Consider the following 57,671-nt stretch of genomic DNA (forward strand, 5'->3'; position numbering starts at 1 on the left):
GTCGCGTGTTCTGGAACGCGCAGACGCCTCAGGTCTTCCGATCGGGCGTGTACCGTCGCGCACATGCGTCGGCTTTGGCCGAGGGCTTCATCGGCACCGACGACGCGTCGCTCATCGAACGCATGGGCGGCAAGGTGCTGGTGGTGGAAGGCAAGCGCGCCAACATCAAGCTCACGGTGCCGGAGGACTATCGCATGCTTTCGGCGATCGTGCAGTCGCTGGGCCTTGTTCCCAACGAGGACGAAGGAGAGAACGCGTGACGAACGCTTCGAACATGAGAATCGGTCTAGGGTACGACGTTCATGCGTTTGCGCCTGACCGCAAGCTGATTCTGGGCGGAGTGGATATTCCGCATCACCAGGGCCTTCTGGGCCATTCCGATGCCGATGTGCTGGCGCATGCGATTTCCGATGCGCTTCTGGGTGCGGCGCGCGCGGGCGATATCGGCAAGCTGTTTCCCGATACCGACCCGAAGTATGCCGGCGCCGATTCGCTCAAACTTTTGGCAGCAGTAGCCGAGCATGTGCGCTCGCTGGGCTTCGAGATTGTGGACGTGGACAGCGTGATTGCCGCGCAGGCGCCCAAGCTCTCGCCGCACCGCGAGGCCATGCGTGAGAACTTGGCGCATGCGATGGGCATTTCCGTGGATGCGGTGGGTGTGAAAGCCACCACCACCGAGCGGCTGGGTTTCGAGGGCCGCGAAGAGGGAATTTCCGCCCAAGCCGTGGCGCTGTTGGAACGATGTTAGTGGTCGTTGCGTCGGCCTGACGGCCAACGCACTACTCGACGCTGCGAACCCGTCGGGCGCTTCACCTTGCCCCTTGTGCTCCCCTCGGCGCGTGCGAAGCACGCTTGGGGTCGCGGCGGGGCAATCTGAAGCACCGGACGGGTTCTCGCTGACTTTCTTTAACCTGCATGTTTTGCAATGTTGCACAAAGCTCAAGGAGTCATCATGATTCGTATTTATAACAGCCAGCTGCGCGAGAAGCGCGAGTTCACGCCCATCGAAGAGGGCAAGGTGCGCATGTACGTGTGTGGCCCCACCGTGTACGACCAGATCCACATCGGCAATGCGCGCACGTTCCTCTCGTTCGATGTGATTCGTCGCTGGCTCATCGCCAGCGGTTACGAGGTCACGTTCGCGCAGAATCTGACCGACGTGGACGACAAGATCATCAATCGCGCCAACGAGCAGGGTCGCGCGCCTGAAGAGGTGGCGCATGAGTTCTCCGACGCGTTCATCGAGCAGATGCATCGCTTCAACATCATGGATCCTGACATTCGCCCGCGCGCGACCAAGGAAATCGGCCCCATGATTGGCATGATCAAGAGCCTGATCGAGCAGGGCCATGCCTATGCGGCTGACAACGGCGACGTGTATTTCTCAGTGCGCAGTGACCCGAATTACGGCGAGGTGTCCGGCCGCAAGATCGACGACCTCATGGTGGGCGCTCGCATCGAGGAGAACGAAGACAAACGCGATCCGCTGGACTTCGCGCTGTGGAAGGCCGCCAAGCCGGGCGAGCCCATGTGGGATTCGCCGTGGGGCAAGGGCCGTCCCGGCTGGCACACCGAGTGCGCTGCCATGGTGCATCGCTACCTGGGCACGCCCATCGACATCCACGGCGGCGGCGGTGACCTGGCATTTCCGCATCATGAGAACGAATGCGCGCAGGCCACGTGCTGCTGGCATCAGGGGTTTGCGAACACGTGGATGCATGCGGGCATGCTGCGCGTGGACGGTGAGAAGATGTCCAAGAGCCTGGGCAACTTCTACACGCTCAAAGAGGTTCTGGACGCTCACAGTGCGGCGGCGCTTCGCCTCCTGATGCTGCAGACGCATTACCGCTCGCCTTTGGATTTCTCATGGGAGCGTCTGGAGGGTGCCGAGAACTCGCTCGAGCGCATCGCCACCTGCGTGGAGAACCTGCGTTGGGCGGCGGGCCATGTTGAGGAGGGCGCCTCGGCGGATGCGGAGCTTGCCCAGAAGCTTCTCGACGCAACTGATGCTGCTAAGGACGAGTTCGAAGCCCAGATGAATGACGATTTCAACACGGCAGGCGCGCTGGCGGCGTATTTCTCGCTGGTGACCGAGGCGAACACGTATGTGGAGCAGGCAGGAGGCGCGGCAGACCAGGAGGCCTGCGTCGCCTGCGCCGCCTCCATCCTGGGCGCGTTCGGTTTGCTGGGCATCGATCTCCCCGTCAAGCAGGCTGAGCTGCCCATCGCGCTCATCGGCATTGCCGAAGACGTTGCGGGGTATAAGGGCGACAACGTGGACGATGCCGCCGAGGCCATTCTCGCCGTGCGCGCCGAGGCTCGTGCCGCGAAGGATTGGCCGCGTGCCGACGCCATCCGCGACCAGCTCAAAGAGCTCGACCTGGTAATCGAAGACACCGCCGCCGGTAGCCGCATCAAGCGGGCTTAGACATACGGATAAAGGAAAGACCATATGGCAGAATACATTGAAGGAAGGCGTCCGGTTATCGAGGCGCTGCGTGCGGGCATGCCGCTCAAGAGTGTGCTCATGGCCGACAACGTGCAGCAGGACGGTCAGATCAAAGACATCCTGCGCAAGGCGCGTCAGCATGGCGTGAAGGTGAAGCCCGTCTCGCGCAAAATGCTCGACGACATGAGCGAGCGCGGCAGCCACCAGGGCGTTATGGCCGAAACGCTTCCGTTCCCCTATGTGAGCATGACCGATATCATCGCTGACGCCAACAAACGCGCCGATGAGCAGGGCAATGCGCTGGTCGTGTTGCTTGACCACGTGACCGACGCGGGTAATCTGGGCGCCATCGCCCGTTCCGCCGAGATTGTGGGCGCAAGCGGCCTGGTCATCCCCAACAAGCGCGGCGCACGCGTGACCGCCGCTACATACAAGAGCTCGGCGGGCGCCATCAACCATCTGAAGATCAGCCAGGTGGCGAACCTTGCTTCCACGTTGGAGCGCCTGAAGAAGGAAGGCTTCTGGGTGGCGGGCGCAAGCGAGCATGCGCAGCACACCGTTTGGGAGGCGCCGCTTTACGGCAAGATCGCGCTGGTTATGGGCAGCGAGGACGAGGGCCTTTCGCGACTGACCATGGAGGAGTGCGACTTTTTGACCAAGCTTCCGCAGGTGGGCAAGGTCGAATCGCTCAATGTCGCCCAAGCCGCCACTGCTATCATGTACGAATGGATGCGTCAGTGTGCTGTGAAGGCTTCTGGAAAGTAAGTATTTTTTAGAAACTAGCAAACTATGGGAAAGCAAAGAAGAAGGCTCCTTCTGGTCGATGGCTACAACGTGCTGCGCAGCGGCTCGCGCTATCGCCATGTACTTCATGCGGGGCCCAATCCCGACTACGACAACGATGCGTTCAACCGTGCACGCGAGGCCCTCATCAACGACGTGGTGGCCTATGCGGGCCGCGATTCCGATGCGATCATCGTGTTCGACGGCGCCGACAATGAGTTCTCCGACGGCACGGTGGAGCGCATCGCCGGCGTGCGCATCATGTTTTCCCGCGCGGGCGATTCCGCCGACAAGGTGATTGAAAAGCTGGCGTGGGAGGCGCGTGCGCGCGGCGTGGAAACCATGGTGGTCACCAGCGACGCATCCATCCAGAACACGGTGTTCGGCGGCGGTGTCGATCGCATGAGCGCCGATGGTTTCAGCCGTGCGGTGAACCTGCACGTCCACGAGTCGCGTCTGGACGACGCTCCCAAGGTTGCCGTGAAGAACACCGTGGCCGAGCGCCTGAATCCCGACGTGCGCGCCAAACTGGCTGCTCTGCGTGATTCGCTGGGGTAGCGTCAAGGCTTTATCGTTGTCTGCCCGGGTTCTAGTGTCGTGATGAACCGTGCTTTGCGATTGGGTGACAGAAGGACATCGGTTGCGGACGACGCAGGGAAACGGCTCATAATGCGTGATGCAAACAGATACGCAAGACGTAGAGCAACGTGCACATTTGCAATAGAAAGAAGGCACATCATGCTGGAGAAATACGCGGCGACGGGAAAATTCACGACGCTTGTGGGCGATACGCTGAAAGCGTCCATGGGCAAGGTAGAGGGCACGTCGGTGGTCGCCACGGTCAATGAGGACGGCACGCCCAATGCTGCCATTTTCGTTCCCATGATGGCGGACGACACCCATCTGGTCATGACGCTCGCCGCCAATCGCACGCGCGAGAACATTGAGCGCACGGGACAGTGCGTAGTGGTGTACGATGTGGCGAATCCCCAGGCGGAGAACAAAGCCTCGCGCCACAAGGGCATTCGCATGCGCTGTGAGTTGGTTGCCGCCGAGAGCGACGAATACAAGCAGGTCGCAGAGGTGTGGCCCCGCATGACGCCGTACACGCTGGTGCTGCGCGTGACGGAGTTCATGGCCATCGGATAGTCGCGCTGGGCATGGTGCGACAGCGACCGTTGTGGCTGAGCGCACGCAGGCAAGGGAGGATTTCGGATGAACATCACCGTGATCGCCGTGGGCAAACTCAAAGAGAAGTTTTGGGTTGCCGCATGCGACGAATACCTTAAGCGTCTTAAGGGATATGCGAAGGTGCGCGTGGTGGAGATATCCGACCGCGATCCGGCAAAATGCGGCGGCGACGAAGCCTCACGCAAGGCAGAAGGCAAGGATATCCTGAAAGCGCTGCCGGCCCACTCGCACGTGATGCTCCTCGATGTGCAGGGCAAACAGCTGTCGAGCGAGGGCATCGCCGCGCGTCTTGACGCCATCGCGCTGGGAGGCACGAGCGACATCACGTTCATCATCGGTGGATCGAGCGGCGTGAGCCAAGAGGTGTACGGCGCCGCCAGCGAGACGCTTTCGTTCGGCAAGATTACGCTGCCGCACAACCTTGCACGCGTGGTGCTGTTGGAGCAGATTTACCGCGCGTTCAAAATCAGCCGCGGCGAGCCGTACCATAAATAACGATTGAGAGGGGAGCCGCATATGCGGCTTCGCCTTTTATCGGAGCCACGTGCAATTGCCAAGAGGTGCGTGCGGCTTCGTTTCATATAGAGAGAAAGGGGCGGCATGGCTGCTCGTAAGAAGAATGCTCCGCGTATGACGGAGGATGATAAAAGGGCCATCTATCAGGTCCTTAAGCGCAATTTCGACTTCGACGAGGAATATCCGCTGGCAAATCTGGGATGGTGCTTCCTTCGTGAGGATATCGATAAGGCGGACTACGGGTTCATCAAGCTCACGCCTATGCTGGAAGAGATGGCGGATTTCGTAACCATGTCCACCAAGGAGGTGGGCGGTGTTTCGCAGTCGATGTTCTCTCTTCGTGAAAATAATGATTACGAACAGAAATCTAAGAGAAATAATGAATCTAAGAATCAAAAAGATAGAAAACAGAATAACGATACCAAGAATCTAAAAGACACTAAGAGCGAATCTGAGTCCAATGATTCAGGCTTCGAAGGCCGAGAACGTGCGGAAAAGCCCGAAAAGCAGACAGCTAAGCAGGCCTCTGCCTCGAAAGCGGAATCCAAGCAGGGCTCAACCTCGCATGCGGAATCCCAGCGTGCTCTTGAATCCAAAGCAAAGTTTGAGGTCGAAGCTCAGCAGCCTGCTTCGCCCATGGCCGAAGGAGCCCGACAGCCTTCCGATTCCAAAACGGAATCCGGCCAAAGCGCTGGCTTCAAGGTGAACTCTCAGGCTTCTGATGCGAAGGCGGATTCCAAGAAGGCGACCGACAAGAAATCCGCCCCTTCGGCCAAAAAGGGGCAGAAGGCCTCATCAACTGAGGCGGATTCCGCCAAAACGGCAAAGCCCTCGGCGAGATCTTCCCGTTCGCTGCGTGGGCGCACGATTCCTGGCAAGGCGCTCGAACGTTTCGCCGATTTGGGAACGTGGTCCAATTTTCTCTCGACGCTTGCATCGCTCGCCCTCGAGGAGCCGTGGGACTTCTGCGAGGTGCCCGGCATCCAGGCGGTCGGAGGGTCGACGAAGCGCTACGACATTCTGCATAACTACATTCGCTATACGTTCTACCGCCTCACGCTTGAGGACAAGGTGGCGTTTTCGGACGATGAGGGCTTCGCGGCGTTCAATACGGGCCTGGTGGACAAGCATTACGAAGATATCTATGCGTGCTTCGAACCTTCATCGGCGGATGGTCGCCAGCCGTGGGCATTCGTCGGTTTTTGCACGGCGGGCACGGGCAAGTTCGGCAAGCGTCTCGTGCGTGAAATGAACCCGCTGCCGCAGCCCGCGAGCTATCTGCAGCGCAAGGAGGATCTGCTGTTCGATCTCGACCGCGAAGTGGTATGTGATATCCGTCATATCGTAGTGGACAACGTGCATAGGCTCCCGCTCAATTTCTTGCGCGATGAGCTGGCATCTTCGGCGGAATGCCGCGGCATCTTGGCCGGCGTTGAAGATTTGACGCCACGTGGGCGTGCGGCGCGCTTCGATCGTCTGCGTGCGGCAATCGCCAATGACCCGCGTCTGTTCACGCGGCTGTCTAACAGCATTAACGCTGCCATCGACCAGGCTCGCCGCCAGGTGCGCTGGAACTACAAAACGGCGGTTCCCGCGTATTATCCGCGCACGAACAGCATGAACCTGCTTTTGCCCCTTAATCTGACCGAGGACACCACGCCCGATGTGGCGCTGGTGGTTGAACTGCAGAAATCGGGCAATTACCAGGGCCAGACCATCGTGACCATGGCGCAGGCGTACCGCGATGCGCGTCTGCTGTGCCGCCCCTACATCGATTGGCTGTCTCCCGCATCCATCATCGACGCCGCCGGCGAGGACGACGAGGAGGAATAGGCATGCTCGTAGGCATCATCTCCGACACGCACGGGCATCTGCCGCGCGCCGCGTATTTCGAGCTGGCGGATTGCGACCACATCATTCATGCGGGTGACATCGGCCGCATCGAGATTCTGGAGGAGCTGCGCACGCTCGCGCCCGTCACGGCGGTGCTGGGCAACAACGACATTCCGGAATACGGCGATTCAGTGGGTCGCTATGCGGCCGAGACGATTGATGGCGTGCGGTTCCTGGTCACGCACACGCCCAGCAGTCTGCAGCGGGCACTTTCGGGACGCACGTCGGCGCTAGCGCCGGGTGACCCGGTGCCGTGGGTGGCGGTGCACGGGCATACGCATGTGCCGCGCATCGAGTACGGCGGCGAGGCGTTTCCGGCGCGCATGATCGTATGTCCGGGTTCGCCCGTTCGCCCGCGCGGCGGCTCGCTTCCCAGCGTGGCCAAAATCACGATTGAGGGCGGGGCCGTCGTCGATGCCCGTATCGTGGAGCTGAAGATTTAGCGGCCAAGGAGCTGTACAATCCGCTGAAGCAGATACGGAAGGCAAGGAGATTCGCCATGAAGATAGATATCGCCGAAGTGCAGGAGATGCTGGAAAACGACCCGCATATGCTGCTGGTGGACGTGCGCACGCAGGAGGAGTTCGACGCGGGGCATATTCCCGGTGCCGGGTGCATGCCCGTGGAAACCATCATGGACTGCCTGTACGACGAGGCGCTTTCGGAGCGCGGCCTAGACGCCATCGCCCAGGCGCGTGGCATGGAGATGGCCGATGACGCGTCTGTCATCGTGCTGTATTGCCGCACCGGGGCGCGCAGCGCGACCGCGGCGCAGTACATGGAGGCAATCGGGTATGTGAACGTGTACGACGCGGGCGGCATCGTCGAGTGGCCCTACGAGGTGGTGACCACCGAGGAGGAGCAGATGGTGGCGTCGGCAATCGCGGCATCGGGCGTCGCGGCTGTGGGCGAGGCGCCGCATTCCGGTCACGATGACGGTTGCGGCTGCGGCCACGACCATGGGCATGCGCACGATCACGACTGCGGCTGCGCGCATGATCACAAGCATGATGATTGCGGCTGCGGCCATCATCACGAATAGGACTGGCGTCATTCGCGCAAACCGTCCCCATTATTTTGAGCAAAAGCGCCCCTTATCGAAGGGGGCGCTTCTTCATATTCTCTCCATATTCGAAGTGCCGTAAAAAACGGTGTGACGTACAAGGAAAGGGGGGAGGATATGAAATTAGATTCTCGGTTCCGATACCCCTCCTGTTGAAAAGCCGCCCCTAAGGGCGGCTTTTCGTGTATCAGAAGCATACGTCGCGTTGGAATGGCCATGGTCGTGACGAAAGCTACACGTAGCGGCTCGTGTTCACCAGCGAAAGTCCCACGGTGCTAGCGTTATGCAGAAGCGACGAGGTCTGCGGCGTGATGGCGCCGCCTATCCCGAGGGCGAGGAGCGCCGAATTGATGCCGATGACCTTGCGATACGAACCCATCATGCGCCGTTGCATCCCGCTGCTTATGCGGCGCAGCGTGACCAGAGCGGCAAGCTCGGTGTCGGAGAGCACGATGTCGGCAACCTCCTTGGCGATGTCGGATCCTTGTCCCATGGCAATGCCTACGTCAGCAAGCGAAAGAGCGGGGGAGTCGTTCACGCCGTCGCCCACCATGGCAACACGGCGGCCTTGTTCCTTGAGCGATGCGAGGTAGGCGTACTTATCCTCGGGCAAAAGATCGGCGCGCCATTCGTCGATTCCAGCCTCCCTAGCGATGCGTTCGGCGGTTTTTGCGTAGTCGCCCGTCAGCATGACAATGTGCTCGATGCCCATGCTCTTCAGCTGCGCTATGGCGTCGGCTGCACCGGGCTTTATGGGGTCTTGGATGCCCAATACCCCTACGACGGCTCCGTCGATGGCGAGATAAAGCGGGGAGAGGCCCATGAAATGTTCCTCGATGCGCGCGGCAAGCGATTCGTCAAGCTGTGCATGCTCGTCCTCTATCACGAAATGCTTCGAGCCTATGACTACGCGCCTGCCGTCGAGCTCGGAGGCTATGCCGTGCGCCACGATGTACTCCACGGCGGCATGGCGCTCGCGGTGCTCAAGCCCACGTTCCTCGGCGGCGTGTACCACGGCACGTGCTACAGGATGGGGAAAATGCTCCTCCAGACAGGCGGAAAGGCGTAGGATTTCATCCTCGGACCAAGCGTCGTTTGCCGATTCGACGCGCACGAGCTTGGGCGCCGCCTCGGTGAGCGTGCCCGTTTTGTCGAATACGATGGTGTCCGCCTGGGCGAACGCCTCGAAATAACGCGCCCCTTTCACCATGATGCCTGCTTTTGCAGCGTTGCTCATGGCTGTCAGCACGGCGATGGAGCCTGCCAGTTTGAGGGCGCACGAATAGTCCACCATCAGTGCCGCCGATGTTTTCGTGAGGTCGCGGGTGATTACGGCCACGATGCCGGCAAGCAGGAAATTCCAGGGCACGATTCGATCCGCCATGGCTTCCATGTGCGATTGCACGTTTGATTTGAGAGAATCGGCGTGTTCGACCAGGGCAACAATAGATCGCAGTCTGGTTTCTCCGGTGCTTTCACGCACGCGCACCAAGATGTCGCCCTCCTCGACCACGGTGCCGGCGAACACGTCGTCTCCTACGGCGCGCTCCACGGACAGGGGTTCTCCTGTGAGCGTGGCCTGGTTCACCATGGCGACGCCTCGCTCCACCACGCCATCGATGCAGATGGACATGCCCGTGCGCACTGCCACTAAATCGCCCGGCTTGAGGCTTTCGGCGCTCACACGCACTTCGGTATCTCCCTGCACCTTCTGCACCGAATCGGGCACATCCAGCAGCGAGCCGATGAGCTCGTTTTCAGACGCTGCGCGCGTGTAGTCTTCTAGCGCTTCGCCTACATGAAGTAAAAACATGGTTTCACCGGCTGTTTTAGGATCGCGCTTTATGAAAGATATGCCGATTGCCGCTGCATCGAGCACGGGGACGGTAAGCCTGCCACGACGCAGTGCCTGCCATCCGGCAGCAAGGAACGGCAGGAACGCGTTGATGGCGAACAGTGTCCGGATGGGCATGGGGAAAAGCCAGCGACGTGCTACGTAGGCGCCCACGATACGTGCGAGTTGCAGCAGAAGCGCATGGGTGCGTGGCGCAAGTGCCATCGCATAGCCCGCCTTTGCGCGCTCGATGTCCTCGCGCGTGATGCCGTCAAGGTGGGAAAGTACCGCCGCGCGCCCTGTTTCACCGTTTGCGTATTCGATTGCCATCTGGCCGATGCTACCGTACACCTGAATTTTGCGAATGACGGGGCATTCACTCGTCATCTTGATAAGGGCATCGAGGTCGGAGTCGGGCACGCGGCCGGCAAGCTTGACGCGTACCCTGCCGGGAATCTCGTGATGAATGCGGTATTCCATGCGGTTTCGCCCGAAATCGATTATGCGGTGGTCGTCGCTGTAGTGGCAGAGGTTGCTGCGGAGGCGCCAGTGGTCTCGGCCGCGACCGCTTCTGCTGCACTTTGGACGTGGTCGGGTTTGGAGGCGTTGAGGTAGGCCGCTTCAGCTACGATGTCATCTACCTCGGCCTTGGCCTGTTCGACGATCTCTTCGTAGCTCTGCTTTGCGCGCAAGGCTCCGGCAACCCCGTGCACATAGCATTTCTTGGCCTGGGGGCTGGTAAGCGCCTTGACGCCTACGGTTCCTAGCAGAAAGCCTGCACCAACAAGAAGCGATCCGATCTTTGCATTCATGCTTTCCTCCTTTTGTCCGCATGAGCGTAGTGAATCCATTGAGAGGCAACAATAGTTCCCCTCGTCTAACTAAAAGTTAGAATAGTGCTACACTAGGAAGAAGTCAACTATAGCTAACATAAGGCTCGCATGGCATTGGCGGACATTGAAGGCCATGCGTTCAACGAAGGGAGAGCGACATGAAGAAACATAAGTTTTTCGGATGGGCGATGCTTCTGTGCGCCATCGCTGCCGTATATACCGGCTACAAGAGGGTGTAGAGGTGGTGCACAATGGTGGAGATGGAAATCAATGTGCAGACCATTATTCTGCTGGCAATCGTCTTAGTGGCATTCGTGTTTGCGCTCCGCCACGCGGCACGCGTGTTCGGCGGGAAGGACGGGTGCCATGGCGGTGAGGGCTGTTCCTCCGAGAACCATGCATGCGCATCGAAAAAGGACGCCGACGAGGGGCGTCCCTAGTTCTCTGCTTAATTGTTCAGAACGAATCTATTTTTGCGCACGTCGATGATGCCTTCGCGTTTCATGCGGCCGAGTTCGGCCGAGAGGGCGCTGCGATCGACGCAGAGATAGTCGGCTAATTGCTGGCGATCGAACGGAATGTCAAACGTGCGCGACCCCTGGGTGCTCGCTTGCGAAGAAAGGTATGCCAGCACCTTGCCGCGAATGGTTTTTGGGTGCGGTGTGGCGTGCTCGCTGCGAGAGGCCGATGTTCTTGCGCGCAATGACCGCCAGCAGGTTCCTGATCAAGAGGGCGTGGTGCTCGCACGTCTTGGAGCAGACGTTGATGATGCGCTGGACGTCCAACATAAGCACCTCGCAGTCCTGCGCCGCTACCGCAGCCACTTCCATGGGTTCTCCGGGTGCGCATGCGTATGCCTCGGCAAACGCTTGACCAGGGCCAATTTGGGCGAATACCGCCGTTGCACCCCAGGCGTCCGTGCTCTCGATGCGAACCGAGCCCTTGAGCACAAGGCCCATCGCACGTGGCATATCGCCCATGCGATAGATGTACGATCCCTTAGGATACGTGCGCGGCTGAGCGTCCAGGCATTGGAGCATCGCTTCGATTTCGTGTGCGTTGGCACCTTGGAAGAGGCGCGTTTTCGCAAGAAGCGTGATGTCGATGCGCGTTTTGGTGACTGGCGAAGCTGTTGCGTTGCTTTGCGAAGAAGTATCCATGAAAAACCTCCTGCACGTTGTATATACAACGGAAATGCAATTATAACAGCACTATGCTGCCCCCAGTTCGGAACAGGAGCCAGGCAAAAGGCCGTGCTCGAAGAGACAGGGGGATTCCATGACCGACCAGAAGATGTTCTGCTTCCAGTGCGAGCAAACTGCCGGATGCACGGGGTGCACGGGTGCGGCAGGCGTATGCGGCAAGAAGGCCGACGACGCCCAGGCGCAGGATGAAATCACCGGGGCGCTCATAGGCCTCGCGCGTACCGTGGCGGCGGGCGCAATCCCCGATGCGGCGACCGACGAACTTGTGATGAATGCCATGTTCACGTGCGTGACCAACGTGTCGTTTTCCCGCGAAGGCGATGAGGCGATGGCTCAGCGCGTGCGCGAGGAGAATGCGCGTATCGCCGCCGTGGCAGGCATTGAGCCGTGCCCCGATTTTGATATGGGCGCCATCTGGAATGCCGATGAGGACATGCGCTCCCTCAAGTCGCTCGTGTTGTTTGGCCTGCGTGGCATGGCCGCTTACGCGCATCATGCTCACGTGCTTGGCTACGATGATCCTGCGGTGACCGGCTTCTTCTATGAAGGACTGGCGGCACTCGCCACCGATCCAAGCGTGGATGACGCTGTGGCGCTGGCGCTCAAGGTGGGCGAAGTGAACCTGGCATGCATGGCGCTGCTCGATCGCGCGAACACCGAGACCTACGGCACGCCCGCTCCGGCGGATGTGACCATGAAGGTGGAGAAAGGGCCGTTCGTCATCGTGACCGGGCATGACCTGCGTGACCTTGAACTTCTGTTGAAGCAGACCGAAGGCCGAGGCGTGAACGTGTATACCCACGGCGAGATGCTGCCTGGCCACGCGTATCCCGAACTGCGCAAGTATGCGCACCTCAAGGGGAACTTTGGCACCGCATGGCAGAACCAGCGTAAAGAGTTCGCCGACGTGCCTGCTCCCATCCTGTTCACCACGAACTGCCTGATGCCGCCGAGCGCGTCGTACGCCGACCGCGTGTTTACCACCGGTGTGGTCGATTTCCCCGATACACCGCACATCGGCGATGACAAGGATTTCTCGGCCGTGATTGACAAGGCTATCGAGCTGGGCGGCTACGATGAAGACCGTGAGTTCACCGGCATCAACGGCGGAACCCATATGACAACCGGCTTCGGCCATGGCACTGTGCTGAACCTCGCCGATACCGTGGTGAACGCCGTCAAGGCGGGCGACGTGCGTCACTTCTTCCTGGTAGGCGGCTGCGATGGTGCGCGCGCCGGGCGCAATTACTACACCGACTTCGTAAAGCAGACGCCCGATGACACCGTGGTGCTCACGCTGGCGTGCGGCAAGTTCCGCTTCAACGATCTTGATTTGGGATCGATTGGGGGCATCCCGCGCCTTCTGGACGTTGGCCAGTGCAACGACGCGTACGGCGCCGTGAAGATTGCTCTCGCGCTTGCCGAGGCGTTCGACTGCGGCGTGAACGATCTGCCGCTTACGCTGGTACTTTCGTGGTATGAGCAGAAGGCGGTGTGCATCCTGCTCACCCTGCTGCATTTGGGAATCAAGGGCATCTACCTGGGTCCCACGCTGCCGGCGTTTGTGTCGCCCAACGTGCTCAAAGTACTGGTCGATGCCTTCGATGTCCGCCCAATTTCCGGCGATGTCGCCGCTGACATGAAGGAAATGCTGGGGTAGGGCTACCTATTCTCTTTCTCCAGCCACTTCACGGCGCGCGTGTTGGCGGCGCGGTAGGTGAGCGAGGCAATCAGCGGCATGAGCAGCATGGTTACGGCGCCGGCGGATACGAACACCGAGGCGGTGGAGGCGTCCATCGCGCCGCCGTTGACCGCCACCGAGGTCACGGCAACGATGAGCGGCAGAGCGGTGGTGCAGTACACGGCCACGGTGGCGTGATTGCGAGCGCCCATCGCGTCCACTTCGGGGTCTTTGTCGCGCGCCATCGACACGAAGATGGGCACCGCGCGAATAAGCACGAGCATCGCGATGAAACCTACGAGCAGGGCAGGCTGCGCCGCCACGGCGGACAGGTCGATCTTCGCGCCGGACACCACGAAGAACAGCGGAATGAGGAAGCCGTATCCGATAGCGTTGAGCTTCTTTTCCAGAATCTCGTCGTCCTTAGGAATGATGTAGCGCAGGATGAAGCCGGCGGCGAACGCGCCCAGCACGATGTCCAGGTCGAAGAGCGACGAGATGGCCACCAGCAGGATGAGCAGCGCCACGGTCAGGCGCACGAACGTCTGCGAGGTGGTGTCGCGGCCTGCGAACAGGATGTCGCGGATGAGGCCGTCGGCGCGGGCGGTGCGATGCCCGAAGCGCGCCACCAGCACGGCGACGACGATGAAGCCAAGCAGGATGACCACCGTAAGCCAGGTCGCGCGGGTGGACAGCAGTAGAGCCATGGCGATGACTGGGCCCAGCTCGCCCCAGGTGCCGTACGAAAGGATGGACGATCCCACGCGCGTGTCCATGAGGCCGCGTTCTTTGAGGATGGGCATGAGCGCGCCGATGGCGGTGGTGGTGAGCGCGATGGTCACGGCAAGGCCGTCGAGGCCGCGCGCCTGGACGCCGGTGAACGCATGCACGGCCACGAACGCCAGCGCAAGCGAGACCGCCCACGTGGCAAGGCCGCGCTTGCCCTCGCGACCCGTGATAGTTTTGGGATTGATTTCATAGCCTGCGAGCAGGAACAGCATGCCGCAGCCCAGATCGGAAAGCAGCTCGGCGCTTTCATCCAGCCAGATGACATTGACCAGGTGCGGGCCCAAGATTGCACCGCCCAAAAGCAGAAGCACCGTTTCAGGCACGGGTTTCTTAGGAATGAGGTTGGCGATGAGCGGCGCCAATGCGGCGATGGCGGCGATGATGGCAAGCGATATGAAGTCGTGGGTCATGGGTGGCCTTTCCTGGCGAATAAATGCAAGCAATCACTATAGCGTGTTTAGCGAGGAGCGGCGCCGCAATGGACGGGTCTGCGCAGGACTTTCCTCATATTATGGTTGAGCGTTGCGCCGTTCGGATTTTGCCGTGCATAGGAAAGGCCGGGTGGTTCCGGCCTTTCCTGTAACTTTCGGATTCAGCTCTTCCTTACGCCCACTTCAAGAATGCGCGGTAGGCCTTGAGCGCCTCGTAGAGGTCGGCCTTGTCGATGACCTCCCACGGGGCGTGCATGCTGAGCACCGCTACGCCGCAGTCAATCACGTTCATGCCGTATTTGGCTAGGATATAGGCGATGGTTCCGCCGCCGCCCACATCGACTTTACCCAGTTCAGCGGTCTGGAACGCGGCATCACCCTTCTCCATGATGGCGCGAATCTTGGCCATATACTCGGCGTTGGCGTCGTTGGATCCGCTCTTGCCGCGGCTGCCTGTGAATTTGTTGAACACCACGCCGCGGCCCAGATACGCCGTGTTCTTGGTTTCGAACGCGCTCGCGTACGAAGGGTCAAAGCCGGCGCTTACGTCACTCGACAGCATGCTGGAGTTCGCGAGGCAGCGGCGCAGCGGCAGATCGCCCGCCTGGCCGGCGAGGTCCATGATCTCGGCAATGGTGTTCTCAAAGAACATCGAGGTCATGCCCGTGGCGCCCACACTGCCAATCTCTTCCTTATCAACCAGGATGCAGATGCCGGTCTTCTCCAGGTCGCGTGCTTCGAGCTGCGCCACCAAGCTGGGGTAGGCGCACACACGGTCGTCGTGGCCGTAGCCCAGGATCATCGACGCATCAAAGCCACAATCACGCGCGGGGCCGGCGGGCACCACTTCGAGCTCAGAGGACAGGAAATCGGCCTCTTCCATGTCGTATTTCTCGGCCAGCTTGGACAGAAGCAGCGCCTTGACGGGTTCTTTATCGGCGAGCTTCTCGAGTTCGGTCTTGTCGGCGTCGTCTTTGCCTTCGGCTTTCTTCATGGGGCGACCGCCGGCGAGCACGTCCAGCGCTTCGCCCTCCACGACTTCGGACGCCTTCTTCTGCATCTGATCGCCCGCCAAATGGATCAGCAGGTCGGTCACGCAGAACACTGGGTCGCCTTCGTCCTCGCCCACGTTTACGCGCTCAACCGTGCCATCTTTCTTGGCGATTACGCCATGGATGGCAAGAGGCAGGGTGACCCATTGGTACTTCTTCACGCCGCCGTAGTAGTGCGTATCGAGAAACGCCAGGTCGCCGGCTTCATAGAGCGGGTTTTGTTTGATATCCAGGCGAGGGCTGTCGATATGTGCACCCAGGATGTTCAGGCCGTCTTCTAGCGGACGGGTGCCAATGTGTGCCAGGATAAGCGTCTTGCCATAGCTTTCTGCATACACCTTGTCGCCTGCGACAAGCGTGCGGCCGGCGGCGCGAGCCTCGTCGACGGAGATATATCCCGCCTCGCGCGCCATGGCGATGGCGGTTGCCGCGCATTCGCGCTCGGTCTTGTTCTCACTGATGAAGCGGCGATAGTCGCCCGCCAGAGACTCGAGCTCAGCAAGCGCTGCGTCGTCGTAGGAATTCCACGCGTTCTTGTGTTCCAAAACGTACTCCTTCCTCTGTTTTATATCGGTTCGCATGGTAGCACGCGCGGCGGAAAACCGTGGTTTCGTCCGGCCGATACTTGGCTATTCCGAAAATCGGTAAAAAAATCGAGAATGTTTGTGCGAAATCGCCTTATTTGAGGGCTTGGACAGCTTTTTTCAACGATGGCTCGATTAAAACCCCAGGTCACGGTTTTCACGACTCCTGAAAAGCGTCCGCAAACCACAAACATTCTCGATTTTTTATCCGAAATTTGAAACGACCAAGTATTGCGCGGTATTGAGGCCATCTAAATTCAGCTTTTCGCTCCACCCGCCTAAAGTTATGGCGAATGTGTGCCGCGAGGTGGTGCCTGACCTTTGTTTTTTGGCGGCATGGTGGTCGCATTCGTGAATGGCGATTATAATTATCGGATTATGTATGCAGGCCACACGAGCGACGAGCCCGTCAACACGAAGGAGTAGCCACATGGCGTTTTATTACGAAGAGCCTTCCCGCACCTTCAATGAATACCTCTTGGTTCCCGGTCACACGCCGGCCAGTTGTATTCCCGCCAAGGTCAGCTTGAAAACGCCGCTGGTGCGCTACCGCAAGGGCGAGGAGGAATGCCCCATCTCGCTGAACGTGCCCATGGTGTCCGCCATCATGGCTGCCGTGTCTGACGACCGCATGGCTGTGGCCCTGGCAACCGAAGGCGGCATGTCCTTCATCTACGGCAAACAGTCCATCGAGGACGAGGCCGCTATGGTGGCTCGCGCGAAGTCCTATAAGGCAGGCTTCGTGGTGAGCGACGCCACGCTTTCTCCCGACATGACGCTTGAGCAGGTGCTCGAGCTTAAGGAGAAGACGGGCCACTCCACCATGCCCGTCACCGCCGGTGCCAGCGCTACGGGCAAGCTGCTGGGCATGGTGACTGAGCGCGATTACCGCCTGTCCCGCATGCCGCTCGACCTCAAGGTGTCCGAGTTCATGACCCCGCGTGAGAAGCTGATTACCGCCCCCGCCGACACCACACTGTCCGAGGCTAACGACATCATCTGGGAGCGCAAGCTCAACAGCCTGCCCCTGGTGGATGCCAATGATTGCCTGGCCTACCTGGTGTTCCGCAAGGACTACGATTCGCATAAAGAAAACCCGCTGGAGATGCTCGACCACGAGAAGCGTTACATGGTGGGCGCGGGTATCAACTCCCGCGACTACGCCGAGCGCGTTCCCGCTTTGGTGGAGGCCGGCGTTGACGTGCTCTGCATCGACTCCTCGGAGGGCTTCTCTGATTGGCAGAAGATGACCATCGAGTGGGTGCGTGAGCGCTACGGCGACTCCGTCAAGATTGGCGCGGGCAATGTGGTCGATCGCGACGGTTTCCGCTTCCTGGCCGAGGCTGGCGCCGACTTCGTGAAGGTGGGTATCGGCGGCGGTTCCATCTGCATCACGCGTGAGACCAAGGGCATCGGCCGCGGTCAGGCTACGGCCACCATCGAGGTCGCCAAGGCTCGCGACGAGTACTTCGAGGAGACGGGCATTTACGTGCCCATCTGCTCCGACGGTGGCATCGTGTACGACCATCATATCTCCCTGGCTCTGGCCATGGGCGCCGACTTCGTGATGCTGGGCCGTTACTTCGCCCGCTTCGACGAGAGCCCCTCGGCGAAGGTGCTGGTCAACGGCAACTACATGAAAGAGTACTGGGGCGAGGGTTCTGCGCGTGCCCGCAACTGGGGCCGTTACGACCTGGGCGGCAAGAAGAGCCTGTCCTTCGAAGAGGGCGTTGACTCTTACGTGCCCTACGCCGGCAGCCTGAAAGACAACATGGCGGTTACGCTGCTCAAGATCAAATCCACCATGAGCAACTGCGGCGCGCTCACTATCCCTGAGTTCCGCGACAAGGCGAAGCTCACGCTGGTGTCTTCCACCTCTATCGTTGAGGGCGGCGCGCACGACGTGCTGCTGAAGGACAAGACCCCGTACGTGGGCAGCGCCCGATAAGCGCATTTGACGAGCCGGCACTTCGAACGTGCCGGCTCGTTGATTGTCTCGGCGCCGCCGAGGCCTGTATCTGTCCCCCGAGGAAAGTAGTCCGCCATCAAAGCTCTGAAGAACATACATACGCTGCCGTTAGCGCCCAGGCTTCTCGCGTGCACGCTGGCGGCGACGCTTTGCATGCCCGTCGCGACGGCGCATCCCGCATTCGCCGACGAGGTGAGCGACGCCAAGGCGGCGCTCGATCAAGCAGAGGCGCGCATGGCGCAAATCGCCGAGGAACACGCGCAACTTGAGGCCCAGGTGGAAGAGCTCCAGGGCCAGATCGATGACGCTACGCAGGGCGTCATGGATGCCCAGACTGCCATGCAGGAAGGGCGTGCCCATCTGGGCGAAGTGATGTCGTACGAGTACAAGACCGGCGGCATCGGCCTGCTGGAGGTCATTTTTGGGTCGCAGAGCTTGGATGACCTGATTGACAACCTGCAGTATGCGGAATCCGTCCAGGCCGCTCAGGCCAAAATCATCGAGGAGCAAAAGGTTCTCGAGGAGCAGTTCACCACCGCTCTGGACGATCTCAACACCAAGAAGGACGCCCAGATGAAGGCGCTTGACGAGGCCGACCAGAAGAGCAAAGAGGCTGCTCAGGTGGTAGAGGGCGCGCAGGCGCAGCTCGAAAAGGCCGAGGACGAGGCCGCGCGCCGCGAGGCGGAGCGTCTGGCCGAGCTGCAGAGGCAGGCCGAAGAGCTCAAGGCTCAGCAGGAAGCCGCGGCTGCCGCGCAGGAAACGCCTGCGAGCACCGAGTCTGATAACCAGGGTTCCGCCTCCGAGGAGCAGCCTGCGGGCGATGGCTCCAACGGCGGTTCTACGGGCGGCACGTCCGGTGGAAGCTCTTCGGGCGGCAACGAGGGCTCGAGCGGTTCCGGCGGCGATCAGGCAACCGATCCCGGTTCGGGCTGGCAGACGGGCATCGCTTCGGCGTACGGCTCCAAGAGCGACGGCACGTTGGGCGGCACCACCGCCACGGGCGCTATCGTCACCGAGAGCTCCATGGGTGTGGCCATTCCTATGTCGTGGCCCAATTATCGCTCCTACCTGGGTCGCAGCGTAGAGATCAGCTACGGCGGTATGACCGTGATCGCCGTGGTCAATGACTGCGGCGGTATGGGCGGCGGCTCCCGCTCGCTGGATTTGCAGCCGGGTGTGTGGAAGGCCTTCGGTGCTAGCTCTTGCTACGACTGGGGCCTGCGCACCGTAAGCTACAGGTTCCTGTAAGGGATTGCCATTAACTACATTAAGGGCGTCGTTGGACGCCCTTTTTCGTGCGCACGATTTTGCCTGTGCATCTTAGGGTATCATCATGACCGAAAACACTATGCATGGGGAAGGACGACGGATATGTCCGACGCAACGCACGAGCTCGAGTCGGTTGAAGTGGGCGATTCGTTCATGTACGAGGCGTTCATAAGCTATCGGCATCTGCCGAAGGATACCGCTGTCGCCAAGCGCGTCCAGCGGGCTATCGAGGACTTTTCCATTCCCGTTGCGCTGCGCCAGGAGGCGGGGCGCCCGAAGCTCGGCAAGACGTTTCGCGACGAGGACGAGCTTCCTGCCGGCGGCGCGCTCAGCGAGCAAATCAAAGAGGCCCTCCGTATCTCTCGGGCGCTCATCGTTGTGTGCTCTCCTGAAACGCCGAAATCCACCTGGGTGTCTGCCGAGATTGAGACTTTCATTTCGCTACACGGGCGAGAATCCGTGTTCGTGGTGCTGGCTGATGGCGAGCCTGTCGAAAGCTTTCCGAACGTCTTGTATGAGTCCTCTTCGTCGGCTTTGCCGATGGATGCGAACACCATAACGTCCGATGAACCGGTGGCTGCGGATTTCCGCGAAGGCAAAACGGCAAGACAGTATCGCATCGAGGCGGCACGCATCCGCGCGGCACTTATCGGGTGTCGTCCGGATGATCTCATCCAGCGCCAGAAAACTCGAATCATGCAACGTGCTGTTGTCGGTGGCCTGTGCGTCGCTGTGGCTTTGGGTGCCTTCGGCATGTTTGCGTTTGCGCAGCATGTATCAATCGAGCAAGCGAATCGTGAAAATCTGATCATTCAGTCTGAACAATACGCGGCAGATGCCCATGCCTCGTTGGAATCCGGTGACAGGAAAAGCGCCATTCGATCGGCGCTTCAATCGGTCGATGCCGCAGAGCAAGCGGGCATATCAACGGCGTCGGCGCATGTCATGCTCGCGGAATCGCTGGGCATGTACCCTGCCGCCTCGGGATTCCAGTCGTGCTATACCAAAGAGGGGATTCAGGATATCGGGTCGAATCTCGCGGTATCGCCAACGGGCGGATGGTTCGCGCTCTGCGAGTCGCTAGAGGATATTTCCATATGCGATATCGCAACGGGCGACGAGATTGCGACTTTGGATTCTGCGGCTCTCGAAGACGCGTTGGGCGAAGCGTCGGACGGCTCTTTCCTAGACAGCATGCATGCCTATGGCGACGTGCTTATTTGCATGACGGAATCGGCGGATTTGGCATGCTTCGATGCGGGGAGCGGCGAATTGCGCTGGGCGAAAACGAAAGAAGAAGTGGGCTATCTTTGGGATATGCAGGAAGCGCCCGATTGCAAGACAATTGGCATGTTGAGCCTTGTTGCGGATAAGGCGTTCTCGCTGCTCATGGTGGATATGCATACGGGTGAAGTGAAGGACGAATATCCTCTTGATATTGCGCTTGGTACCGGCCAATTCTTGGCGTTTGATGACAAGGGTGCGCGTGCGGCGATCGTTTCGGGGTGCGATGTCGTCCTTGTGGATTTGGGCAACGGGGCGAGCGCTACGGTGCAGGCTGCAAGCGAAATGGTGACCGATGTCGCATTCGGAGGCGATGCGCTTTGCGTGACGAGCAGCCCCGCTGATGAAACGGAATCTATCAAGGTGGGCGCGAGCGAAGAGGCCCTGGAGACGCGCTCTCCTTCGACGCGCGTCACCATCGAGGCATTCGACTGCGAAACCCTTGAGCTCATATGGAGCGACGAGAGAGAATGGGAGGCGTATTCCGGCGACTCCTCGACGAATCCAGTGGCGCTAGAGTCGCGCGTGTCTGCGTTTGAGGCGGCAGGAGCAAGCCTGTTCCTCGTTACTGCAGGAAACGATGCCTTTGCTTATGTGACCGACGATGGGTCGAGCACGCCGCTTCTAGAGGGCGACACCCCCATAGTTGCGTATGATATAGACGATCGCGACGGTGCTCTGACGATACGTGCTTGGTCGTTCGATGGAGCATGCACTGAGGTGAAGTTTCCAATCGCCTCCGACTCTCTGTTTCGCACATGCTCGCTTGGCGGTTTTGCCGAAGACGTGTGGGCGGTATATCCTGCTCGGGTCCAAGGCGACATGTATGCCGTCGGTCTTGCGGCAGAGAATCGCGAAAAAGCCCTCGTCACCAAGTATGTCGATGCGTCGAATTCTCCCGATAGCGTCTTTATTGGAAACGATAGGGGCGGCTCGATTTCCCTCAATTGCGACGAGTCTCGTGTCGCGTGGCAGTCGCAGGACGGTGTGCTCATGGTGACCGACACCGCCACGCTTGAGAGCGAGCCTGTCGTGAACTGCGAGGAATTGGGCATCAAATCTTGGGAAATCGACAACACGAGCATGGCGTTCTCGCAAACCGATCCGCGCGTTGTGTATCTGCGCGACAAGGGGTCGGAGAGCGCCCCGCCGCATATCTGGGCGCTCGATGTCGTAACGGACGACATTCTAGGCTCGTGGACGTGGGAATATGCTCGAGAGGGTGACGACTTCGAAGAATGCACCATATCCGACGAGCGCAACGGAAGCTTTGTGGTGCGCATTCCAGCCTATGGATACATAGGCGTTGTTGACGCGGCATCGCTGGAAACGACCATTGAATTCACGGCAACCAATGAGGTGCCCCTGGCAGATATCGTGCCTCTTCCCGAGAGAGGCATGCTGGCGAGCTATGCCGGCGGAGACGTGCGGCTTTATGACGAAACGCTTGCGCTTCTTGGCGACGGCCTTGACGGCGCTTCGGTGGCCGACGCCGATTCGCTGGGTGAATTCACCGCCGTTTCACCTGATGGGAACCTCGTCTTCGTGGCGTGCGACGACGGCATCCTGCGCGCGCTCAGCATTCAGGACGGGTCATGCGTTTGGTCCGCGGAGTTCGATTCGACGGCGGGATGCCTGCTGTCGAGCTCGCCAGATGGGAGCTATCTCTTCGCTCAGAGTTCGGACGGCGTATGCGTGTTTTTCGACAAGGAGACAGGCGTGCGCCTAACAAGCTCGGAATCGCTTTCGACCATTGGGGACGTGAAGTATTCAGAGTCATGCGACAAGGTGTTTTTGCTATTGCTTGACGGCAGGCTCAACCCTCGGACGACGGTGCTTTCGCTCGGCGCGGGCGATGCGTCTGGCTCGGCGTCTTCCGAGCTTAGCGCTTCCGGCGAGCAGGGCCGACAGGCAATGACATGCGAGATTGAATGCGAAATAGGGGGAGGCAGAGCCGTCTCTTCGAAAAACGGATTGGTGTTCGCTCAGGGCGACAACGAGATTTGGTGCATGCCCTATTATTCCCTTGATGATCTGAAATCTCTTGCAAGCCAGGCATAAAGCGCTGCATTCAGGGGAAACAAAGCTTTAACGGTTTCATACGGCATTCCGCGGCGCACTCTCCATTGGGATTTGCGAGAAAATGAAGCGACGCCCATTGGGAAACAACGTAGCTTTACGTGGCTTACCATGCTCTCAGTGATGGGAGTATAGGAAGTTTTGCGAAAGCGAAAAGCGATACTGCGATGATGCATACGGTAACCGTTGAATTGGATGAGTATCTTTGCGGCGGGTGCAGCGTGGCCTCCTCGAGCGACGGCCTCGCGGAAAGCCGCATGGCCTTCTTCAAAGAGGGCTTTGTACTCTGCGATGGCGTGGGCGATGTTCCCGGCGGCGGACGACCCATGGCAGAGCTTGCTGTATGGGAGTGCTCCCGCCTTTTGCGAGCGGGCCTCAATGCCGAAGATGCGCTCATAGGAGCCGGTCGCCTTATCTCGCGCGCCTCGTTTTTGGTGGAAAGCGGCGGAACCACCGTTCTTGTGGGAAAATTCTGCAGTGATGGAAGCATCGAGGTGTGCTCGGCGGGCGATACGCTGGGCTTTTCCGTGGGCAAAGGCGCCGCGAAGCCCATCGGCGGTTCAGGATGGGGAAGCAATGCCGTGACCGAGTGTTTGGGTGCCGGAAGGGCAGGGGCTCCCAAACGAGGGACATACGGCGCGAGTCGCGTGCGTGTGAACCCGGGCGAGTGGCTCTGCCTCATGACCGGAGGAGCCTGGCGCAGCGTTCCCCTGATGAGCATGTCGAGCATCTGCCGCGATTGCGTTGGTGCTCCGCAGGATGCCGCTCGCTATCTTGCCGAAGCCGCAAAATGCTATGGGGTGCATGGCGATGTGGCGGTGGCGGTCATAGAGCGTGTCGTGCGCGTTTCTTCGAAGCGCGATCGCAAGGCGTTGCAGCGAAGCGGCGTTCGTCTGCGCCGCGCGGTGGTGGAGTGAGGACGGAATGGAGCCTAAGAACGAGCAAAAGCCGGTCAACGTACTGACGGAATTTCTGACCGATTGGATACGAAAGAACTCGAAGGAATCTGCGCCGTTCTACTCGTTCGAGGTGGGAAAGCGCAAAAACGTCGAGCAGAAAGACGTCGAGCGTTGGATATTCAACTGCAACTATCTGTACTACCGACTGGGCGATTGCCTGTTTGAAAAAGGCTTTTTCTCTTCGTCTTCCGATGGCGACAAAGCGCTATTCGCGTGTCTTGACGCTTTCAAGACCATAAAGGACTCAAATCCGCTTAACCTGCGACAGAAAACCGATGCCGCGGTTATCAACGAGCTTGCCAAGGATTGGCCTCCCCTGGTCAAATCGAGCCGCAACAGGCTTGATAAGTTCCTTGCGACAATGGAAGAGTTTCGTCCTGCTCTTGTTGACGGTTCGGAGGAGCGCGATGGGGCGCTTGATGGCTTCATCGCCGAGATGAAATCGGAAGCGGAGTTCTATTCATCTTTGGCGCGGACCCCCGGCGGCAATGAGCGCGCTGTTCTCGACAGGTGCAAGATGCTCATTCCCCTCTGGTGCGTCAAGGAAATAAACCCCCTGTATACGTTGCTCATCTGGCATGACGAGAGTGCCATATCTGAGTTGTGCGAGCGCATGAAGGAGTCGTTCGAACGTTGCGGGTATTCGAGCGCAAATGGGGGATACAAGCACGACGCATACACGGTGATGGTCAAGCGTGCGCAGTCCGCCTATTTGGAGGACATAGATTACGATGGATCTGAACTGGGCGAATATACCATCACCGAACTTGTGAGCATGTATGACAGGTCTCAGCTGTCGGTCGATCGCATTCAAGATTCGCCTTCGTTCCCACGAGGGCTTTTGGCTAAGTCGCAGCTCATCTGGAACGTGGTCATCTGCTCGATATTCGGCCCCAAAGAAGTGGTGAATCCGCGCGTTGAGGAATATACGGCGCTCAAGCGGGTGCCGCGCTTGTGGGGCAGCATCGACGAGATGCGCGAAGGGATGTGCGGCGAGGTCAACTTGCGCAGGCGGTACCGAAACCGCGGCGTGGAAACCGTGGGTCGCATCGTCATGGAAGACGTGCGTTCGAGCTGTTTGTGGAAGGTCATCGGAAGCGTGTATGACGAAGAGGCGCCGCTGCCGCCAAGCGACTACACCGCCCAATACGAAGACATGACCGGCGCGTTCATCGCAACGCGATGCTATGACGGCCACGGTCGCATTTGCGAGGGCGACGGCGACTCCCGCTATCACGTGGAGATATCGGTCAAGGTGGACGAGTCCGGGCGAAAGGAGCTTGTGGCGCGCGATCTGGGCTCTACGAACGGGAGCTACGTTTTACGTCAAAGTGGCAGGTCGGAGATGTATTACGTGCTGAAAAACGACGATGATATCGGCGTGGAGGCTTGGGCGCCCATCCTTGGCGTGAGCCCCGAGGCGGTGGAGATTGTCGATGAACTCGAGCTTCGCCGCGGCGATATCATCAATCTGTGCAATTCTTGCTTTGAGATTGTTTAGCGTGTAATACTCCCTTTGCCGACTGCCTTGTGCATTCTGTATTATGCAGGGCAGTCGAATTGCAGGGAGAAGGGCAGGGCCATGGAGCAAACCAAAACGATGAGGCCGGCCTTGCCTTTGCGGCAAAGGGGCGTCGCGCTTTCCGTTGCCGCGGAATCGGGACGGTTCGTGGCCGATACGGTCAAGCCGATGGTTTCGTCTCCTCGTAAGAGGATATTTCGCGGGCAATTCGTCGATGCGGCGGGGCATCGGCGCGATGCCGTGGCGGTGGTGTTCGCCCCCGATGAGGTGGCCGCATACGGTGCCGAGGCCGCGTCCCTTTCGCGTGCGGCGTTTTTGGGGAGCGGGCCCGAGGTGTTCGAGTTCGCGGCGCGGGCGCTGTTGGATGGGGCCGAATGCCCCGCGATACTCGAGGAGGATGCGGGGGCCAATCTTGAGGCGGCGCTTTTCGAAGGTGCAGTGGTGCCCGGCACGGGCGAGCATCCCGAATGGGGACGTCCGCTTTGCGCTTTGGGCACGGCGGAGCGCGCGCGAGAGAATGCGAAAATCGCATTCGACATTCGCGTGCAGGTGCTCAACCTCCATGAGGCGGGGTTGTTCCATCGTGACATCCGCGTGGCGAATGCGTGCGTGCGCCGTTTCGGACCGGCTCCCGAAGACATTCATGCGACGCTCATCGATCACGAACTGGCCACGGCGCATTGGGGTACTGACGTTCCCGCCGCGGTTGCGCGTTATGAGCTCGCTTTGTTTGGCAAGGCGGCGGGTGGTGGCGCAAAAGTGCCGGTGGAGCCGTCATCGCTGGTGCGCGACTTGGGGTATCTGGCCGCGTTTGAGTACGAATTGACTTGCGGCGAGCGTCTGCGCGTGGGCGATGCGCTTGATGCTGTGCGGACATTTGAGGGCACTGCGGGCGCTGCCGCGGCTCTGCCGTATTTCTCATATGCGGGAAGCGGCAAGCCCGTCGTGCGCATGCTGAACTGGGCGGAAGACGTCGAGCCGCTGGGCGCGTTGCTGGCGCTTGCGCGCGTGGATGACGTGCGCTTTTCCGACCTGCGACTTTCTGAGAGGATCCATATGGAAATATGCCATGGCGGCTTTTTGGATGCGCGCGACAGGGAGCGCATCGATGGCTGGCAAGAGAGCGCCGTCAATGCGTCGGCTGAGCAGGTGGCGCGCGAGACGGTGTATGAGCGGTGGCGCGAGCTTTGTCGGGAGCAGGGAAGGACGCCCGAGTACGAGGATTTCGACGCGCAGCCTGCGCTTTTGCAGGAGTCGAACGCGGCTCAGGTGCGCGATATTCCCCGCAAAGTGAGGGTTTTGGGCTATCGGTTGGCAAACGTCGCAGACGTGCCGGCTTCCAAGCGCATCGTGGAGTTCACGCCCGAGGAGACGGAGTATCTGGCGCGTCTCGAACATGAGCGGTGGATGGAGGAGCGCCGCGCCCATGGTTGGACGTGGGGCGAGCGACGCGATGACGAGCGCAGGCTGCACTCCGATATGGTCCCCTACGACGAGCTCCCCGAGGCCGAGAAGGACTACGACCGCGATGCCGTGCGGGGCATCCTCGGGATTCTTGAGAGCATGGGGCTGGTTGTTTGTAGGTGAGGAGGTTAAATTTCGCAGACTGTGGAAGCAAATGGCACACGCAATGCCAAAAACGCACTGTTGCGTGATTTGATTGGGAAACGGATTCGGTGTCTCTGCAGTATGCTAACGCAACATCGTCAGACTGTTTTGCTAATTATACGAGATGGGGAGATTTCAATGATGATGCGTAAAGAGTTGCTGCTCGAGATGAGGAAGGCGCACTTCAACCGCCTGCTTGCTGTTGGCGTATGTCTTGCTTTTGTATTCGGTTTAACGATTTTGCCGGGATGCTCATCCTCGGAAAGCGCCGATGCGTTGAGGGATCGCATGTCGTCTTCCGAATCTTCTTATGAACATGAGGAAAACGACGGACATGTCCACATGTATAACCACAATCTGAAAGACGATACGTACATATGCAGCGAATGCGGCAAAGAATATGAGGGCAATCCGGACGATTTGGTCGAAGTGTAAGGCATGAGTTGGCAAAGTGAGTCGGCCATCGGTTGGTTGATGGGCCTCTTGAACCCGTATGGCAATCTGCTGTGCTCCGTTTGCTCCAGCTGCTTAGTATTCCCGAGGGGAGCAGACGATAAAACGCGATGAGTGTGCTTCGGGGCATTAATGCCGACGTGCCCATTGGGAAATGACGAAGGAATTCCCGGTCTATCCTTTGCACGAGTTGAGAAAACGAGTGCAAGGCGGCGCATATGGAAGATCTTGTCATCATCCTGCTTTTTGCTTGGGGTGTCCTGTACTGGATTCAGGTGGCTCTTGGATATGGAACGGCGTATCGACTGGCAAAAACCCACGGCGACAACGGCGTTTCGTTGTTTGGCTGGGCGTTGCTTGTAGCAGCTCTTGCTTCGTATATTCCCGGTTTGGGCATCTATCTTTGGTACAAATATCGCGAGGATCCCATGCCGATGCACGAGTGGGGGAAAGGTCCTGCTTCGCAGCAGGCGGTATCGGCGTCTGCGCGGCCGTGTCCGTCATGTGGAAAGCCTCTGCCGCCTGATGGCCGTTTTTGCGAATACTGCGGCGAGCGATTTGATATCATCGCGCCAGCTTCCACGAATGCCTCTCCGGACAAGGGTGACGACAACACAAAAACAGCCTCTGCTCTCGCAGAAGACACCCAGCTGCGCTGCCCCTCATGCGGAAGCATTCTCCCCGAGGACAGCGTGTTCTGCGAGAACTGCGGGATGAAGCTTTCCTCTCAAACGGGCACTTCGAGTGCGGCATCTTCGGCTCTTGCGTAGTTGAGGCTGCGCCATGAATCTTACGAGGCGACAAGGTATCGCAGCGACAATCGTCCTGGCGTGCGTCAATGTTGCGCTTATCGCCTGCTTGGTTTCGCTTTTGCGCACCCAAGGCGGGAGCGGCACGGAAAATGCATCTGATGACACGCTTTTCGATGTGAGCGATTTCGAGCATATCTCGAAGTCTAGCGATATCAATTCAGGCAAAGGCTTCGTTTTGTACACGAATTACGCATGCCCGTATTGCGCCGAGCTGCATCGGCAGATGGAGCGCTCGTTTGCATTCGGCTATACCACGCGCCTTCACTTCTTGGATAAAGGCGGCTCGTTCAGCACGCAAGAGGTGGTTTCTGCGTACATGCTCAAGCTTTCAAAAGAACACCCCGAGGCTTTCAAGGGCATGGAGTCGACACTCTTCGAATATCAGGCCGATTGGACGGTTCTTTCTGAGGACGACGTGCTTACGTGGATGAATATGCATACCGGTCTCGCCTGGTCAAAGGCTGATATCGAGGACGAGGCGCAGATGCTTGTACGGGCAAACGAGGAAGCGCCGAATGACTTGGAGCATGTGCCTACGTTGTACAGCCAGGGAATGCGCTACGACGGGTTTGTGCTGGATTTAATCGATCAAGACGCTTTTGTTGAGGGCGCGATGGCGGCGTGAGCCGGACGGGAGAGAGCGATGTATTGCAGAAAATGCGGGCGACAGATGGGCCAAAGCAAGTTTTGTCGTTACTGCGGAGCCGAACGGTCGGATGCATCTGCCAATTCCGTACCGTCCCAGCCACCAGCTGAAACCGAATGTGCGTCTTCGGGTGAACCTGCCTCATCTGTCGCTGCCGTTGACGCGGCAACCGCAATGCCGGTTGTGGCTGAGACTCCATCGCTCAGAAAGCCAGATGCGAAAGCGGCCGAGCAGCAAGAAGTTGAATCAAGTGCTGCTGTATCGTGGCATGAGGCTCCTGAACTAGATAGCGTTTCTGCGGAAGAGGTTGATTCGGAGGCAGAGAATCGATCCAAATTGTTAGACACGGTAATCGCAATCGCGATGGTGGCGATTGCGATTCTGGGGCTTGCAGCGGTGATTTATTTTTCCGCATCGAGTTACGCACAGGACGGCTCTCGTGGCTGGGATTCAAGTTCCGCAGAGAGCGACTCCCACGGTTGGGACAATCCGTACGAGGGAACATGGCGAATCGATGCGGCGTATTTGATTGATTCCGAAACATTTGAAGTGGAGCAGAGCGGCGAAGCAAGCGGAACGATAGAAATCGCTGACTACGAGATGTTCGTGAATGCGGAAACAACCTCGGGCGAGAAGCTTTTGAGCGATAAGGCCTCTTTTGTGAAAGTGGACGCAAACGCATGCACATACAGAGCAGAAGACGGTGCCGTGTGGATAGTGGATGAAATGGGCGATGGCTCTGGGATTTCCGCCATATGCATGGTTGATTCAGCAGAGCAATACCTGGCGTTTGGCATGTTCTACGACACCGAATAGGCGTGGATTAACAGAGGGCTGCGCATCATGCGCGCCTGCGTCATCTGCGGCATAGAGGAGGATTTGATGTACTGCAGGGAATGTGGGCAAGAATTGGGCGAGGGTGAGTATTGCCGCAACTGCGGGGCGAAGCGCTTTGCTGCGCTCGAGGAGGAGCTTGCCAAGAAGAAAGGCCTTTCTAAGAGGGCGAGGATCGTCCTTATCGCCAACGCTTCGGTGTGCCTAGTGCTTGCTGCTGTGGTTGTCTACGCGTTCGCCACGGCGCGCCACTGGACGAAGGTGGACGTGCCGGAGCAGCCCGAGACGTTTCATACCGAGACGTACGAGACGGGGAAATACATTGTGCACATGGACGACGAGCCGGTCTGCTATGTGGGTCAGAGCTGGCAGGAATGCACGAATGCATACATAGCGGAATACAATCGCGAGTGCACAAAGCCGCTCGGGTATGGGAGCGGAAGTGAAAGTAAAGCGGGTTTTCAATTTCGCAGCCAAGCGCGTTTCGACAATCCTGATGAGGTTGACGGGTTTTTGAGGCCAGTGGCAAACTTTAAGTTCTACAATCCCTCCGAGGAGCTATGCAGCGACTACAAGGCCATGATCGAAGACATGCAGTCCAAGGGAAACCAATGGACCTATGTCGGCTCGCTAGGAGACTGGGGCCATCTGTACTCTGAACCCCAGACTGAAACGAAGCAGGTTTCCAACAATGACTACAAACCCGCCGTCACCCATGAAGCCGTGTGCTATCTGGGCTTCATCGGTGAGTGCGAATAGGGCTGCGGGCATACTGCGGGCTTCATCGGCAAAACGGATTTTCCTGGGTGGCTTTTGTGCGCGGGTTTTGGCGCCGGGATTGCGATGTTGATTGCGATGGCAATCTTGGCTGTCCTGGATGCATTATTCGACCATATTTCCCCGCCTCCGTGGTCTAGATAGCCCATCAAGGAATGTGAAAGGATTCTCTGATATTGGGAATATGCTACCGACCTTCATCGGCTGATATTAGGCGGTGGCGATTGCCATTGCTGGTAATGAGCCAAACTGAATCGCGATCAGGGCGATTCTTAACTTCCATGCGTTCGCCAGAGGCTTGTATCGCATAGTGGACCAAGTTCCATTGGGAAATGGCAGTGGATACTCCGGCATATTCTGTACTTGGGTAATAGCTTGTAGGAAAATAAAGTAAGTCCGAAGGACGTGATTCTGATTCTTTCGGATTTGTACGTGGTTCCTGCAAGCGTAATTGGGATTTTGGCTAGGAGCAACTCATGGAAAAGATCATTGGTTGGTACGAACTCACAGATGAGAGCGGCAATGATACGCGTGGGGCATCCACTATGGCGCAAGAGCAAAAGCAGGATGCTTCTTTTGCTCTTGCGGGTGAAGTGGTCGATGCTTGCGTCAATGATGGAGACGTAATAGGTATGGAAGAACCCATGAATGAGCAGGAAAGCAAAGCGCAGGAGTTCAACGACAAAGAAATCGCCGCCGCTGATTGCGTATGGGAATCCGTTCTCGAGACGGAAGGCTTTCCTGATGAAGAGCAGGTGCTCGCCTCCAGCGAAGATGAGCTACCTCCTGTTGATAAATACGGCGCACCCGATGATGCAGGCGTTTTGGAGCGTCAAATCTATGAGCTCTTGGGTAATCTCAAACCGGAATGGCTGCCGCCGCATAAAGAGGGATACTATAACGACAGGATTGTCTACACGATAGATATATCAGCCATTGACAAGGAGATGATTGAATTCGTTCTGAGCCATGCGGAGCAAAATGAGCAGCCTGATTATTTCAAGCTCGTGCTCAGGGCTATGGAGGTTAAGCGCGACATCGCTCATATGATTCGCGAAAAGAACGAAGAGGGCGAAACCCCCAAGTACAATATCGACGATGTGCGATCTCCCAACGTCGATGGTCTCATTGAGAGCTTCAAAGCTGCTTATGGTAGATCGATGGACTCAGAATCTAGGTGAGTACGGTGTTCATCTTCCTTGATACTTGTAGTCTGCTGGACTCATGCTGGGTGCAACGAGGCAGCACTCCGGAGCGTTTCGATTATTCGAGAGAGAAAGAAGCGCGTTTCTGGAACCATGAGCTGAGCTCTTTGTTCGGACGAGGACAAATCATTCTTCCGGCGCGGAATTACGAAGAGCTTCTAAAATTCCAGGGTCGGGAAGATGAGAGCTTAGCTCTCCGGGCAAACCACATCTTGAAGATTCTCTCGATGCTCATAGGGAATAAGGCAATCAAAGTTGTTGGTGATGCCAACGATCCTTTTGCCGATGCGATTTTGTTATCGGTGGCTTTGAAATTCAGGACGCGAGAGGATTTGCTGTTCATCACGCAAGATAGAGGTCTTGCATGCGATCTCTTCTCAATCTCGCAGTTTCGCTCTGTTCATTCGAACAAAAAACTCGACGTGAAACGAATAGCGAAAAACGGTGCGCTCGAAGCTTTTGGGCTTAACTCCAATGGCGGTTCAAAAGGCGGTTTTAACAAGAATCGCCGTGTAAACAGGGAACATAGTTCAGAAGGTGCCCATAATATCGTTCAAACTCGAAAGTGGTGGCAAGATTAATGGGCGGTTCTTATGCAATTCCTGTTCCTGAGCAGGAGAAATTCAAAAAGGTTACGAAACTTAAAAACCACGGGACTCTCATTCATCTTACGGGACCTCTTCCTGGCTCCAACATTGAAAAAGGAAGCATTGCCAATGAGAAAGTTACAGCAAAGGATTCCGAGCACTCGCGGGTAATAATGCTCCTCGATAAAATGGCAGAAGGCGGGGAGGGCGCGGTTTTTCGTACGAATATTCGAGGATATGTCGCCAAGATCTATCGACGTGAAAAGCTTACGACGGACAAATTAGAAAAGTTGAGCATCATGATAAGCAAGCCTATCAATTGCGTAGGCGTTTGTTTTCCTGAGGCTCTCATTTTTAATAGCAGCAGTGAATTCGTAGGCTATTTGATGAGGGAAGCCCAAGGGGTTGAGCTAGGGAAATCGATATTCCAACCAAAACTGCTTTTGCAGAAGTTTCCCAAGTGGACGCGCAAAGACTCCATCGATTTATGCATAACCATCCTTGAGAAGTTCTGCTACCTCAATGAGCGTCGCGTCATCGTAGGTGATATCAACCCAGGCAATATTCTTGTTAAATCGCCGTCCGAGGTGTATTTCGTCGACTGCGATAGCTATCAAATCGAAGGATATCCCTGCCCTGTAGGAACAGATAATTTCACTGCGCCTGAAGTTGGAGGGCGAGAATTCGATACGTTTCTTCGCACGAAGCAGATGGAAAATTTTGCTATCGCGACGCTTCTCTTCATGATCATGCTTCCCGGAAAGCCGCCCTATTCAGCTGTGGGCGGAGAAAGTCCGAGTCATAATATCAAAGAGGGAATTTTCCCGTATCCGCATAAAGAGAAGGATACAGACAAGACTCCGCCTGGGAAATGGGGATTCATTTGGAGCCATATGTCATACGACATGCGCCTCGCGTTTTTTGAGACGTTCAAGAAGGGGGAGGAGCATTTTGAACCACAAAACAGGTACTACCCAGATGAGTGGATTGAAATATTCAAGAAGTATCGTCACAGCATAGGCCTTATGATGCAACGCGATCCAATGGCGATGGACGTTTTTCCTACGCGACTGAAGCTGAGGGAGTGCAAGAAATGCGGGGAACTCTATGCTCCTGACCCCGAACACTACTCGCCCTTCTGTTCAAAATGCGATAAGGCGAAGAAGCGAGCTCCCTTATCAAACAAAACCGCATCCAATAATCATTCAGAGAAAAAGCTTTGTCCATTTTGCGGGGAAAATTGGATTCCTGCTAACTGGTCGTACTGCGATGATTGCAAAGATAAAGTGTATGCGCACAGGGAATGCGTGAATTGCAAGAAGCTTTTTCCCGTGTCAACAAGCCTACATGCTTGGGAGGAAAAAACGGGACTCAAACGAAATAAGTGTGATGTGTGCAGAAATACGGGTTGCCGAACTACGCCGTGCATCCATGCTGCTAAGCCTTCTCCATCTGCGTCCGTTTCGTCCCGGACATCAGCATCTGCTTCTGTTTCAGTGAATAAAAGATGCCCTTCGTCTTCGAAGGTAGTATCCACCTCTGCCATTGGGGTAACCAAGGGAAATGCTTCAGGAAAGAGCGGGAGTGGCACGCCCAACTCAAAAATAGTTTCTGTGGCCTCTGGGAAGATTTCTTCATTGGGTAGTTCATCTTCCCTCGTCGACGGGAAAAACGCAGGAGGCTCTTCGGGTAAGAAGGGGGCATCCGGTGATGGGTGTGGGTGTATCTACTGTGTGTTCGGCTATTTACTCATTTGCGGATTGACTTTTATTTGTTGGCTTGCCAGCACAATCTTATTTGGCCCCAGCTGAGACTCTCCGCTTCAGTTGAATAATGCTTGATTTGGCAAAACAATAGTTAGAGAAAGGAAAAACAATGGATAGGATCATCGAATTCGACGACCTGCTGGACAACCCGACGCCGCGCGTTCCCGTGGTTCTTTGTCTGGACTGTTCCGGCTCAATGACGGGGGCGCCAATTGAAGAGCTCAATCGCGGCGTAAAGTCATTTTACGAAGAGGTGTATGCCGATGAGATTGCGCGATATTCTGCCGAGATATGCATTGTGACCTTTGGCCCTGTGCAGGTGGAGACCGATTTTCAAACGTTGGATGTACAGCCCAATCCTCCTATCCTTCGAGCTTCTGGTTTGACTCCTATGGGCGAGGCGGTGAAAAAGTCCCTGGATGTTCTCGAGGAACGAAAGAAGAAATACCGCGATAACGGCGTGGACTACTATCAACCATGGCTCGTCTTGATGACGGATGGTTATCCGGAAGGTGGCAGTTCGCAGATCCTCGACGAGCAGGTGGCGCGCGTGTCGCAAATGGTTCAGAGCCGTAAACTGACCGTATTCCCTATTGGCATCGGGGAGAGGGCTGACATGGCAACTCTGCAACGTTTCTCTCCGAATCGTCTTCCTTTGAAGCTTCAGGGACTTAAGTTCAAAGAGTTTTTTGCGTGGCTGAGCAAGTCGGTTTCACGCGTGTCGCAATCGACTCCTGGAGATAAGGTAACCCTTGATGTCGCAGGGCTCAGTGGCTGGGCAGAAATATAGGATCCCTATGCTTATAACAAGAGGAAATGCGCGAAACGCGGGACTATATAAGCATGGGGCTAACAAGGATATGCCAATGAATGGAAATAGCGATTGGGCAACGTGCGGCAGCATATGCCAAGGGGTATCGCACTATCGCGATATGCAACCGTGTCAAGACAGGGTTTTCACGCATTCGAATGATATGAGTGGGTTTCATTGCGTTTTGCTTGCGGACGGTGCCGGTTCGGCAAGGTTTTCGCAATTCGGAGCGGAAATTGCTTTGGCTTCTGCCGCAGTATTGCTCGAGGAGCATTTTGACGATTTGTTTCGCGCATTTCCTTATGGCAGGACGGCGGAAAAGGCCATTGTCGAGCGAGTCCAGAGCGAGCTTGTCAATCTTTCGGAAACGGGAATAGATCCCACAGATGAGACGCGCGATATATTGAATCTGCCCAGTAGGGAAGAGCTGCCGTATGTGCCATGCGAGCTGCGGGAATTGGCGTCTACATTGCTCGCGGTTGCTGTGAAGGGCGAGCGCTATGTTTCTCTTCATATTGGAGACGGAGTTATTGGCGTTCAAAAAAGAGGAATAGGCACATCTGGGGTTCAGGTTTTGAGCAAGCCCGAAAACGGCGAATTTGCAAACGAGACATACTTCACCGTTTCGGGCAATGCCAGTGAGGCCATGAGCATCCATCGGGGCAGAATAATAAAGCGTCATTCGGAGATTACCGGCTTTATTTTGATGTCGGATGGTCCGGAGGCTTCGCTGCTTCGAAAGTGCGACATGCGTCTTGCGGGCGCATGCGGAAAGCTTCTGGATGCCTGCTCTTCTCTGCCTGCCGAGGAGATGCAAGAGCAGCTCGATTATGCTCTTAGCGAGGTGATTGCTAAGCGTACGCAAGACGATTGCTCAATTGTCTTGATGACTCGCCGAAAATAGCAGAACAATTGCATGACGGCATTAAGATGATTGCTCAAATCCGGGGTTCGACAGTGCAAAATGTCATGATGCAATGATGAAGCAGTGTTCTTTCATCGTCCCGAAGGAAGCTGTCGTGCGAGCGGTGGACATCAAGGCACTGCCATGCTATAAACATTCATGGAGACGCCGCATAGGCGTTTCTTCCAAATCGCGGGGGGGTGTCCTCCCGCATTTTTGTTATAAGGGGAGAGCTTGCGAGAGTTAAGTATTTTCGCCGATGAGTCGGGTGGACAGGACGGCCATTCGAAATACTACGTGCTCACGCTTGTGTTCCATGATCAGGATCTCGATATCGCGGATAACATAGAAAAGCATCGTCAAGGTATTTTGGACAGGGGCTTGAAGGATATCCCTTTTCATGCGGGTCCGTTGCTCAACGGCCATGACGACTATGCAAATATGAGTTTCAAAGAAAGAAAATCATATTTCACGCTATTTCATATCGACGTGCAGCATCTTCCCATTCGGTATCATACGTTCCTTTACAAACGAAGTGAGCTCGCCGGCAAGGACGCATTTGTTGTGCGAATGCGTCGCGATATAACCAATCTGCTATTCGACAACTTGGAATGTTTTCAGTCGTTCGATAAGGTCAAGGTCTACTATGACGACGGTCAGGCAATCGTGGCAAGGGCTCTGCATATGGCGGTCGAATACGTGCTTTCCAAGGAAAGCGTGCTTTACCGCAAGACAAATTCATCCGACTTCATGCTTGCCCAGGCTGCAGATATGCTGTGCACTCTTGAACTCACAGCGCACAAGTTCCGCAACAAGGAGCAAACGCGCACCGATGAAAAGATGTTCGGCACCGCGCATACATTCAAGAACAACTACATGAAGGCCATCAAGCGCAAGAGACTTGTGAAATAGGCGTTTAAGGTGGCGTTTCGTACGATTGTGGGCGGCATGCCGCTATTTGTATAAGACGTTGAAGATATCGGGTGATTAGCGTGCGGCAATGTGCGTTTTCGTCTTCTCATGGGGTTTAAGAGCGTCCGCTCTACACCTCAAACAACCCCAGCTGCCTCTCTTTTGCCAAGACCGACCTCTGCGTGGCCTGGGTAATCTCATCGTCTGACCTTGCGCTTCCCAGCAACAGGGGAGAGGTAGGGTCGTGCAGCTTGAAGTTCTCCGCCGCTTTGCGCGGGTCTTTATTGGCATAGCAGTACTTGCAGCCGTTAGGGCAGGTGTCGTAGGCGCCGATGTCGCGGCTTTCTATGCAGTGGCAGCCGTGTCGCATTCCCTTGTGTTTGAGCGTGCGGAACTCCACGTTGTTCGCAGCGCCCAGAATATCGAGCGTCATGCATCCTGACGGATGAATGCCATAGCGCGAAAAGTCGCCGTCGGTTCCGCATGTTTGCAGGTAAATGCCGTATTTTGCAGCGATTTCGCCCATGCCGCGCGCCAGCTCGTCCATGCTCTCTTCGGTGAGCATCACCAGCTCGGGCATGTTGAATTTGACCTTCTCGTATATCTCCACGAAACTGAAGATGCAGCGGTCGATGTGCGGCGCCAGTGTGCGCGCCATGTGGTCGAACGTTTCCAGGTGGCGCTCCACGGTGTACGTTTTGGTAAGCAGCACGGGGTCGTAGCGCCAGGCCACGCGTTGCGGGCCTACTATGCCTGCCAGCTCGATGAGCGTCTGCATGCTCTCGTCGATGGGTGGTACGCCTGGCTCCACGTCGTGCCCGTAGGCGGTGATAGTGTAGTAGCAGTAGCTGTTGAAGCGGTCGGTAATTTCATGCAGGCGAGGCAGGATGGGGCGGTAGTTTTTCGAACAGAACACCACACAATCAACCGCGTCGGGCGAAAACTCCAGCCGTGAAATCTTGCGTGGGAACAGCGGGTTGCGCGAGAGCGCGTAGCCTTCCTCGAAACGGCGCAGCAGCCATTCGCTGTAGTACTGCACGGTATCTGTCCGTCCACCTGTGTTGATAATCATGTGGCCGCCTTCTCTAGCTGCTTTTGTGTGTAAGAGAGTGTAACATTAATACGAACAAACGTTCCTTATCATGTTATAGAAATCGAAATAATCTCCGATTTTGGATATTTTTTCTAGAAATTATCTCCGAAAATGGAGATAATTTCGAAAACAGGAATGATAAATGGACGGAGGCATGGGTGAAAAGAAAGATTTCTGAAAAGCTAGTTGCCTGGAAGCAGTCGGACTCCAAGAAGCCGCTCATGCTCTTCGGTGCTCGTCAAACGGGTAAAACCACTTCCATTCTTGAATTTGCTCATGCGAATTATGACCAGGTAATTTATATAGATTTCTACAAGCAACCCCAAATGAAGGCGGCATTCAACGGCAGTCTTGAACCAGCTGCGATTATCGCCACGTTAGAGGCGTTGCTTCGACGCAAAATCGATGCAGCGCATACGCTCATCGTGTTTGATGAGATTCAGGAATGCGATCGTGCGATAACTGCGCTTAAGTTTTTCTGCACCGACGCGATTGGGTATGACGTTGTTGCTGCGGGAAGTCTTCTGGGTGTTCATGTGGCGCGCGAGGGGTCATTTCCGGTCGGATACGTGGACATGCTCACTATGCATCCCATGGATTTCGAGGAATTTTGTTGGGCGCTTGACGAAGGGATGGCGTTCGACCTTGCGAGGCAATCATATCGAAGTTTCGCGCCTTGTGCTTTGCATGAGAGGTTGATGGAGCTGTATCAATCATATCTGCTGGTAGGTGGAATGCCCGAAGCAGTTTTGGCGCATGCGAATGGCAGGCCTTTGCACGAAGTGAGGGAAATCCAAGAGGCTTTACGCGTGGCGTATGTCGCGGATATGGCGAAATACGCGACGAACACCGATGCAGCCAAAATCATCGAATGTTGGGAGAGTTTGCCGTCTCAACTCGCCAAGGAAAGCGGGTCGACGAAATTCATATGGAAGTACGTCGCCAGCGGCGCCAAGGCGGAGCGGTACTCTTCCGCGATCGATTGGCTTGTGGCATCGGGGGTCGTGTCCAAATGCACGCAGATATCCGAGGGGGTTTCTCCGCTGAAGTCGTTCGAGAATCCATCTTCCTTCAAGATTTATGTCGCTGATACGGGATTGCTTTCGTGCGCTTATGATGCAACGCCTGCCGACTTTGAAGAAAAAGACAACAGGAGCGCTCGTTTCCGCGGCGGCATGGCAGAAAACTATGTAATGCAGCAGCTTGTGGTTTCGGGACTCAAGCCGTATTACTGGGGCATGCAGAGCACCCACGAGGTGGAATTTGTCATCAAACTCGAAGACGGTGTTGTGCCCGTCGAGGTTAAGTCGGGAAGGCGAGTTGCGTCTACGAGCGCGAATCGTTTTGCCGAGAAATACGGATGCCCTTACATCATCCGTGTTTCGGGTAAGAACTTCGGGGCGGATGGGAATGTGCGAAGTGTGCCTCTTTATACCGTAGGATTAATTGGCGAACGGTAAAGAGCAAATTCCAGCATCTTGAGTCGAGGACGTTAATTCCACGTAACGCGCACGTTGGTTTTCTCAAATCCGTAAACTCGCCGTATAATAGGCAAATTCGTATTTGAGCAGCATCCGCCTTTAGCAAAGTCAGGGCGTCACTGGCGAGTGCAGGAGGCTTGAAGGTTCCGCTGCGCCTGATAGGAGCGACCTTATCGGTCGTGACTGAAGGCGCAGCGGGTTCTGAAAGTCTCCTGTGCCGCCAGGGGCGGCCGTCAGGAGGAGAGATGAAAGAGTACAACCCCCACGAGATCGAGCCGCGCTGGCAGAAGGTCTGGGAAGAGACCGAGCAGTACAAGATGGAGGGCGACGCATCCAAGCCCAAGAAGTACGTGCTGGAAATGTTCCCGTACCCTTCGGGCGACCCGCACATGGGTCATGCGCGCAACTACTCCATCGGCGACGTGATCGCCCGCTACAACAAGATGCGCGGCTATGACGTGTTGCATCCCATGGGCTGGGACGCCTTTGGTCTGCCCGCCGAGAACGCGGCCATCAAGCACAACGGCCACCCCGCCACCTGGACTTACGGCAACATCGAAACCCAGCGCAGCGTGTTCAAGCGCATGGGCCTGTCGTACGACTGGGACCGCACGGTGCGCACGTGCGACAAGGAATACTACCGCTGGGGCCAGTGGATCTTCCTCAAGATGTGGGAGATGGGCCTGGTGGAGCGCCGCAGCAACCCCGTGAACTGGTGCGAATCGTGCCACACCGTGCTCGCCAACGAGCAGGTGACCGAGGGCGTGTGCTGGCGCTGCGGCAACCCGGTGGAGCGCCGCGAGCTGGAGCAGTGGTACTTCAAGATCACCGACTACGCGCAGGAGCTGCTGGACGACCTGGACAAGCTGGAAGGCTGGCCCGAGCGCGTCAAGCAGATGCAAGCCAACTGGATTGGCCGCTCCGAGGGCGCCGAGGTCGATTTCGTGCTGTGCGACAAGGACGGCAACGCGCCCGCTGAGCCTACCGCCGACGACATTATTACCGTGTTCACCACGCGTGCCGACACGCTGTTCGGCTGCAGCTTCTTCGTGCTGGCGCCGGAGTACAAGGGCCTCAAAGAGCTGGTGGCCGGCTCCGAGCAGGAAGCCGCCGTGCTGGATCTCATCGCCGCGTCCGAAAAGGTGAGCGCCGTGGAGCGCGCCCAGGGCGACCGCGAAAAGCACGGCGTGTTCACCGGCCGCTACGTGGTCAACCCCATCAACGGTCAGAAGGTGCCCGTGTGGGTGGCCGACTACGTTGTGGCCGACTACGGCACCGGAGCCGTCATGGCCGTGCCCTGCGGCGACCAGCGCGACTTCGAGTTCGCTCGCAAATACGACCTGCCCATCGTGCCCATCATCCTCATGGAGGACGAAATCGCGGCCATGGTCGAGGAATCCGGCAAGACGCGCGACGAGGTGATTGCCCAGTTCAGCGCCCAGACTGTCGATTGGGCTGAGGCGCACGCCGCCGAGGGCACGCTCGTGCAGTCCGGCAAGTACACTGGCATGATGGGCGGCAAGCACTCCGCAGGCGAGGAGGCCATCGTGGCCGACCTGGAGGCCGCCGGCACCGGCCGTCGCAAGGTGGAGTTCCGCCTGCGTGACTGGCTGATCTCGCGTCAGCGCTACTGGGGCAACCCCATCCCCGCCATCTACTGCGACGACTGCGGCATCGTGCCCGTGCCCTATGAGGATCTGCCGGTCGAGCTGCCCATGGATCTGGACATCACCAAGGGCGAGCAGCTGGCCGACCACAAGGAATTCGTGGAGTGCACCTGCCCCAAGTGCGGAAAGCCCGCGCGCCGCGAGACCGACACCATGGACACGTTCACCTGCTCCAGCTGGTACTACCTGCGTTACTGCGACCCGCACAACGACCAGGCGCCGTTCGACCGCGAGCTGGTGAACCGCTATATGCCGGTGGACCAGTACATCGGCGGCATCGAGCACGCCATTCTGCACCTGCTGTATTCGCGCTTCTTCACCAAGGTGCTGCGCGACGCGGGCATGCTGGACTTCGACGAGCCGTTCACCAACCTGCTGTGCCAGGGCATGGTGAAGGATGAAAACGGCGAAACGATGTCCAAGTCCAAGGGCAACGTGGTATCGCCCGTGAAGATGATGGACGCCTATGGTGCCGATGCCGTGCGTACCTACATCCTGTTCATGGCGCCGCCCGATAAGGACCTGGATTGGAACGAGGCCGGTCTGGGCGGCATCTACCGCTTCCTCAACCGCGTGTGGCGCATCGTGTACGACCTGATGGGTCAGGCCGGCGAGGAGACGCTGTACCAGCCGGGCTCCGAGAGCCAGGCAGCGGAAGCCGCCAAGGTGCTGCTGCGCGAGCGCCATCGCGTGGTGGGCAAGGCGACCGACGACTTCGAGCGCAACAACTTCAACACTGCCATTTCGGCGATGATGGAGCTGGCCAACGCTGCGGGCGACTACCTGCGCAAGGCCGCGCCCGCCGCGCGCGACGCCGAGCTGGGTCGCGATGTGGCCGAGACGCTGGTGAAGCTGCTCTCGCCCATGGCCGCGCACATGACCGAAGAGCTGTGGCACACCGTGCTGGGCCACGAGGACAGCGTGCATGAGCAGGCATGGCCCGAGTTCGACCCCGAAAAGGCTAAGGCCGACGAGGTCGAGCTGGCCGTGCAGATCAACGGCAAGGTGAAGGCGCGCATCACCGTGGCCGCCGACGCCGCCGAGGATGCGATCATCGAAACCGCTCTCGAGGCCGCCGCGAACGCGATCGGCGACAAGACCGTGGTCAAGAAGATCGTGATTCCTGGTCGCCTGGTCAATATCGTTGTCAAGTAACGGGTCCGAAAGACTCGCAGGTTCGATGCGAAGGAACCGTCCTCAACGGGCGGTTCCTTTTTCGTAGAAGGAAGGAGGGCGCATGTTCGATTCGTCTTCGCCTGAGGCGCGGGGGCTTTCGATGGCGCAGGTCAAAGCCGTAGTGCGGGCCGACGCCGCCGTGGCCATCGGGTATGTGATCGTGGGCATCCCATTCGGCATGATCGGGGCCAGCCTCGGGTTCGAGCCGCTTCAGGTGTTCATGCTGTCGTTCTTCTTTCTGTCGGGAGCCGGCCAGGCCATGATGCAGAACATGCTCATGGCGGGCTTCGCCATGCCTACGGTGCTCGCCAGCGTGATGCTGGTGTCATCGAGGCACATCTTGTACAGCGCCGCCATGGCGCCATATACGCGCGGCATGAGGTTCCTCCGTCGGTTCGCGTTCGCGTGGAACCTGACCGACGAGGGATTCGGCGTGAACATGGACCGCCTTTCTTCCGGGGAGCGCTGGACCGCGAACCAGATAATCGCCGTGAACACCGCGAACCAGGTGCTGTGGGGCGTATCCACGTTCGCCGGCGCGGTTCTGGTCAATTTCATCTCGCTGCCTGCCGCTATGGCGAGTTTCGGCGTGACCTGCATCTTCGTGTGCATGCTGGTGGGCCAGCTCAAGGGCGCGAGCACGTTTTTGGCTGCGGGTGCCGCCATCGCTGGCGTGTTTGTCGCGAAGCTCGCGGGCCTTGATGGCATCGCTGTGATTTTGGGCGCGATTATCGGTGTTGCTGTCGGTTTCTTTGCTGGCGAAAAGCTGGGCCATGGCGGTGACGGGGAAAGACTTTCTAACGGTGATAATCCTGCCGGCGCTTCGAACCGAATGAACGAAAAGGACGATGTGGCGCCATCGTGCGCGACCGCCTCTGCTTCGTTGACGCCGTCTACCTCGCTTTGCACGGGAGAGGAGGCGCGCGATGCCCTGGCCTGAGTTTCTTCCTCTGTTCGCGTTCATGTGCATCGGCATGTATTTGATGCGTCTCATTCCTATCAGCGTGCTTTCCGACCGCGAGCTTTCGCCGCGCACCAAAACGCTTCTGGGCTATATCCCGCCCGCGTGCTTCGCGGCACTCGTCGCCAACGACCTGCTTTCTCCCAGCATGTTTGCAAACGGCATTTGGCCTGGCCTTATGCCGCTCATTGCTACAGCCGTGGTGGTGCTGGTGGCCGCCAAGACCAAGAGCATGGTGTGGTGCATCGTCGTGGGCATCGCGATGTACGCGCTTCTGGGGTTTGTGCCGCTGTAGGATTCCGCAAGTCCCTGCGCACTCATGGTTTCGTTCTGGCGTTCCGATGCTCATTCGATGCAGTTGAGATGCTGCGCATGTGGAGGTTGGACGGGCCGGCTTTTTATCGGCCATGCGTAGGCTAGGATGATGCTTCAACTTTTCTTGAAGTTTGTTAAGGCATTTGCGCGCAACAAACCCAAGCGCGTCGGGTGCCAGAGGGCGATTGATCGATGGCGAGGCATCGGAAAGGACGGTCGGCAGCGTGATTCGCGGCATATTCAAAGGCATTGCCAGCGTGCTCTTGCTTGCTGTTCTTGCCCTCGTGGGAATCAACGCGTGGACGGTGCTTTCGGTCAAGCCGCATATCGAGCCTACTCCTGCTGCCGTTGCGGAATCGGGGCAGACGTACGACTGCATCATCGTGCTGGGCGCCAGCGTCTATGCCGACGGCACGCTTTCTCCCATCTTGAAAAACCGCGTCGATGCTGCCATCGAGCTGTACAACCAGGGCGTGGCTCCTATCATTGTCATGTCGGGCGACGGGCGCGCTTCCAACTACGATGAGCCCACCACCATGAAGGAATACGCCATCAACCAGGGCGTTCCTGCCGATGCCGTCTACTGCGATCCCGGCGGGTATCACACTTATGACACCATGTGGCGTGTCCATAGCGTGTTCGGGGCGCAGAGCTCGGTGGTGGTCACGCAGGAATATCACCTGTATCGCGCCGTATACGATGCGCGTGGCGTGGGCATGGACGCCATAGGCGCGGTGAGCGACACGGGCACCTATGAGAACCAGCTGTGGTATGACGTGCGCGAATGCGCCGGTCGCGTGCAGGATTTCTTCCAGGTGCTCACGAACGCCGTCCCCGACAATCCTTACGTTGACGTCGAGGTGTAAGTTCGAATTCATGTGTCCGCAGGGGTGATATGCGGATTGCTTTTGACTCAAGTTGGTTTAAGGCGCTCGGTCCTCGTGCTGGGCGCCTTTTGTGTGCGCATCAGCGATCGCAGCATGCCGCCGACCGCTGGGCGAATCGTGTGCGCATTGCACTCTAGCACGCTGCTGTGCTATACTCTTGCTCGCACACTTTAGCACGCTAAAGTGCCACCAAGGAAAAAGCACGCCGCCCTTCGCGTCAAACGCAATGCGGCGGCCAATGAAACGCTAGAAAATGATTCAAGGAGAGGGATCGATATGCTGAGAAGAAAATTCGTGATGCTGATGGGTACGGCTGCGGTTGCCGCGATGTCGGGTTCTATGCTTGCCGGCTGCTCGGGCGGCTCCAAGGACGCTGCAGAGGGCGGCGACGCGTCTGCCGCTACCGACCCTTCTTCTCTGACCACCTTCATCGTGGGCTTTGACCAGTCGTACCCGCCGTACGGCTTCGTGGGCGACGACGGCGAGTTCACCGGATTCGACCTGGATCTTGCGGCCGAGGTGTGCGAGCGCAACGGCTGGACGCTGCAGCTTGAGGCTATCGACTGGGACGCCAAGGACACGCTTCTCAACAGCGGCGCTATCACCTGCATCTGGAACGGCTTTACCATGGAGGGGCGCGAGAACGACTACACCTTCTCCGAGCCCTACATGCTCAACGAGCAGGTTGTGGTGGTGAAGGCTGACAGCGGCATCGCTTCTCTCGATGATCTTGCGGGCAAGGCTGTTATCACCCAGGTCGATTCCGCGGCGCTTGACGTGCTTGAGGGCGGCATGGCCGATCTGGCTGCCACGTTCGCCAGCCTGGAAACCATCGGCGATTACAACACCGCGTTTATGCAGCTCGAGTCCGGTGCCGTCGATGCCGTGGCGTGCGACCTGTCCATCGCTCAGTACCAGATGAGCGCGAAGCCCGACGTGTACACCCAGCTTGATGAGGCGCTTTCGTCCGAGCACTACGCCGTTGGCTTCAAGAAGGGCGACACCGATCTGGCCGACACCGTGAACGCGACGCTCAAAGAAATGGTCGCCGACGGTACGGTCGAGGAGCTGTGCGACAAGTATGCCGAGTACGGCCTGACCTACGATAACTGGATTCTGGCGTAACTCGAAATGCAGGCTGTTGCGGTGCGACGATTGGCGAAGTTAGCAAGCAAAACCTTCGCGACTGGTAACGGCGATCAGCCTGATAAGGCACAATCGCGGGAGGAATTTTCCTTCCGCGATTTGCGCGTGTAGGGGTAGAATGGCTCTTCACGTTTTTAGCGTGTGGGCCAGGCGGGCTTCGCAAAACCATGTGTGCCGCATGCGTCGCGAGAGGGCATGCACCGCGCATCAGAATGTTGGAGAAAGGGACGTTCGTGGAAATAACCACCATGCTGACGATGCTGGGAGAAGGCTTCCTGGTAACGCTGCAGATTTTCTTCCTGACGCTCATCGGATCGCTTCCGTTAGGCATCGTGGTGGCGCTGGGACGCATGAGCCGCTTCAAGCCGCTCGCGCTTATCGTGCGCTTCTATATCTCGGTCATGCGCGGTACGCCGCTCATGCTGCAGATGTTCGCCATCTACTTCGCGCCGTATTACGTGTTCGGCATCGAGCTGACTACCGATTCCAAGTTCAACGCCACCATCATCGCGTTCATCATTAATTACGCGGCATATTTCGCCGAAATCTATCGTAGCGGCATCCAATCCATCCCCAAGGGTCAGTATGAGGCTGCCGAGGTGCTGGGCTACTCGCGCCTGCAGACGTTTGGCAAAATCGTGCTGCCCCAGGTGGTTAAGCGCATCCTTCCCGCCATGGGCAACGAGATCATCACGCTGGTGAAGGACACGTCGCTCGCGTTCGCCATCGGCGTGGCCGAGATGTTCAGCACCGCCAAGGCGCTCGTGGCGTCGCAGGTGAGCATGGTGCCGTTCGTGATCGCCGCCGTGTTCTACTGGGTGTTCAACTTCGTGGTGGAGGTCGTGCTCAACCGCGTGGAAAAGAAACTCGACTATTACCACGACTAACGGGTTGCGCCGTTCTGCCCGAACGGCGCTGCCACGCGTGGGACGCTGCGACGCTGCGAACGAATCTGGCGGCCGTTTTGCCCCTTGTTTGGGGCACGGCGCCGCACGAAGGCGGCTTGGCCCCAAGGCGGGGCAACTCGACTCGCCGGATTCGTTCTCGCTGTTTCGTTCCGTTTCCGTAGATCGAGTGCATGCTGCTTGTATGATGTAGTTGCTCCCAAAGGTTAAGGAGTGTTCATGTCTGATACGAACCCTATTGTGCGCATGGCGCACGTGAAGAAGAGTTTCGGCGAGGTCGAGGTGCTGAAGGATATCTCGCTGGAGGTGTACCCCGGCGAGGTGGTGGCCGTGATCGGCCCGTCGGGCGGCGGCAAGTCGACGCTTTTGCGGTGCGCGACGCTGCTGGAAACGTTCGACGCGGGCGAGCTGTCCTACGGCGATTTGCAGGTGGCGCACACCGAGGGAGGCAAGGCCGTCTATGGCGCCAAGGACGTGATTAAGCAGGCGAAATCGCGCTTTGGTCTGGTGTTTCAAAACTACAACCTGTTCCCGCACTACACGGTGCTCAAGAACATCATGGATGCGCCCGTCAGCGTGCAGAAGCGCGACAAGGCAGAGGTTGAGCGTCAGGCGCGCGAGCTTATTGCCAAGATGGGCCTGGAGGGTAACGAGGGCAAGGTGCCCTGCGAGCTCTCCGGCGGCCAGCAGCAGCGCGTGAGCATCGCGCGTGCGTTATGCATGAACCCCGAGATCGTGTTCTTCGACGAGCCCACGAGCGCGCTTGACCCCGAGCTCACCGGCGAGGTGCTCAAGGTGATCAAACAGCTTGCGACCGAGCACATGACCATGGTGGTGGTTACGCATGAGATGCAATTCGCACGCGACGTGGCTGATCGCATCGTGTTCATGGACGGCGGCGTGATCGTGGAAGAGGGTCCTGCCGATCAGGTAATCAATCATCCCCAGCACAAGCGCACGCAGGACTTCCTGGCGCGGTACGAAAACAACTAGATTTCACCATCGCATATTCGCAAGAAAGCAGAGCCCCGATATTGCCGGGGCTCTTTTCGTATGGGATTGCGGGGCCCCTCTGGCAGCCAACTTTTTGCGTTTGGTGGACATTTTGAAATTCACATTTGCGATGTTGGCAATTTCTTTCGTTCGGTGGACGCCCTGACAGAAAATCTCGCCACTTTTCATCGATTGGTTTACCAATTTGGCTTATGAGCATCGTAAAGTGGTCCGGCTTCGGTGCACAATCGGCGATTTTTGGAGGAAAGGTCGAACTACCGAAAAAAGTTGCCTAAAAAGTTTTGTTTGAATGTCCACCGAACGAAAGAAATTGCCAAACCAGGAAATAGGAATTCCGAAACGTCCACCAAACGCAAAGTATTGCCATCAGATAGCGAGAGGAATTTCCCTGAGACGCAAGACGACGAGTGCCGCGGCGGGGGACGCTTCCGCGTGCGTCTTCATCGTGGGCAACACTTTTGCTGTCGGAGACGTTATTGGTACGAATAGAACCCTTCGCCGGCGGCAATGCCTGTTTTGCCGGCGTCGATCTTTTCCTTGAGGAGCGCGGCGATTTTGCCCGGCACCGATTCAGGGTCGTTTGCCTGCGGATTCATGGCCACGATGTTGTAGGCGGTGGTCAGCCCCACGATGTCCAGGATGCGGAAGGGACCCATCGGCGCACCGGTGGCAAGCATCCACGTTTTGTCGATGACCTCGGGTTCTGCCACGCCCGTAGCGTAAAGTGCCTGCGCCGAGTTGAGGAACGGTACCAGCATGCTGTTAAGGATGTAGCCGGGCTGCTCTTTATGAAGCGGCAACGGCACCATCCCGATGGCGGCAGCGAAGTCTACCACGGCGTCGAATGCCTCTTGCGAGGTGCCCGCATGCCCCATGACCTCAGCGGTGTTATTCTTCCAAATCTGGTTGGCAAAGTGCAGCGCCAGATATTTTTCGGGGCGGCCGGTGGCTTCGGCGAACATGCTAGGCAGAAGCGTGGATGAATTGGTGACCACGATGGCGCGCTCCGGCAGGTGGGCGGCTAGTTCGGTATAGAACGCGGTCTTTTGGGCGGGGTCTTCGGCGATGGCCTCGATGACCAGGTCGGCGTCGCGGGCGGCTTCCTCATAGCTGGTGGTGAAGCGAATGCTTGCGAGCGCCTTGTGCGCTTTGGCCTTGAGCGCGTCGAGCTCTTCGGCGCTCGCGTCGGATGCTGCTAGTCCGCGGCAGTAGGCGGCGAGGTCGGTCTTCATGGCCTCGAGCGCATCAACGTAGGTTTGCGCCAATCCGGCGAATTTGGGCTTGGCGCGCTTTATGGACGCGTCGCTGCGCACCCATACCGTGACGTTGAATCCTTTGAAGGCGGTCTGGAACGCGATCTGGCTTCCCAGCACGCCTGCGCCTGCAACGGTGACGTTTTTGATTTCCATGGCTGCTCCTCTTCGTATGTAGCCTGTTAGATTTGGCCGCAGCGTACATGGCGACCTCGCGTCATGGGGAAGACGCCGCACGAGAAGAACAGAGTTGAGGCAACAAAAAGGGGAGCCCGAAGGCTCCCCGATGGTTTGTGTGCGGTTTGCGTTGAGCGTGCCGCATCGTTGTGGCGTGCCGCTTGCGAAGCCGCGTGCGCCGAACGCCCCGCTATTCCGCCTTGGGCTTGAGCAGGCCGTAACCGCCGCCGGTGCGACGATACAGCACGTGCACCTCGTTGGTGTCGCGGTCGGTGTACACGAAGAAATCGTGGCCCAAAAGGTCGATCTGCACCAGCGCCTCTTCCTCGGTCAGCGGGGTGAACTCGACCTCCTTCACGCGCACCACTTCGTCGTCCGCGGAAAGCTCAGCCATGAGCTCGTCGAAATCGACGCCCGTGGGCTCGATGGCGGGCTCGGCAGCCTTCAGGGTTTCCTTCATGCGATGGTCGATGACGCGGGTCTTATACTTGCGCAGCTGGCGCAGCACCTTGGCGGCTGCCACGTCGATGGCGGCGTACATGTCTTCTTCGTGCTCTTCCACATGGATGGTGTGGCCCTTGGGGCGCAGCGTGACTTCGCAGATGCACGGAACGGGGCGGTTCTTCTCAACGCGCAGCACCACTTCGGCGGTGGGGATGTCAAGGCTCAGCACCTTCATCGCGTTGCCGATTTTTTCGGTGGCGTACTCGTTCAGCGCGTCGGTTACCGTGACTTTCCTGCCGATGACTTTGATCTCCATGCTTTCCGTCCTTTCTAGTGTCGGCCCTCGTCCACCGTTCGGGCGAAGGCTTTCCACGAAAACATGTCTTGGTTCGTGTCGCCTGCGCATGGTGCCGGCGACTTCGCTTCCGCTTTACTGCGGAAAAGTATTTGTTCATTGCTATGGTAGCGCACTTCGTACCATATTGGTGCCACGCGTTGCCATTCTGTGACGCGACCTGCGTCCACGTGTCCGTGTGTAGCCATGCGTCTCACACAACGCGCCCGGGAATGGCTATCGAATCTGCACCACCTGCATCACGTTGGTGGGGGCGATGTTCGCATCGTCGGGACGAATGTCCTCATCGGGGGCAGTTTCGGCGTCTCCGGTGGTAATCACGGCGATGTCGCCCGGGCATACGTATCCCGCCTCTTGTACCTTCGCTATCGCGTTGCCCATGACCTGGCGCCTTGCCCCCTGCATGTCGTCCAGCAGCGGCACAACGCCCCAGTTCAGCTGCATCTGGAGCATCACGTGCTCGTCGGGGGTCACCGCGTAGATGGGCATGCGGGGGCGCAGCTTGGAGATGAGGCGCGCCGTGCGGCCCGACACCGTGGGGGCGATGATGCAGGCGGCGTCCAGCGTTTCGGCCGTTTGAACGGCGGCGATGCCAACGGCAAGCGACGCGCGGGCGTGGATGCGCTGTCGGTCGGGCTCATGTTCCTCGAACAGATGCGGTTCGGTTTCGCGGGCGATGCATGCCATGGTGCGCACGGCTTCGACGGGGTGCGCGCCCGAGGCGGTTTCGCCCGAAAGCATGACGCAGTCGGTGCCGTCGTAGATGGCGTTCGCCACGTCGGCCACCTCGGCGCGCGTGGGGCGGGGGTTGCGCACCATGGAATCGAGCATCTGCGTGGCCGTGATGACCGGCTTGGACTCGCGGTTGCACAGGCGGATGATCTCTTTCTGCAGGTGGGGAACGCGGTACGTGGGAACCTCCACGCCCAAATCGCCGCGGGCCACCATGATGCCGTCCGCCTCGTGCACGATGTCGGCGATGTGGTCGAGTGCGCCCGCCGCCTCGATCTTGGCAACCACCGCGATGCCAGCCCCGCCGTGGTCGGCGAGGAATTGCTTGATCTCTTGCACGCCGGCTCCGTCGCGCACGAACGACGCGGCCACGATATCCACGCCCTGCTGGATGCCGAACAGCAGATCGGCGCGGTCCTGCTCGGTCACTGCGGGGAGCGGCAGCTGCACGCCGGGTACGTTGATGGATTTGCGCCGGCCCAGCACGCCGTCGTTGAGCACGGTGCAGATGATGTCGGAGGGGATGGAATCGTGATGCGCGTCGTCGTGCGTGGCGATTGAGTTGGCAGGCGCGGGAGCTGGGGATGCACTCGGCGTGATGCGCACCACCTCAAGCTCGATGAGCCCGTCGTCCAGCAGGATGTGCGCGCCGGGCGCAAGGCTTTCCGCCAAGGCGGGACAATCATGGAGGATGCGGCTATCCGTTTTGTTCGTGATTGGATCACTGGTGAGCGTAACGGTTTGCCCAGCATGCAGCGTAATGGGCTTTCCGCCAGGCAACGAACCGGTGCGGATCTCGGGGCCTTTGGTGTCGAGCATAATGGCGCACGGTACACCCATCTCTTCACGCAGGCGCTTTATGGCGGCGATGCGGCGCGCGTGCTCTTCGTGGCTGCCATGGCTGAAATTCAGGCGCGCCACATCCATGCCGGCTTCGAGAAGCGCCCGCAGCATGCTCTCACCGTCGACCGTCGGCCCCAGTGTGCAGATGATTTTCGTGCGTCGCATAGCTTCTCCTAAAACTTTTATGTCTTTGAATCGCCTCATCGGACAGTTATCACGACGGCGTTTCCAAAAGGCATAGCATTTCTTATAAGAGCTCTCATCAGGCCATTCATGTTTTTCCGAATGTTGCACGGAGCATCTTCTGCACAATTCACTCCCCAAACACCTGCCGCTCTGCCACGAAGGTGGCGATGGCGTGCGTATCCAGGATGAGCTCGGGGTCGAGCCGCACCTCGTCGCCCGTCAGATCGCGGTCGAACACGGCGATGTCGGCCGCCATGCCCGCTTCGAGCGTGCCCGTCATGCTTTCCACGCCCGCCGCGCAGGCCGACCCGTACGTGTAGGCGGAAAGCGCGGCGCGCATGGGGATGCGCTCCTCGGGCAGCCATCCGCCGTCGGGCTCATGCGTCGTTGCATCCTTCCTGGTCACAGCAGTATACAACCCTGCCATAGGGTTGATGTCAACCACAGGCGCATCGGTGCCGAACGCCATCTGAACGCCTTCGTCCAGATACGTTCCGAACGGCCACATCCAGCGGCAGCGCTCCGGCCCCAGATCGCGCTCGGGGCCGCCGGGGTCAAGCGTGATGTGCGGCGGTTGCACTGATGCCACCACCCCTAGACGCGCCAGGCGCTCGATATCGTCGTACTGCAGATTTTCCAGATGCTCAAGCGTGTTGCGTCCGGGCGTGCTCGTCCCATTCGCCCGCATCGAGGGGCGTCCGCACAGCCTTTCCGCCTCTTCGAAAATGTTGAGCGCCAAATGAATTGCCTCATCGCCGATCGCATGGATTCGCACGGGGTAGCCCATGCCGTTTGCGTTCAGCACCAGCTTGCGCATGCGGTCGTAGGACACGGTCAGATGCCCGCGGTCGCCGGGATAGCGCGCGTTGGTGTAGGGGTCTTTGAGGTAGGCGGTGTGCTGGCTGGACACGCCGTCGAAGAACTGCTTGAAACCGCACGCCTGCAGCATGCATCCGCGCAGGTCGCGGCGCATGGCCTCGAAGCGGCTCAGGTCGTCGGTCAGGGTGGGGAACAGGTGCACGCGGGCGGTGAGTTCGCCGGCGTCAAGCAGTCTGCTCCATACGTCGTCGCGGATGAAGTCCATGCCGGGGTTGGCGGCAAGGCTCATGTCGCAGATGGCGGTGATGCCGCACGACGCCATGCGACGCAAAAAGCCGCGATATGCCTGTGTTACCTCGTCCAGCGAGAACGACGCCATGATGCGCGGCAAAAGCTCCATGGCGGCCGCCTCGCGCACGATGCCGGTGAGTTCGCCCGCGTCGTCGCGCTCGTAGGTACCGCCCTGCGGGGGCGTGCTGTCGCGTGTCACGCCCAGTTCCTCGAGCGCGCGCGAGTTGAGCCACAGCGTGTGGCCGTCGCCGGAATACATGGCCACGGGGCGGTCGGGGAAGGCGGCGTCCAGCGAATGCTTGGTGGGAAGCACCGGCGGGTTCCATCGGTATTCGCGCCACCCCTGCGAGAGCAGCCAGCCCTGCGGCTTGCGGGCGGCAAGGGCGCGCATGCGCCTCACGCAGTCGGCCTCGCTTTCGCCCAGGAAGTTCTCGGCCAAGGGGCTCGCGTACAGCGCGCTGTGGAAGGCGTGCACGTGGGCGTCGTGCAGGCCAGGACATACAAACGCGTCGCCGTAATCCACCACGCGCGTGGCAGGCGTGCGGAAGGCATCGATGTCGGCGGGGTCCACCACGGCAAGAATGCGTCCGTCGCGCACGCACACGGCGGCGGGCTCTGCGTCAGGCGGAGGGGGAAAGGGAATGCTCGGCAGAGGTGGCAGCATGCGATCGCGGGAGCTGTACGGCCTAGGGCGTGCCTCCACGCCCGTGAACACGTTGCGGCTCACGATGATGAGGTTTGCCTCGTGGGTGGAGGCGGGACGTGCTTCAGATGAGGGTGTTCTCATGGTGTGCCTTTCGCGTGCGGCGTGGTTCTTGTCGCGTCAGGTTCGATGCGCGATTCGTGCTCAAGGATATTGTGAAGCCAATGCGCGGTTTAGAAAAGAGAAAAGCGATTTCCAATGTCAATTCGGTTGGCCGCGAACGTCGGTGCGTGCCAAGGCGCCCGCACGCTGGGGCGCCCGGTCGTATTGTCGGTATTTTGGTGACAATTTCGCGACGGAAGCAATCGGGGGCAATGGGGGCGGGGTTGCTGGATATAATGACGCCCATGCTTTTTCGCAAGACCGCGACGCGCCATGATGATCCAAAGCGTCGCGCGTTCGCGCGCATGAAGACGAAGCGCGATAATAAGGCCATTCTCCCGAAGAGAAACGAGTAGAGCGAATGACCCAAGAAAACCAGCACGTCCCCAACAGCCAGCACGCATCCGCCAACCAGGGCGGGCACGGCGACCAGCCCCTGTTCATCAAAGAAGTCAGCCGTCATCAGGTGCGCTACCTCAAGGTCGTCGAATTCACCCATTCGGCAACCAAGGCCGCCGGCATCATGCTGCTTGCCGCCATCGCCGCGCTCATCGTGGTGAACTCGCCGGCAGGCGAGGCGTTCGAGCACTTTATCCACGAGCCGGTGGGCATCTTCTTCGGCGATGCCGTGGCCTCCATGTCGTTGGGGCATGTGATCAACGACATCTTCATGGCGGTGTTTTTCCTGCTGGTAGGCCTGGAAATCAAGTACGAGATGACCGTGGGCGAGCTCACCAACATCCGTCAGGCGCTGCTGCCCATCGTGGCGGCGTGCGGCGGCGTGGCGGCACCCATCGTCATCTACAGCATCTTCAACGCGGGCAATCCTGCCACGGCGGGCGGCTGGGGCGTGCCCACCGCCACCGACATCGCGTTCGCGCTGGGCATCTTGGCGCTTCTGGGCAGCCGCGTGCCCAGCGGCATCCGCGTGTTTTTGTCCACGCTGGCCGTGGCCGACGACATCATCGCCATTCTGGTGATCGCGATTTTCTACGGCCAGGCTCCCAGCCTTGCTTGGATTGCGGCGGCGGCCGTGGTGCTGCTGGTGGGCGTGGCGCTCAACAAGGCGCACGTGTACTCGCTCGTGCCGTATCTGCTGGTGGGCGTGGTGCTGTGGTACTGCGTGTTCATGAGCGGCGTGCACGCCACCATCGCGGGCGTGCTGCTGGCGTTTGTGATTCCGTCGGGCTCGCGCGTGAACCTGAAAAGCTTCACGGCGTGGTCGGGCAAGAAGATCCGTCAGGCGCATGAGGCCTACAAACCTGGTGAGCCCATCATCGGCCAGGAGGAATACATGCGCAACGTGAGCAACCTGTCCTCCGTGGCGCGTCTTGCCATTCCGCCCGCCACGCGTCTCGAGCACAAGCTGTATCCGTGGGTGTACTTCGCCATTCTGCCGCTGTTCGCGCTGACCAACGCCGACGTCATGCTGGTGGGCTCCGACTCGGCGAGCTTCTTTGCCAACCCGGCGTTGTTCGGCGTATTCTTCGGCCTGCTGCTGGGCAAGCCCATCGGCATCATGCTGTTCAGCTTTGCCGTGGTGAAAGTGTTTAAGCTGGCGCATCTGCCTGAGAACGTCACCTGGCGCCACATATTCGGCGCGTCCATCCTGGGCGGCGTGGGCTTTACCATGGCTATCTTCGTGGCCAACCTGGCGTATGTGGATCCTGCCGATGTCACCTGCGCGAAGGCCGCCATTCTCGCGGCGTCCACGTTGGCGGGCATCGTGGGCTTTTTGGTGCTGCTTTCTGCGGCGCGTGCCGATGCCAAGCGCGGCGTGGTGTACGTGACCAGCGCCGGCGCCGATGCGAACCTGCAGGTGGCCGATGCCGAGGCCACTGAGGCCAGCCGCGAGCTTCTGGATGCCATCGAGGATGTTGACCGCGCGCATGTGGAGGAATTCGCCCAGCCCGGCCGCGGCATTCACGAAGTGGCGGCTCACGTGAAGCGGGATTAACGAAACGCGTGGCGACTGGCGCGCACAAACGCCCTCATCTTTAAGCGAGGTGGTGGAGGCGGCTTCGCCAAACGGCGCAGGGGGTCTCGACCTCGCAACCGTTCATTCTCTCAAGCTTCCCCTCTCCAGCAAAGGGCGTCAAAAGCTACGGTGAAACTGCCCAGTTCGCTTCGTTTCACCGTGCATTTGACGTCCTTTACGTCTGGGCTCTTGCGCCTGTCGTGCTGTGTCGGCCTTCGTGCCCGTCTCTGGGTCTGGTTTTTTCTGGTCTTTGCCGCCGCTCTATGGCAATGACGTGGTGATAATCGTCCTTTTCTTTACGAATGCAGGGGTTTTGCAGTAAACTAGCGCGTCGGAATTTTCCTAAGAGCGATATCGGGAACGCGGCGCGTCGCAGGGCGCTTCGATAGAAGGCGTCGTGCGGCGGAGCAATGGTCGGCGAGGGCGCAGGCCTGCATGTCGCCGTTTCCGATGGATAGCAAGAAAGAGGCGATTATGTCAGGCCACTCTAAATGGGCAACCACCAAGCATCGTAAGGCCGCGCAGGACGCGAAGCGCTCCGCCCTGTTCAGCAAGCTTTCCCGCAACATCACCGTTGCGGCGAAGGAAGGCGGCGACCCCAACCCCGATAACAACGCGTCGCTGGCTGCCGCAATCGAGAAGGCCAAGGGCTATTCGCTGCCCAAGGACAAGATCAAGACCGCCATTGACAAGGCGTTCGGTTCGGGCAAGGACGCTGCCAACTACGAGACCGTGGTGTACGAGGGCTACGGCCCCTGCGGTGTGGCCATCTACTGCGAGGCTCTGACCGACAATCGCAACCGCACCGCCGCCGACGTGCGCGCCGCGTTCAACCATCATGGCGGCAACCTGGGCACCAGCGGCTCCGTTGCCTTCATGTTCGAGCGCAAGGGCCAGGTCATGGTGGCCAAGGAGGTTGAGACGGGCGACAAGAAGAACCCCGTCAAGCCCAACGGTGCTGCCGCTGACGAGGACGAGTTCATGATGGCCGTAGCCGAGGCCGGCGGCTCCGACTACGAGGACGCTGACGACGAGTGGATCGTCTACACCGCCCCCACCGATCTGATGGCTGTCAAGCGCGGTCTGGAGGAGCAGGGCGTCGAGGTGAAGGGCGCCGAGATGACCATGGAACCCACCACCCCTACCGACGTGACCCCCAATGATGCCAAGAAGGTCATGCGCCTGGTTGACAAGCTGGAGGAGCTCGAGGACCTGCAGAGCGTCTACCACACCATGAACATGACCGACGAGGTCATGGCTGCTCTCGACGAGGAGTAAGCAGATTTAGACGAAGAGTAAATTCAACAAAAGTCAGAGTCAGATAAATCAAGTGCATTGCGGCGGTCCATGTGGCCGCCGTTTTTTATGATTAGGCTTGCTTAGGGCTATAGGGCGCAAGACAGGGTTTGAGACGAGGCAATTTGCCTGCTTAGTGTCGGCCTGAGACGGCATGAAGAGGTCATTTTTCGCTCGAATGGGCGATTCACAAATTGGAAATCCGACTCTTGGTCAAAAGGGCTTCGAATGGGCGAATGGAGGATTCATTTTTGTCGTAGTGAGACTGGTTTTGCCGGCGGGAAGGGTGATGATGGTCAGGCTAATGGCCTGTAAACCGCAAATGCCGCATCGTATGGCGTACAGTTTGAGATAACTGGGATTCCGCGAACCCCCATTTCGCCCATTCGATGAAATAATGACCACGCCTTATCGAGCGAACCTCTAATCCGCCCATTCGATAGATTTTTGACCACATGGGCGTGTCAGCGTTGATTTTTGCGACACCGTGATGGAGAACGACGGTAGCTCCGTAGGCGAAATGTCGATTACTAGTCATTGGTCTTCTGGACGGAAACGGGTGAAATGGGTAAAGAAAGGCAACAACGCATCCTTCGCTATCGGGGAGGTTACCTCACGGTCTGTTAACGACAATCTATCAACAACCTGCTAGAGGCTCGTGAGCACCTCGACCGCATAGTCGGCACCGTTGATGCCGGCATCCCAGATTTCTGTTGCGAGTATGGTGCTATTCGTGTTGTCGCACCGGTCGAACAGCGATTCGAAGCAGTCGGTCAATGTGGGCGCCCCTATGCGCCATCCGCGGAACGTGGCGGCGGGAATCGCCCGCATACGCCCTTCGCCTGCCGCACGAATTTCTTCGTGCGCCTGATGGGCGGTCATCCATGAGGGAATCGCGGCGGCGACGAACGTGTGCCACGTGCGACGATGCGCCTTCTCATCAGGGGTTGTGGCGTTGCTGGAAGCAAGCGTGCCAGACCCTGTGTTGTGGGTTATGGATGCGCTTTCGGCAAAACTTACCAGTCCTTGAGCGTACAGCGGAATGACGCCTGCAGCTTTGGCCTGCTCGTACAGCTCGGTTGTGGCGGTGGTGTAGCGCTTCAGGTTGAAGCGTTTTGTCGGCCACTCTTTGCACAATAGCAGCTG

Annotated in this window: 51 protein-coding genes (1 of these 51 running past the window's edge); 39 read left to right on the forward strand and 12 right to left on the reverse strand. The window is 58.4% G+C overall.

Annotated features, from left to right (window positions below; all coding sequences use genetic code 11):
- The 10 genes from Q0J60_RS08010 to Q0J60_RS08055 all read left to right on the forward strand — a co-directional run.
- On the forward strand, window positions 1-260 hold a 260-nt coding region (locus Q0J60_RS08010), incomplete at its 5' end, for a 2-C-methyl-D-erythritol 4-phosphate cytidylyltransferase (protein ID WP_294440369.1).
- A 14-nt stretch (window positions 261-274) separates the two neighbouring features.
- On the forward strand, window positions 275-748 hold the full coding sequence (ispF, locus tag Q0J60_RS08015; protein WP_294440447.1) for a 2-C-methyl-D-erythritol 2,4-cyclodiphosphate synthase: 474 nt from the start codon (window positions 275-277) through the stop codon (window positions 746-748).
- Between the two features lie 204 nt (window positions 749-952).
- Window positions 953-2,428 (forward strand): cysteine--tRNA ligase, encoded by a 1,476-nt coding sequence (gene cysS, locus Q0J60_RS08020; protein ID WP_294440371.1) that lies wholly within the window; start codon window positions 953-955, stop codon window positions 2,426-2,428.
- Window positions 2,429-2,452: 24 nt separating this feature from the next.
- Window positions 2,453-3,214, forward strand: coding sequence for a 23S rRNA (guanosine(2251)-2'-O)-methyltransferase RlmB (gene rlmB / locus Q0J60_RS08025; protein WP_294440373.1), 762 nt, complete (start codon window positions 2,453-2,455; stop codon window positions 3,212-3,214).
- A 24-nt stretch (window positions 3,215-3,238) separates the two neighbouring features.
- Complete coding sequence (locus Q0J60_RS08030; protein ID WP_294440375.1) at window positions 3,239-3,790, forward strand: NYN domain-containing protein; 552 nt, start codon at window positions 3,239-3,241, stop codon at window positions 3,788-3,790.
- Window positions 3,791-3,970: 180 nt separating this feature from the next.
- On the forward strand, window positions 3,971-4,381 hold the full coding sequence (locus tag Q0J60_RS08035) for a pyridoxamine 5'-phosphate oxidase family protein (RefSeq protein ID WP_294440376.1): 411 nt from the start codon (window positions 3,971-3,973) through the stop codon (window positions 4,379-4,381).
- 66 nt (window positions 4,382-4,447) lie between these two features.
- Window positions 4,448-4,918: a 23S rRNA (pseudouridine(1915)-N(3))-methyltransferase RlmH gene (gene rlmH, locus Q0J60_RS08040; protein ID WP_294440378.1), complete on the forward strand. Its 471-nt coding sequence runs from the start codon at window positions 4,448-4,450 to the stop codon at window positions 4,916-4,918.
- A gap of 105 nt (window positions 4,919-5,023) precedes the next feature.
- Window positions 5,024-6,772, forward strand: coding sequence for a DUF3825 domain-containing protein (locus Q0J60_RS08045; RefSeq protein ID WP_294440381.1), 1,749 nt, complete (start codon window positions 5,024-5,026; stop codon window positions 6,770-6,772).
- A gap of 2 nt (window positions 6,773-6,774) precedes the next feature.
- Complete coding sequence (locus Q0J60_RS08050; protein WP_294440384.1) at window positions 6,775-7,275, forward strand: metallophosphoesterase family protein; 501 nt, start codon at window positions 6,775-6,777, stop codon at window positions 7,273-7,275.
- 56 nt (window positions 7,276-7,331) lie between these two features.
- On the forward strand, window positions 7,332-7,874 hold the full coding sequence (locus Q0J60_RS08055) for a rhodanese-like domain-containing protein (protein ID WP_294440386.1): 543 nt from the start codon (window positions 7,332-7,334) through the stop codon (window positions 7,872-7,874).
- A 253-nt stretch (window positions 7,875-8,127) separates the two neighbouring features.
- Here the strand turns inward: Q0J60_RS08055 and Q0J60_RS08060 are convergent, their stop codons facing one another.
- Both Q0J60_RS08060 and Q0J60_RS08065 read right to left on the reverse strand, forming a co-directional pair.
- Window positions 8,128-10,209 (reverse strand): heavy metal translocating P-type ATPase, encoded by a 2,082-nt coding sequence (locus tag Q0J60_RS08060; protein WP_294440388.1) that lies wholly within the window; start codon window positions 10,207-10,209, stop codon window positions 8,128-8,130.
- A 20-nt stretch (window positions 10,210-10,229) separates the two neighbouring features.
- On the reverse strand, window positions 10,230-10,541 hold the full coding sequence (locus Q0J60_RS08065) for a DUF6110 family protein (RefSeq protein WP_294440391.1): 312 nt from the start codon (window positions 10,539-10,541) through the stop codon (window positions 10,230-10,232).
- A gap of 272 nt (window positions 10,542-10,813) precedes the next feature.
- Here Q0J60_RS08065 and Q0J60_RS08070 point away from each other — a divergent pair, with 272 nt between their 5' ends.
- Window positions 10,814-11,002 carry a hypothetical protein gene (locus Q0J60_RS08070; protein ID WP_294440393.1) on the forward strand — a complete coding sequence of 63 codons (189 nt, stop codon included), beginning with the start codon at window positions 10,814-10,816 and terminating at the stop codon, window positions 11,000-11,002.
- Between the two features lie 8 nt (window positions 11,003-11,010).
- Here Q0J60_RS08070 and Q0J60_RS10535 read toward each other — a convergent pair whose 3' ends face one another.
- Both Q0J60_RS10535 and Q0J60_RS08075 read right to left on the reverse strand, forming a co-directional pair.
- Entirely contained in the window at window positions 11,011-11,196 is a 186-nt protein-coding gene (locus Q0J60_RS10535; protein ID WP_367178823.1) for a helix-turn-helix domain-containing protein, read from the reverse strand.
- Entirely contained in the window at window positions 11,144-11,722 is a 579-nt protein-coding gene (locus Q0J60_RS08075; protein ID WP_294440394.1) for a Crp/Fnr family transcriptional regulator, read from the reverse strand. The genes Q0J60_RS10535 and Q0J60_RS08075 overlap by 53 nt, the downstream gene beginning before the upstream one ends.
- A 118-nt stretch (window positions 11,723-11,840) precedes the next feature.
- Between Q0J60_RS08075 and hcp the strand changes: the two genes are divergently transcribed.
- On the forward strand, window positions 11,841-13,427 hold the full coding sequence (gene hcp / locus Q0J60_RS08080) for a hydroxylamine reductase (RefSeq protein ID WP_294440396.1): 1,587 nt from the start codon (window positions 11,841-11,843) through the stop codon (window positions 13,425-13,427).
- 2 nt (window positions 13,428-13,429) lie between these two features.
- Here the strand turns inward: hcp and Q0J60_RS08085 are convergent, their stop codons facing one another.
- Both Q0J60_RS08085 and Q0J60_RS08090 read right to left on the reverse strand, forming a co-directional pair.
- A complete protein-coding gene (locus Q0J60_RS08085) occupies window positions 13,430-14,647 on the reverse strand; it encodes a cation:proton antiporter (RefSeq protein WP_294440397.1) in 1,218 nt (405 codons plus the stop codon).
- 193 nt (window positions 14,648-14,840) lie between these two features.
- Entirely contained in the window at window positions 14,841-16,265 is a 1,425-nt protein-coding gene (locus Q0J60_RS08090) for an aminopeptidase (RefSeq protein ID WP_294440398.1), read from the reverse strand.
- Between the two features lie 469 nt (window positions 16,266-16,734).
- Between Q0J60_RS08090 and Q0J60_RS08095 the strand changes: the two genes are divergently transcribed.
- From Q0J60_RS08095 to Q0J60_RS08175, 17 genes are all read left to right on the forward strand, one after another.
- Entirely contained in the window at window positions 16,735-18,252 is a 1,518-nt protein-coding gene (locus Q0J60_RS08095) for an IMP dehydrogenase (RefSeq protein ID WP_294440400.1), read from the forward strand.
- A gap of 174 nt (window positions 18,253-18,426) precedes the next feature.
- Window positions 18,427-19,521, forward strand: a complete 1,095-nt coding sequence (locus tag Q0J60_RS08100; RefSeq protein WP_294440402.1) for a peptidase — start codon at window positions 18,427-18,429, stop codon at window positions 19,519-19,521.
- 123 nt (window positions 19,522-19,644) lie between these two features.
- Window positions 19,645-22,887: a toll/interleukin-1 receptor domain-containing protein gene (locus tag Q0J60_RS08105; RefSeq protein ID WP_294440404.1), complete on the forward strand. Its 3,243-nt coding sequence runs from the start codon at window positions 19,645-19,647 to the stop codon at window positions 22,885-22,887.
- Between the two features lie 185 nt (window positions 22,888-23,072).
- Window positions 23,073-23,822 carry a hypothetical protein gene (locus Q0J60_RS08110; protein ID WP_294440406.1) on the forward strand — a complete coding sequence of 250 codons (750 nt, stop codon included), beginning with the start codon at window positions 23,073-23,075 and terminating at the stop codon, window positions 23,820-23,822.
- A 7-nt stretch (window positions 23,823-23,829) separates the two neighbouring features.
- Entirely contained in the window at window positions 23,830-25,365 is a 1,536-nt protein-coding gene (locus tag Q0J60_RS08115) for an FHA domain-containing protein (RefSeq protein WP_294440408.1), read from the forward strand.
- A gap of 81 nt (window positions 25,366-25,446) precedes the next feature.
- Window positions 25,447-26,973, forward strand: coding sequence for a RyR domain-containing protein (locus Q0J60_RS08120; protein WP_294440412.1), 1,527 nt, complete (start codon window positions 25,447-25,449; stop codon window positions 26,971-26,973).
- Between the two features lie 159 nt (window positions 26,974-27,132).
- Window positions 27,133-27,429 carry a hypothetical protein gene (locus Q0J60_RS08125; protein WP_294440414.1) on the forward strand — a complete coding sequence of 99 codons (297 nt, stop codon included), beginning with the start codon at window positions 27,133-27,135 and terminating at the stop codon, window positions 27,427-27,429.
- 236 nt (window positions 27,430-27,665) lie between these two features.
- On the forward strand, window positions 27,666-28,217 hold the full coding sequence (locus tag Q0J60_RS08130) for a zinc ribbon domain-containing protein (RefSeq protein ID WP_294440417.1): 552 nt from the start codon (window positions 27,666-27,668) through the stop codon (window positions 28,215-28,217).
- 13 nt (window positions 28,218-28,230) lie between these two features.
- A complete protein-coding gene (locus tag Q0J60_RS08135; protein WP_294440419.1) occupies window positions 28,231-28,884 on the forward strand; it encodes a thioredoxin domain-containing protein in 654 nt (217 codons plus the stop codon).
- 195 nt (window positions 28,885-29,079) lie between these two features.
- Entirely contained in the window at window positions 29,080-29,721 is a 642-nt protein-coding gene (locus Q0J60_RS08140; protein WP_294440422.1) for a hypothetical protein, read from the forward strand.
- 66 nt (window positions 29,722-29,787) lie between these two features.
- Window positions 29,788-30,498, forward strand: a complete 711-nt coding sequence (locus Q0J60_RS08145; protein WP_294440424.1) for a hypothetical protein — start codon at window positions 29,788-29,790, stop codon at window positions 30,496-30,498.
- A 494-nt stretch (window positions 30,499-30,992) separates the two neighbouring features.
- Window positions 30,993-31,697, forward strand: coding sequence for a hypothetical protein (locus tag Q0J60_RS08150; RefSeq protein WP_294440425.1), 705 nt, complete (start codon window positions 30,993-30,995; stop codon window positions 31,695-31,697).
- A gap of 5 nt (window positions 31,698-31,702) precedes the next feature.
- Entirely contained in the window at window positions 31,703-32,302 is a 600-nt protein-coding gene (locus tag Q0J60_RS08155) for a hypothetical protein (RefSeq protein WP_294440427.1), read from the forward strand.
- Window positions 32,302-34,119 carry a hypothetical protein gene (locus tag Q0J60_RS08160; protein WP_294440428.1) on the forward strand — a complete coding sequence of 606 codons (1,818 nt, stop codon included), beginning with the start codon at window positions 32,302-32,304 and terminating at the stop codon, window positions 34,117-34,119. The genes Q0J60_RS08155 and Q0J60_RS08160 overlap by 1 nt, the downstream gene beginning before the upstream one ends.
- Window positions 34,120-34,183: 64 nt before the next feature.
- The gene (locus Q0J60_RS08165) at window positions 34,184-34,864 is read left to right on the forward strand and encodes a VWA domain-containing protein (RefSeq protein ID WP_294440429.1); all 681 of its coding nucleotides are present in this window, start codon (window positions 34,184-34,186) and stop codon (window positions 34,862-34,864) included.
- Between the two features lie 76 nt (window positions 34,865-34,940).
- Window positions 34,941-35,789 carry a PP2C family serine/threonine-protein phosphatase gene (locus Q0J60_RS08170; protein ID WP_294440431.1) on the forward strand — a complete coding sequence of 283 codons (849 nt, stop codon included), beginning with the start codon at window positions 34,941-34,943 and terminating at the stop codon, window positions 35,787-35,789.
- Window positions 35,790-36,023: 234 nt separating this feature from the next.
- Window positions 36,024-36,701 (forward strand): DUF3800 domain-containing protein, encoded by a 678-nt coding sequence (locus Q0J60_RS08175; RefSeq protein ID WP_294440432.1) that lies wholly within the window; start codon window positions 36,024-36,026, stop codon window positions 36,699-36,701.
- 130 nt (window positions 36,702-36,831) lie between these two features.
- On the opposite strand, the gene Q0J60_RS08180 is transcribed toward Q0J60_RS08175, so the two are convergent.
- A complete protein-coding gene (locus Q0J60_RS08180) occupies window positions 36,832-37,773 on the reverse strand; it encodes a DUF1848 domain-containing protein (RefSeq protein WP_294440433.1) in 942 nt (313 codons plus the stop codon).
- A gap of 23 nt (window positions 37,774-37,796) precedes the next feature.
- Here Q0J60_RS08180 and Q0J60_RS08185 point away from each other — a divergent pair, with 23 nt between their 5' ends.
- The 8 genes from Q0J60_RS08185 (at window position 37,797) to Q0J60_RS08220 (ending at window position 47,325) form a co-directional block, all read left to right on the forward strand.
- A complete protein-coding gene (locus Q0J60_RS08185; protein ID WP_294440434.1) occupies window positions 37,797-39,254 on the forward strand; it encodes an ATP-binding protein in 1,458 nt (485 codons plus the stop codon).
- Window positions 39,255-39,520: 266 nt separating this feature from the next.
- On the forward strand, window positions 39,521-42,097 hold the full coding sequence (leuS, locus tag Q0J60_RS08190) for a leucine--tRNA ligase (RefSeq protein WP_294440435.1): 2,577 nt from the start codon (window positions 39,521-39,523) through the stop codon (window positions 42,095-42,097).
- Window positions 42,098-42,179: 82 nt separating this feature from the next.
- Entirely contained in the window at window positions 42,180-43,058 is an 879-nt protein-coding gene (locus Q0J60_RS08195; RefSeq protein ID WP_294440436.1) for an AzlC family ABC transporter permease, read from the forward strand.
- Entirely contained in the window at window positions 43,045-43,374 is a 330-nt protein-coding gene (locus Q0J60_RS08200) for an AzlD domain-containing protein (RefSeq protein WP_294440437.1), read from the forward strand. The genes Q0J60_RS08195 and Q0J60_RS08200 overlap by 14 nt, the downstream gene beginning before the upstream one ends.
- Window positions 43,375-43,618: 244 nt before the next feature.
- On the forward strand, window positions 43,619-44,260 hold the full coding sequence (locus Q0J60_RS08205) for a vancomycin high temperature exclusion protein (protein ID WP_294440438.1): 642 nt from the start codon (window positions 43,619-43,621) through the stop codon (window positions 44,258-44,260).
- A gap of 297 nt (window positions 44,261-44,557) precedes the next feature.
- Window positions 44,558-45,406: an amino acid ABC transporter substrate-binding protein gene (locus Q0J60_RS08210; protein ID WP_294440439.1), complete on the forward strand. Its 849-nt coding sequence runs from the start codon at window positions 44,558-44,560 to the stop codon at window positions 45,404-45,406.
- Between the two features lie 269 nt (window positions 45,407-45,675).
- A complete protein-coding gene (locus tag Q0J60_RS08215; protein ID WP_273121244.1) occupies window positions 45,676-46,314 on the forward strand; it encodes an amino acid ABC transporter permease in 639 nt (212 codons plus the stop codon).
- 237 nt (window positions 46,315-46,551) lie between these two features.
- A complete protein-coding gene (locus Q0J60_RS08220; protein WP_294440440.1) occupies window positions 46,552-47,325 on the forward strand; it encodes an amino acid ABC transporter ATP-binding protein in 774 nt (257 codons plus the stop codon).
- Window positions 47,326-47,819: 494 nt separating this feature from the next.
- Here Q0J60_RS08220 and Q0J60_RS08225 read toward each other — a convergent pair whose 3' ends face one another.
- The 4 genes from Q0J60_RS08225 to Q0J60_RS08240 all read right to left on the reverse strand — a co-directional run bounded on the left by Q0J60_RS08225 (window position 47,820) and on the right by Q0J60_RS08240 (window position 53,233).
- The gene (locus Q0J60_RS08225) at window positions 47,820-48,755 is read right to left on the reverse strand and encodes a 3-hydroxyacyl-CoA dehydrogenase (RefSeq protein ID WP_294440441.1); all 936 of its coding nucleotides are present in this window, start codon (window positions 48,753-48,755) and stop codon (window positions 47,820-47,822) included.
- Between the two features lie 211 nt (window positions 48,756-48,966).
- On the reverse strand, window positions 48,967-49,536 hold the full coding sequence (gene raiA / locus Q0J60_RS08230) for a ribosome hibernation-promoting factor, HPF/YfiA family (RefSeq protein ID WP_294440442.1): 570 nt from the start codon (window positions 49,534-49,536) through the stop codon (window positions 48,967-48,969).
- Between the two features lie 255 nt (window positions 49,537-49,791).
- Window positions 49,792-51,315: a pyruvate kinase gene (gene pyk, locus Q0J60_RS08235; protein WP_294440443.1), complete on the reverse strand. Its 1,524-nt coding sequence runs from the start codon at window positions 51,313-51,315 to the stop codon at window positions 49,792-49,794.
- Window positions 51,316-51,463: 148 nt separating this feature from the next.
- Window positions 51,464-53,233 carry an amidohydrolase gene (locus Q0J60_RS08240; protein WP_294440444.1) on the reverse strand — a complete coding sequence of 590 codons (1,770 nt, stop codon included), beginning with the start codon at window positions 53,231-53,233 and terminating at the stop codon, window positions 51,464-51,466.
- Window positions 53,234-53,612: 379 nt separating this feature from the next.
- Here Q0J60_RS08240 and nhaA point away from each other — a divergent pair, with 379 nt between their 5' ends.
- Window positions 53,613-55,208: a Na+/H+ antiporter NhaA gene (nhaA, locus tag Q0J60_RS08245; protein WP_294440445.1), complete on the forward strand. Its 1,596-nt coding sequence runs from the start codon at window positions 53,613-53,615 to the stop codon at window positions 55,206-55,208.
- 495 nt (window positions 55,209-55,703) lie between these two features.
- Window positions 55,704-56,507, forward strand: a complete 804-nt coding sequence (locus Q0J60_RS08250; RefSeq protein ID WP_294440448.1) for a YebC/PmpR family DNA-binding transcriptional regulator — start codon at window positions 55,704-55,706, stop codon at window positions 56,505-56,507.
- Window positions 56,508-57,173: 666 nt separating this feature from the next.
- On the opposite strand, the gene Q0J60_RS08255 is transcribed toward Q0J60_RS08250, so the two are convergent.
- Window positions 57,174-57,671, reverse strand: the 3' portion of a protein-coding gene (locus Q0J60_RS08255; RefSeq protein WP_294440446.1) for a MerR family transcriptional regulator. 396 nt of this gene lie beyond the right edge of the window; only the last 498 of its 894 coding nucleotides appear in the window; its start codon lies off the right edge, out of view; the stop codon is at window positions 57,174-57,176.

Source organism: uncultured Slackia sp., assembly GCF_944321625.1.
GTDB lineage: Bacteria > Actinomycetota > Coriobacteriia > Coriobacteriales > Eggerthellaceae > Slackia.

What these genes read in the sequence shown, in the direction of transcription:
- Q0J60_RS08070 (WP_294440393.1), top strand. Translation starts at nt 10,814, where the DNA reads ATGGTGGAGATGGAAATCAATGTGCAGACCATTATTCTGCTGGCAATC.
- Q0J60_RS08130 (WP_294440417.1), top strand. Translation starts at nt 27,666, where the DNA reads ATGGAAGATCTTGTCATCATCCTGCTTTTTGCTTGGGGTGTCCTGTAC.
- Q0J60_RS08125 (WP_294440414.1), top strand. Translation starts at nt 27,133, where the DNA reads ATGATGATGCGTAAAGAGTTGCTGCTCGAGATGAGGAAGGCGCACTTC.
- Q0J60_RS08060 (WP_294440388.1), bottom strand. Translation starts at nt 10,209, where the DNA reads ATGGAATACCGCATTCATCACGAGATTCCCGGCAGGGTACGCGTCAAG.
- Q0J60_RS08225 (WP_294440441.1), bottom strand. Translation starts at nt 48,755, where the DNA reads ATGGAAATCAAAAACGTCACCGTTGCAGGCGCAGGCGTGCTGGGAAGC.
- Q0J60_RS08120 (WP_294440412.1), top strand. Translation starts at nt 25,447, where the DNA reads ATGGAGCAAACCAAAACGATGAGGCCGGCCTTGCCTTTGCGGCAAAGG.
- Q0J60_RS08240 (WP_294440444.1), bottom strand. Translation starts at nt 53,233, where the DNA reads ATGAGAACACCCTCATCTGAAGCACGTCCCGCCTCCACCCACGAGGCA.
- Q0J60_RS08200 (WP_294440437.1), top strand. Translation starts at nt 43,045, where the DNA reads ATGCCCTGGCCTGAGTTTCTTCCTCTGTTCGCGTTCATGTGCATCGGC.
- Q0J60_RS08250 (WP_294440448.1), top strand. Translation starts at nt 55,704, where the DNA reads ATGTCAGGCCACTCTAAATGGGCAACCACCAAGCATCGTAAGGCCGCG.
- Q0J60_RS08100 (WP_294440402.1), top strand. Translation starts at nt 18,427, where the DNA reads ATGCCCGTCGCGACGGCGCATCCCGCATTCGCCGACGAGGTGAGCGAC.
- Q0J60_RS08115 (WP_294440408.1), top strand. Translation starts at nt 23,830, where the DNA reads ATGGAGCCTAAGAACGAGCAAAAGCCGGTCAACGTACTGACGGAATTT.
- Q0J60_RS08160 (WP_294440428.1), top strand. Translation starts at nt 32,302, where the DNA reads ATGGGCGGTTCTTATGCAATTCCTGTTCCTGAGCAGGAGAAATTCAAA.
- rlmH (WP_294440378.1), top strand. Translation starts at nt 4,448, where the DNA reads ATGAACATCACCGTGATCGCCGTGGGCAAACTCAAAGAGAAGTTTTGG.
- rlmB (WP_294440373.1), top strand. Translation starts at nt 2,453, where the DNA reads ATGGCAGAATACATTGAAGGAAGGCGTCCGGTTATCGAGGCGCTGCGT.
- Q0J60_RS08180 (WP_294440433.1), bottom strand. Translation starts at nt 37,773, where the DNA reads ATGATTATCAACACAGGTGGACGGACAGATACCGTGCAGTACTACAGC.
- Q0J60_RS08065 (WP_294440391.1), bottom strand. Translation starts at nt 10,541, where the DNA reads ATGAATGCAAAGATCGGATCGCTTCTTGTTGGTGCAGGCTTTCTGCTA.
- Q0J60_RS08135 (WP_294440419.1), top strand. Translation starts at nt 28,231, where the DNA reads ATGAATCTTACGAGGCGACAAGGTATCGCAGCGACAATCGTCCTGGCG.
- Q0J60_RS08150 (WP_294440425.1), top strand. Translation starts at nt 30,993, where the DNA reads ATGGAAAAGATCATTGGTTGGTACGAACTCACAGATGAGAGCGGCAAT.
- Q0J60_RS08030 (WP_294440375.1), top strand. Translation starts at nt 3,239, where the DNA reads ATGGGAAAGCAAAGAAGAAGGCTCCTTCTGGTCGATGGCTACAACGTG.
- Q0J60_RS08145 (WP_294440424.1), top strand. Translation starts at nt 29,788, where the DNA reads ATGTACTGCAGGGAATGTGGGCAAGAATTGGGCGAGGGTGAGTATTGC.
- ispF (WP_294440447.1), top strand. Translation starts at nt 275, where the DNA reads ATGAGAATCGGTCTAGGGTACGACGTTCATGCGTTTGCGCCTGACCGC.
- Q0J60_RS08220 (WP_294440440.1), top strand. Translation starts at nt 46,552, where the DNA reads ATGTCTGATACGAACCCTATTGTGCGCATGGCGCACGTGAAGAAGAGT.
- Q0J60_RS08170 (WP_294440431.1), top strand. Translation starts at nt 34,941, where the DNA reads ATGAATGGAAATAGCGATTGGGCAACGTGCGGCAGCATATGCCAAGGG.
- Q0J60_RS08110 (WP_294440406.1), top strand. Translation starts at nt 23,073, where the DNA reads ATGATGCATACGGTAACCGTTGAATTGGATGAGTATCTTTGCGGCGGG.
- Q0J60_RS08055 (WP_294440386.1), top strand. Translation starts at nt 7,332, where the DNA reads ATGAAGATAGATATCGCCGAAGTGCAGGAGATGCTGGAAAACGACCCG.
- nhaA (WP_294440445.1), top strand. Translation starts at nt 53,613, where the DNA reads ATGACCCAAGAAAACCAGCACGTCCCCAACAGCCAGCACGCATCCGCC.
- pyk (WP_294440443.1), bottom strand. Translation starts at nt 51,315, where the DNA reads ATGCGACGCACGAAAATCATCTGCACACTGGGGCCGACGGTCGACGGT.
- Q0J60_RS08105 (WP_294440404.1), top strand. Translation starts at nt 19,645, where the DNA reads ATGTCCGACGCAACGCACGAGCTCGAGTCGGTTGAAGTGGGCGATTCG.
- Q0J60_RS08075 (WP_294440394.1), bottom strand. Translation starts at nt 11,722, where the DNA reads ATGGATACTTCTTCGCAAAGCAACGCAACAGCTTCGCCAGTCACCAAA.
- Q0J60_RS08215 (WP_273121244.1), top strand. Translation starts at nt 45,676, where the DNA reads ATGCTGACGATGCTGGGAGAAGGCTTCCTGGTAACGCTGCAGATTTTC.
- Q0J60_RS08195 (WP_294440436.1), top strand. Translation starts at nt 42,180, where the DNA reads ATGTTCGATTCGTCTTCGCCTGAGGCGCGGGGGCTTTCGATGGCGCAG.
- Q0J60_RS08035 (WP_294440376.1), top strand. Translation starts at nt 3,971, where the DNA reads ATGCTGGAGAAATACGCGGCGACGGGAAAATTCACGACGCTTGTGGGC.
- Q0J60_RS08140 (WP_294440422.1), top strand. Translation starts at nt 29,080, where the DNA reads ATGCCGGTTGTGGCTGAGACTCCATCGCTCAGAAAGCCAGATGCGAAA.
- Q0J60_RS08210 (WP_294440439.1), top strand. Translation starts at nt 44,558, where the DNA reads ATGCTGAGAAGAAAATTCGTGATGCTGATGGGTACGGCTGCGGTTGCC.
- Q0J60_RS08095 (WP_294440400.1), top strand. Translation starts at nt 16,735, where the DNA reads ATGGCGTTTTATTACGAAGAGCCTTCCCGCACCTTCAATGAATACCTC.
- Q0J60_RS08045 (WP_294440381.1), top strand. Translation starts at nt 5,024, where the DNA reads ATGGCTGCTCGTAAGAAGAATGCTCCGCGTATGACGGAGGATGATAAA.
- hcp (WP_294440396.1), top strand. Translation starts at nt 11,841, where the DNA reads ATGACCGACCAGAAGATGTTCTGCTTCCAGTGCGAGCAAACTGCCGGA.
- raiA (WP_294440442.1), bottom strand. Translation starts at nt 49,536, where the DNA reads ATGGAGATCAAAGTCATCGGCAGGAAAGTCACGGTAACCGACGCGCTG.
- Q0J60_RS08050 (WP_294440384.1), top strand. Translation starts at nt 6,775, where the DNA reads ATGCTCGTAGGCATCATCTCCGACACGCACGGGCATCTGCCGCGCGCC.
- leuS (WP_294440435.1), top strand. Translation starts at nt 39,521, where the DNA reads ATGAAAGAGTACAACCCCCACGAGATCGAGCCGCGCTGGCAGAAGGTC.
- Q0J60_RS08085 (WP_294440397.1), bottom strand. Translation starts at nt 14,647, where the DNA reads ATGACCCACGACTTCATATCGCTTGCCATCATCGCCGCCATCGCCGCA.
- cysS (WP_294440371.1), top strand. Translation starts at nt 953, where the DNA reads ATGATTCGTATTTATAACAGCCAGCTGCGCGAGAAGCGCGAGTTCACG.
- Q0J60_RS08165 (WP_294440429.1), top strand. Translation starts at nt 34,184, where the DNA reads ATGGATAGGATCATCGAATTCGACGACCTGCTGGACAACCCGACGCCG.